The organism is Streptomyces sp. SA15, from assembly GCF_002291145.1.
Taxonomy (GTDB): domain Bacteria; phylum Actinomycetota; class Actinomycetes; order Streptomycetales; family Streptomycetaceae; genus Streptomyces.
Genome location: NZ_NTGE01000124.1, coordinates 1 through 48,351 on the forward strand (window position 1 = coordinate 1; position 48,351 = coordinate 48,351).

Genomic DNA, 48,351 nt, shown 5'->3' on the forward strand with positions numbered 1-48,351 from the left:
ACGCCCCGTGGAGGTTGCCGTGGTCGGACATCGCGATGTGGGTCATGCCCATCTCGTTGCACGCGTTGAACATGTCCTTCAGCCGCGCGGCACCGTCCAGCAGCGAGTACTGGGTGTGGACGTGCAGATGCGTGAATGGTTCGGGCACTCCTGCTCCTGGGTCGGTTCGGGAATCAGATGTGCACGTGCCGTTCGCGCGCAGCGACACGTCGTCGAGGCCGTCATCCAAACCCGCCGCCCAAGGCGGTTTCAAACAACGGGAGTACACCGCCGTACAACCATCGGTTGTCGACTGCTAGCGTCTGAGCGATGAACCTGGAGTCGGTGCGCGCCTTCATCGCGGTGGCGGAGGAAGGGCAGTTCCGGCACGCGGCGAGTCGGCTCGGCCTCACCCAGCAGGCGGTGTCCAAGCGGGTCGCGGCGCTCGAGTCCTTCCTGAGTGTCGCTCTCTTCCGACGCGTTCCCACCGGTGCGGTACTGACCTCGCACGGGGAGTCGTTCCTCCCGCACGCGCGCGCCGTCCTGATGGCCGTACGGGCGGCCGTCGCGTCGGTGCGGACCGCCAGGGAGCCGCTCCGGGTCGACGTGCTGCGCAGTCATCTCGCGTCGGCTCAGATGCTGAGGGACTTCCATCTCGCACACGGGGAGATCCCGCTGGAGACCCTGACCCTTGCCAACGCCGCCGCGGCCCTCCGAGCGCTCCTGGACGACGAGATCGACGCGGCGTTCGCGTACCTGCGCGCCCCTGTCCAGGAGCGCGAGCCCCTTCTGCGCAGTTCCCTCGTACGCCTGGAGGCACTGCAGGTCGTCATCGGCGACGAACACCCCCTGGCCGGTGCCGCATATGTCCGGCCGGAAGAGCTGAGCCCGTACACCGCGTGGGTGCCGGGAATCGTCAAGGACAGCGAATGGGGGGATTATTACCGCGCGTTCGGTGAGGAGTTCTCCGTCGCCATCGACCCGAGCGGGCCCAACTTCGGAACGGGACCGCTTCTGGAGGCGATCAGTCCGTCCAGTTCGTTGATCACGTTCGTGGGAGAGGGGACCCGTCTGTCGTGGGCGGGCGAGCGGAAACTGCACCGGATTCCGATGGTCTCCCCGACGCCCGTCTACCCGTGGTCCGTGGTCTGGCACGCGCGGAACGAGCACCCCGCGCTGCCGGAGCTCCTGGCGCATGTGCGCGCCGGCTTCCGCCCGGCTTCCGAAGCGACCGTCTGGACACCCCACCCACAGGGGGCCCGGACGGAGTAGCTCAGCGCAACTCCGCCCGAAACGCCGCCGGCGTCATCTCCGTGTGCAGGTGGAAGAATTTGGAGAAGTTCGCGGCGTCAGGGAAGCCGACCGCCGCGCCGATGCGGCCGATGGGCATGTCCGTGTGAGCCAATAGCCGCTTGGCCTCCAGGACGACGCGTTTGTCGATGAAGCCCTTGGGGGTCTCGCCGGTTGCGGCGCGGACCGCGCGGACGAGGGTGCGGCGGGAGTAGCCGAGGGCGTCGGCGTAGGCGCTGACGCTGTGGTTGGCGGCGAAGCCCTTCTCGACCGCGTCCCGGAAGAGGGTGAAGGTGGTGTCCGACTGACGCCGGGCCGCCTCCGCGGAGCTTGCCGCCAGGTGGGCGAGGCGCAGCAGGAACGCCGTGAGCGAGTGGCGCAGGACCGACGTGTGCAGGCTGAGCGGGAGGGTCGTCGTGTCCTCGTACTCGCGTTGGAGTTGGGCCAGGGCGGAGGTCAGCGCCGCCAACTGCGGCTCGTCGGGGTGCAGCAGGGGCGGCAGGTCGTAGCGGTAGAGGCCGGTGGCTTCGACGGTGGCGCGGGGCAGGAAGCCCGGTTGCATGGTCAGTACGGTTCCGCGGTACTCGCTCGTCCGCGAGAAGCGGTGGACCTGCCCCGGGCGGATCCACAGCAGGTCGCCGGCCGTCGCCTCGTACCCGGCGAAGTCGATCATGTGGCGTACGGGGCCGTCGTCGAAGAGCATCACGACGTGGAAGTCGATGCGGTGGACGCGTTCCAGCGGCGCGTCGGCGTGCCAGGTGCGGCCGGTGCCCATCGGGCCGACCTGCATTCCGACGCCGCCGACGCTCAGTTCGACCGGGAAGGGGAACGTTCTGATCCCGTCCACTCCGCCGTCACCGTCTCCGCCTTGGATGGTTCTGTCCGCCATGTCCTTCTCGCGTCGCCTCGACCAAGCCGTCCGTGTCCCACTTTCACCACAGGCTGACACACCGCGACCTTCCCCCGTAAAAGTCAGACTTTTAAGTTTGAACGCGTCAGACCAGCTACTTCGCTCCCATCGAGGATTTGTTGAAGATGAGCACGCAGACACCGGACAGCTTCGAATGGACCGAACTCGACCGGCGTGCCGTCGACACCGCCCGCCTTTTGGCGGCCGATGCCGTCCAGCGGGTGGGCAACGGCCACCCCGGCACCGCGATGAGCCTGGCCCCGGCGGCGTACACGATCTTTCAGAAGGTGATGCGTCACGATCCGGCCGACCCCGAGTGGACGGGTCGTGACCGCTTCGTGCTGTCCCCCGGGCACACCTCGCTCACCCTCTACACGCAGCTGTACCTCGCCGGGTACGAGCTGGAGCTCGACGACCTGAAGGCCTTCAGGACCCACGGTTCGAAGACGCCCGGCCACCCCGAGTACGGGCACACGGCCGGCGTCGAGACGACGACCGGGCCGCTCGGACAGGGCGTAGCCAACGCCGTCGGCATGGCGATGGCCGCCCGCTACGAGGGCGGCCTGTTCGACCCGGACGCCTCCGAGGGCGAGTCCCCCTTCGACCACACCATCTGGGCGATCGTCTCCGACGGGGATCTGGAGGAGGGCATCTCCGCCGAGGCTTCCTCGCTGGCCGGCCACCAGAAGCTGGGCAACCTCGTCTTCCTCTACGACGACAACCACATCTCCATCGAGGGCGACACCGCTACGGCCTTCTCCGAGGACGTACTGGGGCGGTACGAGGCATACGGCTGGCACGTGCAGCGCGTCGAGCCCGCCGCCGACGGCGACATCGACGTCCACGCTCTGCATACGGCACTCAAGGCCGCGCAGGCCGAGACCGCGCGGCCCTCGATCATCGCGATGCGCACGATCATCGCCTGGCCGGCCCCGAACGCCCAGAACACCGAGGCCGCGCACGGCTCGGCGCTGGGTGAGGACGAGGTCGCGGCCACCAAGCGCGCCCTCGGCTTCGACCCGGAGAAGACGTTCGAGGTCGCCGACGAGGTCCTCGCCCACACCCGCCGGGCCCTCGACCGGGGCGCCGAGGCGCACGCCGCCTGGGACAAGCGGATCGACAAGTGGCGCGGCGACCGGCCCGAGCGCGCCAAGCTGTTCGACCGGGTGGTCGCCGGTCAGCTGCCCGAGGGCTGGGAGGACACCCTGCCGGTCTTCGAGGAGGGCAAGTCCGTCGCGACCCGCGCCGCGTCCGGCAAGGTGCTCCAGGCGCTGGGTGCGGTCATCCCGGAGCTGTGGGGCGGCTCGGCCGACCTGGCCGGCTCCAACAACACCACGATCGACAAGACGTCGTCGTTCCTGCCGGCGGACAACCCGCTGCCCGAGGCCGACCCCTACGGCCGGACGATCCACTTCGGCATCCGCGAGCACTCCATGGCCGCGGAGATGAACGGCATCGCCCTGCACGGCAACACCCGGATCTACGGCGGCACCTTCCTCGTCTTCTCCGACTACATGCGCAACGCCGTACGGCTGTCCGCGCTGATGCAGCTGCCGGTGACGTACGTGTGGACGCACGACTCCATCGGCCTGGGCGAGGACGGCCCCACCCACCAGCCCGTCGAGCACCTGGCCTCCCTGCGCGCCATCCCCGGTCTGAACATCGTCCGTCCCGCCGACGCCAACGAGACCGCCGTCGCCTGGGCGGAGATCCTCAAGCGGCACGCCACCGCCCCGGCCCCGCACGGCCTCGCGCTCACCCGTCAGGGCGTGCCGACGTACGCGCCGAACGCGGATGCCGCCAAGGGCGGTTACGTCCTGAAGGAGGCGTCCACCGGGACCCCGGACGTCGTTCTCATCGCCACCGGCTCCGAGGTCCAGCTCGCCGTGGCCGCGCGGGAGCGGCTGGAGGCCGAGGGGGTCGGCACGCGGGTGGTGTCGATGCCGTCCGTGGAGTGGTTCGAGGAGCAGCCGCGGGAGTACCGCGAGAGGGTCCTGCCGCCGTCGGTGAAGGCCCGCGTTGCCGTCGAGGCGGGAGTCGGTCTGACGTGGTACCGGTTCGTGGGTGACGCAGGACGCATCGTCTCCCTCGAGCACTTCGGCGCCTCCGCCGACGCGAAGACCCTGTTCGCCGAGTACGGCTTCACCGCCGAGAACGTCGCCGCCGCAGCCAGGGAATCGCTGGCCACCGTCCGTGGTTGATCCGATCGCCAGAAAGAAGATGATCACAGTGACCGAAGCAACCGCGACCGCGGGAGCGCTCAAGCGCCTGTCCGACGAGGGCGTCTCCGTCTGGCTGGACGACCTGTCGCGCAGCCGTATCGAGTCAGGCAATCTCGCCGGACTCGTCGAGACCAAGCACGTGGTCGGCGTCACCACCAACCCGTCCATCTTCCAGGCCGCCATCGGCTCCGGCGAGGGGTACGAGGAGCAGCTCACCGACCTCGCCGCGCGGGGCGTGACGGTGGATGAGGCCGTCCGTATGCTGACGACCGCCGACGTGCGTGCAGCCGCCGATATCCTGCATCCTGTATATGAAGCGACCGGCGGTCGGGACGGCCGGGTCTCCATCGAGGTCGACCCGCGTCTCGCCCACAACACGGCGGCGACGATCGCCGAGGCCAAGCAGCTCGCCTGGCTGGTAGACCGCCCGAACGTGATGATCAAGATCCCGGCGACGAAGGCCGGCCTCCCGGCGATCGCCGAGGTCATCGGCCTCGGCATCAGCGTCAATGTCACGCTGATCTTCTCCCTGGAGCGCTACCGCGAGGTCATGGACGCCTACCTCGTCGGCCTGGAGAAGGCGAACGCCAAGGGTCTGGACCTGGGCGAGATCCACTCGGTGGCCTCGTTCTTCGTCTCCCGCGTCGACTCCGAGATCGACAAGCGGCTGACGGTCGTAGGGACGGCGGAAGCGCTTTCCCTCAAGGGCCGAGCCGCGCTCGCCAACGCGCGGCTCGCCTACGAGGCGTACGAGGAGGTCTTCGCCGGTGAGCGGTGGACAGCCCTCGCCGGGGCCAAGGCCAACAAGCAGCGTCCGCTGTGGGCATCGACCGGTGTGAAGGATCCCGCATACAAGGACACGCTGTATGTAGACGATCTGGTCGCGCCGGGGACGGTCAACACGATGCCGGAGGCCACGCTGAACGCCACCGCCGACCACGGCCAGATCATCGGGAACACCGTCACCGGCGGCTACGCGCAGGCCCGCGCCGACCTCGCGGCCGTCGAGCGGCTCGGGATCTCGTACGACGAGGTCGTGCGGCAACTGGAGGACGAGGGCGTCGCCAAGTTCCAGGTGGCCTGGCAGGACCTGCTGGACGCGGTGACGAAGTCCCTGAACAGCAAGGGGGTCGACGCGGAATGAGCACAGAGCTTCCCGACACGACAGCCGAGGAAACCACGACAACCGAGAGCACCACGACAACCGGGAACACCACGACGCGGCCGGCCGAGCAGGAGGTGACCGTCCCGGTCCTCCCGGCCGCAGACTGGTCCAACCCCCTGCGCGACGCCCGCGACCGCCGGCTCCCCCGGATCGCCGGCCCGTCCGGTCTCGTCATCTTCGGCGTCACCGGCGACCTGTCCCGCAAGAAGCTGATGCCGGCCGTCTACGACCTCGCCAACCGCGGTCTGCTGCCGCCGGGCTTCTCGCTCGTCGGGTTCGCCCGCCGGGACTGGGAGGACCAGGACTTCGCACAGGTCGTGCACGACGCGGTCCGCGAGCACGCGCGCACGCCGTTCCGCGAGGAGGTCTGGCAACAGCTCGTCGAGGGCATGCGGTTCATCCCCGGAGACTTCGACGACGACACGGCGTTCAAGCAACTACGCTCCGCCGTCGAGGAGTTGGACGCCTCCCGCGGCACCAGCGGCAACTACGCCTTCTACCTCTCCGTACCGCCGAAGTTCTTCCCGAAGGTGGTCCGGCAGCTGAAGAAGCACGGGCTGGCCAAGGCACCCGGGGGATCCTGGCGGCGCGCGGTCATCGAGAAGCCGTTCGGGCGCGATCTGAGGAGCGCGCGTGAGCTGAACACGATCGTGCACGACGTCTTCGAGCCGGACCAGGTCTTCCGCATCGACCACTATCTCGGCAAGGAGACCGTCCAGAACATCCTGGCGCTGCGCTTCGCCAACCAGATGTACGAGCCGATCTGGAACCGGTCGTACGTCGACCACGTACAGATCACGATGGCCGAGGACATCGGTATCGGCGGCCGCGCCGGCTACTACGACGGCATCGGTGCCGCCCGTGACGTCATCCAGAACCACCTCCTGCAGCTGATGGCGCTGACCGCCATGGAGGAGCCGGCCGCCTTCGACGCCGAGTCGCTGCTCATGGAGAAGCTGAAGGTGCTGCGCGCGGTGAAGCTGCCGGAGGACATCGGCGCACACACGGTGCGCGGGCAGTACGCGCCCGCCTGGCAGGGCGGCGAGCAGGTGCGCGGCTACCTGGAGGAGGACGGCATCGACCCGGCCTCCACCACCGACACGTACGCCGCCATCAAGCTGAACGTCGACAACCGGCGCTGGGCCGGGGTCCCCTTCTACCTGCGGACGGGCAAGCGCCTGGGCCGCCGCGTCACCGAGATCGCGGTCGTCTTCCAGCGGGCGCCGCACTCCCCCTTCGACTCCACGGCCACCGAGGAGCTGGGCCAGAACGCGATCGTCATCCGCGTCCAGCCCGACGAGGGCATGACGGTCCGGTTCGGTTCGAAGGTGCCGGGCACGTCGATGGAGATCCGGGACGTGACGATGGACTTCGCGTACGGCGAGTCCTTCACGGAGTCCAGTCCGGAGGCGTACGAGCGCCTGATCCTGGACGTTCTCCTCGGGGACGCCAACCTGTTCCCCCGTCACCAGGAAGTGGAAGAGTCCTGGAAGATCCTCGACCCGATCGAGGAGCACTGGGCGACGCACGGCCGGCCGGCGCAGTACGCGTCGGGCAGCTGGGGACCCGGGGAAGCCGACGAGATGCTCGCACGAGACGGACGGAGCTGGCGCAGGCCATGAAGATCGACCTGAGCGACACCACGGCAAGCAAGATCAACAAGGCGTTGGTGCAGGGTCGCCGCGCCATCGGTACCCCCGCCGTGGGCATGGTCCTGACGATGGTGATCGTCACGGACGAGGAGAACGCCTACGACGCGATCAAGGCGGCCGAGGAGGCCTCGCACGAGCACCCCTCGCGCACCCTGGTCGTCATCAAGCGGCACGCCCGCACCCCGCGCGACCGCACCAACTCCCACCTCGACGCCGAGGTGCGGGTGGGCGCCGACGCGGGCACCGGCGAGACGGTCATCCTCAGGACGTACGGCGAGGTGTCCGACCACGCCGACTCCGTCGTCCTGCCGCTGCTGCTGCCCGACGCCCCGGTCGTGGTGTGGTGGCCGGTGGACGCGCCGGAGAACCCGGCGAAGGACCCGCTGGGCGCGCTGGCCCAGCGCCGGATCACCGACCTGTACGCCGTGGAGAACCCCCTCGCGGTGCTGGAGACCCGGGTGCGCTCCTACGCGCCCGGCGACACCGACCTCGCCTGGACCCGGCTCACCCCGTGGCGTTCGATGCTGGCCGCGGCCCTGGACCAGGCCCGGGTGAGGGTGATCTCGGCGGCGGTGGAGGCCGAGGAGGAGAACCCGGCCGCCGAGCTGCTGGCCCGCTGGCTTCAGGCCCGCCTCGGCGTCAGTGTCGACCGGGTCGTCACCGCGGGGCCGGTCGTCACGGCCGTACGGCTGGGCACCGAGAACGGCGAGATCCTCATCGACCGTCCCGAGGGCCCGCTGGCCACGCTGTCCCTGCCGGGCCAGCCCTCGCGCACCCTCGCGCTGAAGGTCCGCTCCACCTCCGAACTCATCGCCGAGGAGCTCAGGCGCCTCGACGCGGACGAGATGTACGCCGTCGCGCTGCGCGGCGAGCCCACCAAGGAGATCCCCTCTCATGTCTGACTCCGTTTCCGGCTCCCCCAAGCTGACCCGGCGGCCCGAGTGGGTCGCCCTGGAGGATCACCGCGCCCAGTGGCACGCGCATCTGCGGGAGCTGTTCGCGGCGGACCCCGGGCGCGCGGAGCGGTACGTGGTGCGCGTCGGCGACCTGCGCATCGACTACTCCAAGAACCTCGTCACCGACGAGACGCTCGCCCTGCTCCAGGAACTGGCCACCGCCACCGACGTGTTCGGGCTGCGCGACGCCATGTTCGGCGGCGAGAAGATCAACACCACCGAGGGTCGCGCCGTACTGCACACCGCGCTGCGCGCCCCCTCGAACGCGGTGATCGAAGTCGACGGTGAGAACGTCGTCCCCAAGGTCCACGCGGTCCTCGACAAGATGGCCGACTTCGCGAACCGGGTCCGCTCCGGCGAGTGGACCGGCCACACCGGCAAGCGGATCAGGAACGTCGTCAACATCGGCATCGGCGGCTCCGACCTGGGCCCGGCGATGGCGTACGAGGCGCTGCGGGCATACACCGCACGGGAGTTGACGTTCCGGTTCGTGTCCAACGTCGACGGCGCCGACCTGCACGAGGCCATCCGGGACCTGGACCCCGCGGAGACCCTGTTCATCGTCGCGTCCAAGACCTTCACCACCATCGAGACGATCACCAACGCGACCTCGGCCCGCTCCTGGCTGCTCGCCGGCCTCGGCGGCGAGGAGAAGGCGGTCGCCCGGCACTTCGTGGCCTTGTCGACGAACGCGGAGAAGGTCACCGGGTTCGGCATCGACCCGGACAACATGTTCGAGTTCTGGGACTGGGTCGGCGGCCGTTACTCCTTCGACTCCGCGATCGGCCTGTCCCTGATGATCGCCATCGGCCCGGACCGCTTCCTGGAGATGCTCGACGGCTTCCGCATCGTCGACGAGCACTTCCAGAACGCGTCCGCCGAGGACAACGCCCCGCTGATCCTGGGCCTGTTGGGCATCTGGTACGGCAACTTCTTCGACGCCCAGTCGCACGCGGTGCTGCCGTACAGCCATTACCTGTCGAAGTTCACGGCCTACCTCCAGCAGCTGGACATGGAGTCCAACGGCAAGTCCGTGGACCGTGACGGACGCCCCGTTCAGTGGCAGACCGGGCCCGTGGTGTGGGGCACACCCGGCACCAACGGGCAGCACGCCTACTACCAGTTGATCCACCAGGGCACCAAGCTCATCCCTGGCGACCTGATCGGTTTCGCCCGCCCCGTCGAGGAGCTGGGCGACGAACTCAAGGCGCAGCACGACCTGTTGATGGCCAACCTCTTCGCGCAGGGGCAGGCACTCGCCTTCGGCAAGACCGCCGACGAGGTGCGCGCGGAGGGCGTGCCCGAGGAGCAGGTGCCGCACCGCACCTTCAAGGGCAACCACCCGACGACCACGATCCTGGCGAAGGAACTCACCCCGTCGGTCCTCGGCCAGCTCATCGCGCTCTACGAGCACAAGGTGTTCGTCCAGGGCGCCGTCTGGAACATCGACTCCTTCGACCAGTGGGGCGTGGAGCTCGGCAAGGTCCTCGCCAAGCGGGTCGAGCCCGCGCTGACCGAGGGTGCCGACGTGCCCGGCCTCGACCCGTCCACCGCCGCCCTCGTGGCTGCGTACCGCGCTCTTGGGAAGTGAATTGACATGCAGTTGGGACTCATCGGCCTCGGCAAGATGGGCGGCAACATGCGCGAGCGGATCCGCCGCGCCGGCCACACCGTCATCGGCTACGACCGCAACCCCGAGCTCTCCGACGTCGCCAGCCTGGCCGAGCTGGTCGACAAACTCGAAGCCCCCCGCACGATCTGGGTGATGGTCCCGGCCGGCGCCCCGACCCAGTCCGTCGTCGACGAGCTCGGCGGCCTGCTGTCGCCCGGCGACACGGTCGTCGACGGCGGCAACTCCCGCTGGACCGACGACGAGAAGCACGCCGAGGAGCTCGGCACCAAGGGCATCGGCTTCGTCGACGCGGGCGTCTCCGGCGGCGTGTGGGGCCTGCAGAACGGCTACGCCCTGATGGTCGGCGGCGACAAGGAACACGTCGACCGGCTCCAGCCGATCTTCGAGGCGCTCAAGCCGGAGGGGCCGTACGGCTACGTCCACGCCGGCAAGGTCGGCGCCGGGCACTTCTCCAAGATGGTCCACAACGGCATCGAGTACGCCATGATGCAGGCCTACGCCGAGGGCTGGGAGCTCCTGGAGAAGGTCCACTCGGTGACGGACGTGCGCGAGGTCTTCCGGTCCTGGCAGGAGGGGACGGTCATCCGCTCCTGGCTCCTCGACCTGGCCGTGAACGCCCTCGACGAGGACGAGCACCTTCAGAAGCTGCGCGGGTACGCGGAGGACTCCGGCGAGGGACGCTGGACCGTCGAGGCGGCCATCGACAACGCGGTGCCGCTGCCGGCCATCACCGCCTCCCTCTTCGCGCGGTTCGCGTCCCGCCAGGACGACTCACCGCAGATGAAGATGGTCGCGGCGCTGCGCAACCAGTTCGGCGGGCACGCCGTCGAGTCGGCGAAGGAGTAGGCGCGCCGTGGGGGATCTCCTGCTGGTCCGCCACGGCGAGACGGAGTGGAGCGCGTCGGGACAGCACACCAGCTGGACCGACCTGCCCCTCACCCAGCGCGGCGAGGAACAGGCCAAGTCCCTCGTCCCGCTCCTCGCCCACCGGACCTTCGCCCTCGCGCTGACCAGCCCGCTGGGCCGCGCGATACGCACCGCCGAACTGGCGGGCCTGACCGGGGTCGTGACCGACCCCGACCTGCACGAGTGGGACTACGGCGCCTACGAGGGCGTCACCACCGTCGACATCCACCGCACGCGCCCCGACTGGTACCTGTGGACCGACGGTGTGCCGCCCGGCCCGGACGGACACCCCGGCGAGTCGCCCGAGCAGGTGGGGCTGCGTGCCGACCGGGTGCTGACCCGGGTGGAGGCGGCGCTGCCCGACGGGGACGTGATCCTCGTGGCCCACGGTCACTTCCTGCGGGTGCTGACGGCCCGTCGGCTGGGGCTGGCGCCGGCCGACGGTCGACTGTTCCAGCTCGGGACGGGAACAGTCAGTCGACTGTCTACAGAACACGGTCGCCCGGTGATCGTGGAGTGGAACAGCCGGACGTGACTCATCATGGCCGGGGGCGAGTTGACAGCCCCCGGCCACCGCGTCAGAGTCCCCGCTGATGGAGATCAACGAGCTGACGCCGGCCGAGGCGCGGGTGTGGCGGGCCTTTACCTGCGGGGAAGCTGTGGACTTCCGTACCGCCGCGGACGAGGACTCCGCAGCGGGGGCGGACTGGGGACCTGAACGGACACTGCGCGCCTCGGTGCTGAGGTCGCTGCTGGTCAGCGCACCGCAGGAGGACGGGGAGATCGCCGCCCTCAGGGTCATGGGCGCCCGGATCACCGGCGCGCTCGACCTCACCCACGCCGTCGTCGACGCTCCGGTCCGCCTGGCCCACTGCCATTTCACCGACCCACCCGATCTGTACGGCATCCAGCTGCGCAGACTCAGCCTGCGCGGCTCCGTGCTCCCGGCCCTGGACCTCGGCAGCGCGCGGGTCGACGGCGTGGTGCGGCTGTCGGACTGCCGGGTCCGCGGGCGGATCCAGCTCAGCGGCGCCCAGATATCCGGTGCCCTGTTCCTGGACCGCACGGAACTCACCGCGCGGGACGGCTCGCAACCCGTGCTCAAGCTCAACCAGGCGTTGATCGAGGACGACCTGCGGGCGAAGGAGCTGCGCGCCCACGGCGAGATACGGCTCAACGGCGCCACCGTCAACGGATCGGTCGATCTCAGACAAGCGCACCTCACCCACCCGGGCCAGATCGCCCTCGACGCACAGACGCTCACCGTGAACGGCGACGTCATGCTGCGGAACACCCACGTACGCGGCTGGATCGGCCTGCGCGGCGCCCGCATCACCGGCCGCCTCGACCTGTCGTACGCACGCCTGTCGAATCCCGGGGACGCCGCGCTGCGCGCAACCAGCTGCACCATCGGGGAACTCTGGCTGCGCAAGGGACCCCCACCGGACGGCTTCCTCAATCTGCGCCGCGCCCAGATCGACGTGCTGTTCCTGGAACCGGAGATGGTGCCGGACCGGATGCTGCTCAACAGCCTCGTCTACACCTCCCTCACCCCGCACGAGCCCGCCGAGCGCCGCCTGCCCATGGTGGAGTGCGACGGCGACGGCTATGTCCCGCACGCGTACGAGCAGTTGACCTCCGCCTACCGACGCATCGGCGACGACGACGCCGCCCGGCTCGTCCAGCTGGCCAAGCAGCGCCGCCACCGCGGCACGCTGCCCTGGTACGGCCGTGTGTGGGGCCACGTCCAGGACGCCACCGTCGGCTACGGGTTCCGTCCACTGCGGGCGGGCGGCTGGCTGCTGTCCCTGCTCGCCGTCGGCTCGGTCGTGTACGGCCTGCACCATCCACCACCGCTCAAGGCGTCCGAGGCCCCGCACTTCAACCCGGTGTTCTACACCCTCGACCTGCTGCTGCCGGTTATCTCCTTCGGCCAGGAGGGGGCCTTCGCCCCGCGCGGCGGGTACCAGACGCTGTCCTACGCCCTCGTCATCGCCGGCTGGATCCTGGCCACGACGGTCTTCGCCGGCGTGACCCGGACCGTCAGCCGCCAGTGAGCCGCTTCACCGCGTGCTGGGCCGCGAGGCGTACGGGGGCGTTCTGGGCGCCGTAGCCGCGGTAGTCGCCGTCGCGCTGGACGAGCTCGAAGAAGACGCGGCCGACGGTGCGGGTGTAGCAGTGGCGGAACTCGCCGTGCGCGTCCCGGTCGTAGAGGATGCCGAGTTCGCGGTACGTCGCCAGCTCGCCGTCGGCGAACTCGTACCGGGCCGCCAGGTCGTCGTAGTAGTTCGCGGGGATCGGCAGCAGGCGGCCGCCGGCCGCGACGAAGCGGCGGGCCGCGGCGACCACGTCGTCGGTGGCCAGCGCGATGTGCTGGGCGTGGACGGTGTCGTCGGTCGGTGCCGGGCCGACGGTGAGGGCGATGCGCACGCTGCCGTCGGCGTTGGTGACGGCACGGCTGCGCAGCAGGCCGTAGGGGTCGGCGACGTCCACGCTCTCCTGGGCGTCGAGGCCGAGCACGCTGCGGTGGAAGAGGGCGGCCTCGTCGAAGTGGTGCCAGGGCTGAGTGAGCGCGAGGTGGTCGATGCGGACCGGCTCCGCGGCGACGGGCAGGTGCTCTGCGTTCTTTACGTCCTCGTCCTTTACGTGCCCATCCTTTAGGTTCCCATCCTTCACGTCCTCGAAGTCCGCCCGCCAGTTTGGGAGTTCGGGGCGGTCTGTGGCGCAGAAGAACAGTTCCGTGCCGTCGGGCGCCGCCACGGCGTCCAGCGGGGCGTCCTGCGGGGCGTCCTGCGGGGCGCGGCGGCGTGGCAGGACGGGAGCCAGCATCGCCTCGGCGCGGCGGGCGGCGGCCCTCGGGTCCGGTGACTCCAGCCCGATCGCGGCGAGCCCGGTGCCGTCACGGCGTACGGCCGTCCCGGTGTTGACCAGGACACGGGCCTCGCCCCACTGCCACAGGTCGACCGGTTTGCCGCGGTGCCGTGCCGTGCGGGCGAAGCCCAGCGCGCCGAGGACCGCCGAGACGGGCTCCGCGTCGGGCGTGACCAGTTCGGCGAAGGCGATGCCCGTGGGGACCACCGGTGCGGGCGGCGCGGCCACGCCCACCGCCTCCTGGAGGACGAGGAGGGAGCGCCGGGCGTCGACGGCCGTGGGACCGGCTTCGGCCTGGCGGAAGACGTCGTTGAAGATCTCCAGGGACAGCGGACCACCGTATCCGGTATGCAATACGCTGCGTACAAGATCCGCTATATCGAATCCGCCCTGGCCCGGGAAGCAGCGGTAGTGCCGGCTCCACTGCAGAACGTCCATCGCGAGCAGCGGGGCGTCGGCCAGCTGGAGGAAGAAGATCTTCTCGCCGGGGATGTCCTCGATGCCCTTGGGATCGGAACCCCGGGAGAGGATGTGGAAGCTGTCGAGACAGGTGCCGAGCGCCGGATGACCGGCCGTCTCGACGATGTGCCAGGCGTGGTCGTAGGTACTGACGTGCCGGCCCCAGGCGAGCGCCTCGTACGCGACACGGATGCCGAAGTCCTGCGCCAGGTCCGCGAGTCGGCTCAGCTGCTCGGCGGCCAGCGCGTCGTCGTCCACGGCGAGCGGGGAGACGCTGGAGCAGACCAGGACGGTATCCACGCCGAGCCTGCGCATCAGCTCGAACTTGTGCCGGGCGCGGCGCAGATTGCGGGCGAACTCCTCTCCCGGCACCCCCTCGATGTCGCGCATCGGCTGGTAGAGGTCGATGGTGAGGCCGAGGTCGGCGCAGCGGGCGCGGATCCCCTCGGGGCCGAGGGGGCTGGCGAGCAGGTCGTTCTCGAAGATCTCGACGCCGTCGAAGCCGGCCCGGGAGGCGGCCGTGAGCTTCTCGGTGAGGGATCCGCTGAGGGAGACGGTGGCGATGGACGTACGCACGTCGGTACCTCGGTTTCTCTTCAGGTCCCTTGCTTACGGGATGTTCGCGACTGTTCGCGGACTACTGGTGGGCCCTACGGCCCCGTCCCCGCTCCCGGCCAGCTCGGTGAAGTCCGCGAGCATCCGGGCGCTGTCGGGTTCCCGGCCGGTGAACAGGCGGAAGGCGTCCACGGCCTGGAAGACGGCCATGCCGCCGCCGTCGAGGGTGGCGCAGCCGAGCGCGCGGGCGGTGCGCAGCAGCTCGGTCTCCAGGGGCCGGTAGACCACCTCGGCGATCCACAGGCCGGGGTGGAGCAGTTCGGCGGGCAGGGGCAGGCCGGGGTGGGCGGCCATGCCGGTGGGGGTGGCGTGGACCAGGCCGCCGAGGCCGTCGGCACGCGCGAGCAGGTCCGGCAGCCGGTCCGGGGTGGCGGAGACCGCCCTGCCGTCCCCGAAGTGGTGGTTGAGGGAGTCGGCGAGGGCGGCGGCCCGCTCGGGCAGCGCGTCGACGACGGTGACCCGCTCGGCGCCGAGTGTGAGCGTGGCGTGCGCGACGGCCGCGCCCGCACCGCCGGCACCCAGCTGCACCACTCGCTCCAGCGGTGCGTCGGGCAGACCACGCGCGAAGGAGGCGGCGAAACCGGTGACGTCGGTGTTGTGGCCGACCGTGCTGCCGTCCTCGAAAACCACGGTGTTGACCGCACCCAGCGCCTCGGCCTGCGGGTCGAGGGCGTCCAGGTGCCGGAGGACATGCTGCTTGCACGGGTGCGTGATGTTGAGCCCGTCGAAGCCCAGGTCGCGGGCGGCCCGTACCAGATCGCCCACCGCCTCGGGCGGGACGCCGAGGGCGGCGATGTCGATGATCCGGTACAGATAGCGCAGGCCCTGACGGTCTGCCTCCCGCTCGTGCAGCGCCGGGCTGAGCGACGGGCCGATGCCGGAACCGATCAGTCCGACGAGATACGAGTCCTTGGACAGCACCGAAGGGCCTCCTGAGCGGCTCACTAATGTACGAACTAGTACGTTAGCTATAGCAGCAAAGTGGATACCGAGGGAAGGGCTCTGCGGGTACCCGACGCGAGCGGGCTTCTACAATCTCGGCACTGGCCCCTCGCCCGAAGGAACCCGATGACCAGCGTCGAAGAACCGGCACGACCGAACGGGCGCATCCGCGACGCCGCCCGCACCCAGGCCGAGATTCTCGACGTGGCGACCCAGGAGTTCGCCCGGGCCGGCTACGACGGGGCCCGGGTCGACGAGATCGCCGCCCGCACCCGTACCACGAAGCGGATGATCTACTACTACTTCGGCGGCAAGGAGCAGCTGTTCACGGCCGTGCTGGAGCGGGCGTACGCCGTGATCCGCGAGGCCGAGCAGCGGCTCGACGTCGAACACCTGGACCCGGTCGCGGCCATCCGGCGGCTGGCGGAGCTCACTTTCGACCACCATGAGCAGCACCCGGATTTCATCCGGCTGGTGAGCATCGAGAACATCCACGGCGCGGAGCACATCGCGGCCTCGGCCAAGCTGGGGAAGATCGGCTCGCCGGCCCTCGACGTGATCCGCCGGATCCTGGAGTCGGGGCAGAAGTCGGGGCTGTTCACGGCCGACGTCGACGCCGTCGACCTGCACGCGATGATCAGTTCCTTCTGCTTCTTCCGGGTCGCCAACCGGCACACCTTCGGCGCCCTGTTCGGCCGTGACCTGGTGGATCCCGCCCAGCGCGAGCACTACCGCGCGATGCTCGGCGACATGGTGATCGCCTACCTGACGGCGGACCGCGCGGCCGACTGAGCACCCGCCCCGTACGGGTCGACCGCTCACGAAGATCCTTCGGCACGACCTCTTGACACCCGGGAAACGTCGGCGCAACATCCCACCCACCGCTACTAACTACCCAGTGGGTTAATTAGCCGAGATCCGGCACTACTCCCCTCCGCTCACTCCACTTAGGTTGGAGTTCCCCCGAAGGAGCACGCCGTGTCCGTCCCCGCCGCACCGCCCGGCCAGCCGAAAAAAGCCGCCACGGCGGCCTGGATCGGCAGCGCCCTGGAGTACTACGACTTCTTCATCTACGGCAGCGCGGCCGCGCTGATCTTCCCCGAGGTCTTCTTCGACGAGTCCGACCCGGCCACCGCGACCTTGCTGTCGCTGGCCACGTTCGGCGTCGCGTACGCGGCCCGTCCCATCGGCGCGCTCTTCCTCGGGCACTTCGGCGACAAGGTCGGCCGTAAGAAGATCATGGTCTTCACGCTGATCCTGATGGGCGTGTCGACGTTCCTCATCGGCTGTCTGCCCACCCGGGAGCAGGTCGGCACGCTCGCCCCGATCCTGCTCGTCCTGTGCCGTGTGCTGCAGGGCATCTCGGCGGCCGGCGAGCAGGCCAGCGCCAACTCCATGACGCTGGAACACGCCCCACCGCACCGGCGCGGCTTCTTCACCAGCTTCACGCTCAGCGGCACCCAGGGCGGCCAGCTGCTCGCCACGCTGGTCTTCATCCCCGTCGCCGCGCTGCCCGAGGACCAGCTGATGTCCTGGGGCTGGCGGGTGCCGTTCTGGCTGAGCGTCGCGGTCGCCGTCGTCGGCTACGTCATCCGCCGCACGCTCGACGAGACCCCGGCCTTCGCCCAGCAGGCCTCCGACGAGGGCGTCGCCAGGCTGCCGCTGGCGATCCTGATGCGCGAGCACTGGCGGGACGTGCTGCGGGTGATCGCGGGCGCGCTCATCGCCTCCGTCAGCACGATCTTCACGGTCTGGGCGCTGGCGTACGCGACCAGCGACTCGGTCGGCATGTCCCGCTCGTCCATGCTGTGGGTGGGCGCGCTCGCCAACCTCGTCGCGCTCGCCGCGATCCCGCTGTGGGCCACGCTGTCGGACCGCATCGGCCGGCGCCCGGTGTATCTGATCGGCGCGGCGGGCAGCGCGGTGGCGATGTTCGTCTACCTGTGGGCGATCTCGACGGGCTCCTACCCGCTGACCCTGCTGCTGGGCATCGTCGCCTTCGGTGTCGTCTACAGCGCCGCGAACGGCGTGTGGCCGTCCTTCTACGGCGAGATGTTCGCCACCCGCGTCCGGCTGTCGGGCATGGCGATCGGGACCCAGATCGGCTTCGCCGTGGCGGGATTCGCGGTCACCTTCGCCGCGCAGATCGCCGGCCCGGACGGTGACGACTGGATGGCGGTGGCCCTGTTCACCGCGGCCCTGTGCGTCCCGCCGGTGATCGCGGTCCTCTCGGCCCGCGAGACCCACAGGGTCCCGACTCAGAAGCTCGGCGAGCGCTCGCCCGGCCAGGCGCGGCAGCCGGAGAGGGTGACGGCCTGACCCCGCGCGCCTCCTCGCCGCACGTCCCCTCGCAGCCGCCGTGGCCGCGGGGGGCCGTGCCGTCCCGCCCGGACCGCCGTGGCGTCCCGCTCAGCCGCCGGCGTGCTGTCACCCGTTGGACCACGCCCGCTCGCAGAGCACCAGCCGGTATCCGTCGGGGTCCTCGACCGTGACGCCCCACCGGTTCCAGTAGGGCGACGCCACTTCCGACGCAGGCCCTGGGACCGACGCCGCTTGCGGGGCACTGCCCGTGCACGACACCGCGGCGATCGACGATCATCGCGATACGGGGGACCGTTCACCTGTTCCTGCGCGACGATGATGTCTGAGGCCGTTCCGGTGGGGTATGCCGGACCGCACCTCGACGAACGCGACGGAGGAGAACGATGGCACGACTGCGGCAAGAGGCGGACCCGGGTGAGGCGGGGCTGGATCCGAAGGCGCTGGACCGCCTCGACCAGCACTTCGCCCACTACGTCGACGAGGGCCGCCTGCCCGGCTTCCTCGTGGCCGTCTCGCGCGGCGGACGTGTCGCCCACCTCACCACGCACGGCCGCCGTGACATCGCCGCCGGGCTCCCCGTCGAGACCGACACGCTGTGGCGGATCTACTCCATGACCAAGCCGGTCACCGCGGTCGCCGCGCTGCTCCTGGTGGAGGAGGGCCGGCTGTCGCTGGACGACCCGGTCGACCGCCACCTCCCGGCCTTCGCCGAACCGCGGGTGTACGTCAGCGGCTCCGGCGCCGACACCGTGACCCGCCCGGCCGCCGGACCGATACTCGTACGGCACCTGATGACCCACACCGCGGGCCTGACCTTCGCCTTCTACCATTCCCACCCCGTCGACGCCCTCTACCGCGACGCCGACCTGGAGTCGTCGGTGGTTCCGGGATCGGACCTGGCGCACACGGTCGACGTGTACGCGAGCCTGCCGCTGCAGTTCGAGCCGGGCACGCAGTGGAACTACTCGGTCGCCTCCAACGTGCTCGGCCGGGTCATCGAGGTGGTGTCCGGGCAGCCGCTCGACACGTTCTTCGCCGAGCGGATCTTCGGCCCGCTCGGGATGACCGACGCCGGGTTCCGCGTCACCGACGAGCAGGCGGGCCGGCTCGCCGAGCTGTACGGCGACGCCGACGGCGGCGGCATCGAGCCGATCCCCGGTCTTCCGCTGCGCGGCCGTCCCCGCTTCCTGTCGGGCAGCGGCGGGATGGTGGCCTCCGCCCACGACATGCACCGCTTCATGGAGCTGCTGCGCCGCCGCGGCGAGCTCGACGGCATCCGCCTCCTCGCCCCCGAGACGGTGGACCTGATGACCTCCAACCACCTCCCCGGCGGCGCCGACCTGCGCGCCTTCGGCAGCAAGCCCGCGCACGACGAACCGGGCAACGACGGCGTCGGCTTCGGCCTCGGCGTCTCGGTGGTGATCGACCCGGCGCGCACCCAGGCTCCCTCGGGCCTCGGCACGTACGGCTGGAGCGGCGTGGCGACGACGACGTTCTGGGTCGACCCGAGCCGCGACCTGACCGTGCAGTTCATGACGCAGGTACGGCCGAAGAGCTCCCACACGATCTTCCCGGACCTCAAGCGGCTGGTGCACGAGGCGGTCGTCGGCTAGACCGTGGACCAGCTCGTCGGCCACCGACGACCGCGCCGTCTCCTCGCAGCCCGGCCCGGCCACGAGGAGACCGATCCGCCCTCCGGGACGGCGACGACCGGCCCACCCGGTCAGGACAGGTGCGCCACCGCGTCCAGATGGGGCAGGTGGTGGTCCAACCGCTCCCGCTTCGTGCGCAGATAGGTGATGTTGCTCTCGCACGGCGGTATCAGCAACGGCACCTGCTCGGCGACCTGGACGCCGTGCCGCAGCAACGCCTCGCGCTTGCGCGGGTTGTTGGACATCAGGCGTACGGAGTTCACGCCCAGGTCGCGCAGGATCTCCGCGGCGACGCCGTAGTCGCGGGCGTCCACCGGCAGGCCGAGCGCCAGGTTCGCCTCGACGGTGTCCAGGCCCTCCGCCTGCAGGGCCATCGCCCGCAGCTTGGCGAGCAGGCCGATGCCCCGCCCCTCATGCCCTCTCAGGTAGACGACGACACCGCTGCCTTCGGCGACGACGGCGCGCAGCGCGGAGTCGAGCTGGTCGCCGCACTCGCAGTGCTGGGAGCCGAAGGCGTCGCCGGTCAGGCACTCGGAATGCAGCCGGGTCAGGACGCCGTCCGTGGCGATGTCACCGTAGACCAGGGCCACTTGCTCGTCACCGCGGTCGTGGTCGAGGTAGCCGACCGCCTGGAAATTCCCGTACACGGTGGGCAGCGGGGCATTCACCACGCGTTCCACGCCCGTGCGCTGTGGCGACTTCTTGCCGAGCACGCCAATTTTTTCTGTCATGATCTGGTTCCTAAGCAGAGACGAAAGGCCGTGGAAAGATGAGTGGTTCGGGAATACGGTCGGCGGCGTACGGTCTGGTGCCGGCGGACACTACCGAAGACGTACGGACGCGCGGGGCGGGCGTCTCAACGCAGGTGGCCGTCCTTCCGGTCGGCAGCTTCGAGCAGCACGGTCCGTACCTGCCGCTCGCGACCGACACGCTCGTCGCCTGCGCCGTCGCACGGGAGATCGCCGCCGCGTACCCCGTGCACCTCCTTCCTCCGGTGACCATCGCCTGCTCGCACGAGCACGCGGACTGGCCGGGAACCGTCAGCATCTCCTCCGTGACCCTTCACGCGGTGGTACGGGACATAGCGGCGTCGCTGCGCCGGTCGGGCGTCGAGGCCCTGGTCGTGGTCAACGGGCACGGGGGGAACTACGTCCTGGGCAACGTGGTCCAGGAGTCCTCCGCGCGCGGTGAGCGGATGGCGCTCTTCCCGGCCCCGGAGGACTGGGAGGCGGCGCGGGAGCGGGCCGGTGTCGCGACCTCGCTGCTGACCGACATGCACGCGGGGGAAATCGAGACATCCATCCTTCTGCACGCCCATCCCGAATTGGTCCGACCCGGTTATGAGTCCGCCGATTTCGTCGCGGACGACCGCCGTCATCTGCTCACCACCGGGATGTCCGCCTATACCGATTCGGGCGTCATAGGCCGTCCTTCCCTGGGATCCGCGGAAAAGGGGAAGGAACTGCTGGCGAGCCTCGCCGATTCCTTCGAGTCGTATTTCTCGCTGCTCACTTCGGAGCCCGAGTAGGGTCCGTCAGGCGCCAGGTGGGGTTCCGGGTCCGTTACGACGGCCCGGGCCCCGGAGCCTGCGCCGCGCAGGCCCGTGTACCAACGGGCGACCAGAACGACGGCCCCCGGCAGACTCGCCACGAAGCTGAGCACGCCGTACACCACGGCGACCGCCAGTCCGCTGCTCGCGCCCAGGCCCGCGGCGCCGAACGCCCAGGCGGTGACGCCCTCGCGGGGGCCCCAACCGCCGACGTTCAGCGGCAGGCTCATGGCGAGCAGCGCGAGTACCGCCAGGGGCATCAGGACGACGGCGGAGGCGGCGGATCCGGCGACCCGGGCGGCGACGACGAACATCGCGAGGTGGCCGGAGAGGACGATGGCCGAGGAGAGGGCGACGCCGGGCCAGTTCCGGCGGGACAGCAGGCCCTCGCGGGCCTCGCCGAGACTTGCGCGCAGGGCCCGCCCTCGGCGGGAGGGCGCCCGGTTCATCCGAACGGCCACGACGACCGCGAGCGCACCCAGCGCGGCGAGGCCGAGCAGGGGGGCGAGCTGCCGGGTGTCGGCCAGCACGGGTGACGGCATCGTCAGCAGCACCGCCACGCCGACGACGGCCAGCACGGCCTGTCCCGCGGCCCGTTCGAGAACGACCGAGCGGACACCGCGCCCCAGGTCGCCGGCGTTCTGCCCGTGCCGTACCGCCCGGTGGACGTCGCCGAGGACACCGCCGGGCAGGGCCGCGTTCAGGAACAGCGCGCGGTAGTAGTCGGCCACGGCCGGGCCGAGCGGCAGCCGGATCTTCAGGCCCCGGGCGACCAACTGCCAGCGCCAGGCGCTGAACACGGTGGTGACCAGGCCGACGCCGAGCGCCACCAGCAGCGTCGGTCCGTCGATCCGCCGCAGCCCGTCCAGGAAGACGCCGGTGCCCATGCGCCACAGCAGTACGGCGAGGATGGCGATGCCGGCGACGGTGCCGAAGTGGGTGCGTAGGGCGCGGGAGTTGAGGCGCGACAGGAGCGTGCGCAGAGCGGTACGGATCCGGGATGTGCCCGAGGCGGGGTCCGTACGGGCCTCGGACACGATCACGCCGATCCGGGCCTCGGAGACGGCCGCGTCGGTGCGGGCCGTCTGCTTCCGTCCGGCCGGGACGAGCGGCACGGCGGACCTCACGCGGTGCACCCGCTGGTCCGTTTCGGGCCGTACGACCCACGCCCGCACCGTCTCCACGCTCATGACGCCCCGCCCGTCGGCCGGGACAGCGCCAGCAGGTCGCTGTGGTGGACCAAGACCCGCAGCTCCCCCGCCGCACAGGCTTCGAGGCGCTCCCGCAGATACCGTTCTGCGCGGGCCCTCAACTCGGGGCGCTGTTCGACGGCCGCCCCGACCCAGCCGCGCAGCCACTGGGCCGTCAGCTCGGATTCGGCCGGGCCGAGCCGCCAAGGGCTCGGGTGCAGTCGTACGGTCGCACCGCGTTCGGAGAAGGCCTCGCACGCCACGTTGACGGCGTCCGGGCCCAGCAGGCCGTCCCGGCGCTGATGTTCGTTGAACGCCTCGGCGATCTCCTCGTCCAGCGGGTCGGACGGGGTCAGTTCCACGCGACCGGCTACGGAGAGCGTCAGCAGGGCCGGGCAGCCGGCTCCGGTGCAGGCGGCGGCGAGGGTGTCGATCTCCTCGCGGGTGAGGACGTCGAGCAGTGCGGAGGCCGTCACCAGCGAGGCGCCGGCCAGGGCGTCGGGGGTGAGCCGGGCGACGTCACCGCGCCGGGTCTCCACCGTGACCCGGCTGCCGTCGGCGGACGAGCGCGGGGAGGAGACGGCGGCGAAGTGCAGCAGGTAGGGGTCGCGGTCGTGCAGGATCCAGTGCTGGGGACCGTCCAGGCGGGAGGCCAGCCAGCGGCCCATCGAGCCCGTGCCGCAGCCCAGGTCGTGAATGACCAGCCCGTCGGCCCGTCCCGGCAGGTTGGCGAGCCGGATCCGCAGCGGATCGAGCAGCTCCGGCGCCCGCGCGGCGGCGTCGGCGCCCTCCCGCAGCTCCAGCCACTCGGGGGCGTAGCGTGGCGGGTCGTCGGGGCCCGCGTCCCGCAGGCGTACGGTGGGCCGCTCGCCGGGGCGGAGGGTGGGGCCGGCGCCGGGGATGACGGTGTCCACCGGCTCGGCACCGGCCATCCAGGCTGCGGCCGACTCGGCGCCGGCCGCCAGGGTTTCCGTCGACTCGGCGGCTTCTCGCGGCCCGGGCTGGGCCGGAATCCTGCCCGCGTGCTGTGTCATTGCCGTCTTCCTCATGCCGCCCTCCTGGGTTCGTTCGGCAGTCGGCCCAGTACTCCGGCCAGGCTGCGGGCCGTGGCCGCCCAACCGCCCAGGGCGGCTCGTCGGCCTCGTGCGGCCGCCTTCAGGCGGCGCCGTACGTCCGCCTCGCCGAACCAGCCGCGCAGTTCGGAGGCGAGAGCGGCGGGGTCCTCCGGCGGGACGAGAATGCCGGGCACGCCGCCGTCCGGGGCGCGGCCGACCGCCTCCGCGACACCGCCGACGTCCGTCGCCAGCACCGGGATGCCGCGCGCCAGCGCCTCGGTCACCGCCATGCCGTAGGTCTCGGCGTAGGAGGCGAGGACCATGAGGTCGGCGGCGGCGTAGCTGGCGTCGAGTTGGGCACCGGCCTGCGGGCCCGCGAGGTGCAGGCGGTCCTGAAGGCCGTACTTCTGGATCATGACCTGGAGTTTGGCCACGTACTGGGGGTCGTGGCCGAGGCCGCCGACGCAGACGCAGCTCCAGGGCAGGTCGGTCACCGCGGCGAGGGCCTCCACCAGCCGGTGCTGCCCCTTGCGCGGGGTCACGGCGGCGACGCACAGCAGGCGGGAGACGCCGTCGGTGCCGGAGGCGAGGGGGGCGATGTCGGCGCCGGGGGCGGCGACATGGACCCGGTCGGGGGCGAGTCCGTGGTGGGAGACGAGGCGGCGCACCGCCCAGTCGCTGGTGGCGACGACCGCGGGCACGGCCCGCAGTACGGCGCGCTCCTTGGCGTCCAGTTCGGCCGCCAGCGCAGGCTCCAGTCCCGTCTCGTCGCCGAGTGGCAGGTGGACGAGGACGACGAGCCGCAGCCGCTCGGCCTCGGGGACGATGATCTCGGGGACGCCGCAGGCGACCAGTCCGTCGAGCAGGACGACCGTGTCGTCCGGCAGGTTGGCCAGGACGCGGGCGAGTTCCGTCCGGGCGGCGGCCCCGGGGCGGGGCCACTCGCCGGGCACGGCGTGCTGGTGCACCTGCCAGCCGAAGCCGGGCAGGTCCAAAGTCACGCGCCGGTCATAGGCGTTGCCGCCGCTGGGCGCGCTCGGGTCGTCGACGCCGCCCGGCATGACGAAGTGCACGGAACGCAGGGACATGGGGATGATCTCGGCGTTCTTCAGGGCGGAGTGCTGCACGGGCAGGTAGCCGAGCCGCTGCTCCGTGCCGCCGGCCGTCACCTGCTCCACCATTTCCAGGGTCACGTCGGTCACAGGGCACGCTCGTAACTCGCCCAGGCGACGTGCGACTCGTGCAGGGTGACGGTGAGGCCCGCGAGGCCCTTGGCGCCCTCGCCCAGCGCTCCCTTGTGAATGCGCTCGGCGAGACGGTCGGCGATGACCTTGGCCAGGAACTCCGTGGAGGTGTTGATTCCGGCGAAGTCGGGCTCGTTGTCGAGGTTCCGGTAGTTCAGCTCGCTGACCACGGCGCCCAGTTCCTGAGTGGCCAGTCCGATGTCGACGACGATGTTGTCGTCGTCCAGCTGTTCGCGCCGGAACGTGGCGTCCACGAGGAACGTCGCTCCGTGCAGGCGCTGCGCGGGTCCGAAGACCTCGCCGCGGAAGCTGTGGGCGATCATGATGTGATCGCGGACGGTGATGCTGAACAACGGACGACCCTCCAGGTGCGGCGCGTCTGGTCCCCCGCCGATCCCTGCCGGGGGATGCCGTGTAGTACGGCTCTTCGCTTCCCGTTGTTCAGCCGAGTCTCACTCTTTTCTCAGGTCAGGCGCTCTTGCCCTGAGGAGACGGCACGGAATTGAGCCGGAATTGAACGGTGTGTCAGGCGTGGCCGTCGTAGCGGACCCGGTGGCACAGCGCGGGGATCGCGCCGGAGGCGAGCCGCGGCAGCACGTCCGGGAGCTCCTCGAAGGCGCACTCGCCGGTGACCAGGGCGTCGAGGGCCGGGTCGGCGAGCAGGTCGAGGGCGAGGGCGAGCCGGTCGGCGTAGCTACGGCTGGAGCGGCGGGCCGGGGAGACGGAACCGACCTGGCTGCTGCGGATGACCAGACGCCGCGAGTGGAAGGCCTCGCCGAGCGGGAGAGCCACCTGCCGGTCGCCGTACCAGCTCAGTTCCAGGACGGTGCCCTCGGCGGTGAGGAGTTCGAGGGAGCGGGCGAGGCCCTGTTCGGTGGCGCTGGCGTGCACGACCAGGTCGCAGTCGCCGAGGGCGTCCTGAGGCGACGCGAAGTCGACGCCGAGGGCCTCGGCGGTCTTGGCGCGGGCGGGGTCGGCGTCCACCAACTGCACGCGCACGCCCGGGAAGCGGGCCAGCAGCGCGGCCACCGAGCTGCCGACCATGCCGCCGCCGACCACCGCGATCCGGTCGCCGACCAGTGGCGCCGCGTCCCACAGGGCGTTGACGGCGGTCTCCACGGTGCCGGCCAGCATCGCGCGTTCGGCGGGCACGGTCTCCGGCACCGGCGTCACGGCGCTCGCCGGAACGACGTAACGGCTCTGGTGCGGGTAGAGGCAGAAGACGGTCCGGCCGACGAGGTCCTCCGGTCCCTCCTCCACCGACCCGACGTTGAGGTAGCCGTACTTCACCGGTCCCGGGAAGTCGCCCTCCTGGAACGGCGCTCGCATGGCCGCGTACTGACTCTCCGGCACACCGCCGCGGAAGACGAGGGTCTCCGTGCCGCGGCTGACTCCGGAGTACAGCGAGCGGACGACGACCTCGCCCTCGGCGGGGTCCGGCAGGGTCACGTCGCGTATCTCGCCCTGCCCCGGGGAGCTGAGCCAGAACGCACGTGCGGTGCGCTTCATCGGCATCCTCCTGAACGATCGGGAACCTGTTCACGTACCGAGGTGCACAGGCCGCGCACAGTACGCGGCGTTGATCGACTCTGTCACCTGGCCGGAGGAATGTGCGGTGGCCCTGAACAACACTTACGACGCGAAGCTGGTCCAGCAGGAGACCGCGGTGGGAGCGGGCTTGCAGATCCTGCTGCTGGCTCTGCTCGGCACGGCGATCGGCATGGGGCCGGCGGGCTGGTTGACGGGCCTCGCCTTCGCCATCGCCACCTGGGCGGTGCTCTCGCGGGCCCTGCATCGCACGCGGCCGCGCTCCTTCGGCCCCGCCAACCGGGTCACCCTCGGCCGGGCGACCCTGGTCGGCGGTGTGACGGCCCTGGTCGCGGACTCCTTCGAGAGCTCACCGCCGGTGACGCTCTTCGTGGGCCTGACGGCGGTGGCTCTGATCCTCGACGGGGTCGACGGCAAGGTGGCCCGCGCCACCGGCACCTCCACCCCGCTGGGCGCCCGCTTCGACATGGAGGTCGACGCGTTCCTCATCCTCGTGCTCAGCGTGTACGTCTCGATGTCGCTGGGCCCATGGGTCCTGCTGATCGGCGCGATGCGCTACGGCTTCGTCGCCGCGGCCCGCGCCCTGCCCTGGCTCAACGCCCCCCTGCCGCCCAGCACGGCCCGCAAGACGGTGGCCGCGCTCCAGGGCGTCCTGCTGCTCCTGGCCGCGTCGAACCTCCTTCCGTACGTGGCGACGTTCGCGGTCGTCGCGACGGCGCTGGGGCTGCTGGTCTGGTCGTTCGGGCGGGACATCCTGTGGCTGTGGCGGACGTCGCGGTCTCAGAAGGCTGAGGCGCGTGAGGTGGCTGAGGTTCTGGAGCTCGTGTCCGAGTGTCGGGAGCCGGTGGCGTCCTGAGGAGGCGTCAGGCAGTCGACGGTGGACGGTGGACGGTATACCGTCATCGGCAGCGACGGACCCTGTCCGCGCGGATCCACCCCTATCCGCGCGCCCCTTCAGCCTCCCGTCGCGGCAGCAGCCCGATCGCCGCGGCCGGTACGGCGGCCAGCACCAGCCACGGAACCGCCGACGGCAGTCCGCGGTCCAGGAGCATGCCGGTGGCCGAGCTGCCGAGCAGGACGATCAGGCCGGACACCGAGGACAGGGCGCCCGTGTAGAGGCCGAGTCGACCCTCTTCGGCCAGGTCGGGGACCCAGGCGCGGGCGACGGGGGCGACGAGCATCTGGCCGACGGTGAGCAGGACGACGAAGGCGGCCGCGGGCAGGAGGCCCGCCGTGCCGGTCCAGTCGGCCGGTCGCGCCACGGCCACGACGGCGAAGCCGACGGCGATCAGCAGCAGCCCGGCACCCATGGACCGACGCAGGGTGAACCGCGTTCCCGCCCAACGGGTGACCGGCAGCTGGGTGGTCACCACCAGCAGCGAGGACAGGGCGAACAGCCAGGCCAGCGGGGCCTGTGAGCCGGCCGCGCGTTCCACCTCGGCGGGGAGGGCGAGGTAGAGCTGGTTGTAGGCGAGGAGGTAGGCGCCGTAGGCGCAGCACAGCGCCAGGAAGCGGCGGTTGCGCAGCAACGGCCCCATGCCGCCCCGGACTTGGACGGGCTCCCGCCCGGGGATGCGCTGCGGCAGCAGCCACGCGTGCCCGGCGAGGACGAGGACGAAGATGCCGGCTCCGGCCAGGCAGACCGTGCGGAAGTCCACCGACAGCAGCAGCGCGCCCAGCAGTGGCCCGACGAACGCCCCCGCCTGTCCCGCGACGGTGAACAACGCCAGGACGCGCGTACGGGATCCGCCGCCCGTCTCCTCCCAGACCACCGCCTGCCGGGCCACCTCGGACTCCACCGCGGGCGAGAACAACGCCGCGGCGAACCCGATCAGCAGGACGGCACCGATGACCGCCCAGGTCTGCTCGGCGTGTCCGAGCCAGACGAATCCGGCGATTCGCAGCACGCATCCGGCGAGGACCACCGGCCGTATGCCGTACCGGTCGGCCAGCGCCCCGCCCACCACGAACAGCCCCTGCTGGCTGAAGGTCCGCAGGCCCAGCACCAGGCCGACCAGCCAGCCCGCCATGCCCATGGCCTGTCCCAGGTGTTCGGAGAGGAAGGGCAGGACGGCGTAGAAGCCGATGTTGAAGGCGAGTTGGGTGAGGATCAGCAACCGCAGCAGAGGCGAGAGGCGGAGCCGCCCGGATGTCCCGGTCCCGGGTGGCTTGCGTCTCAGGCCGATCGACGGCGAGGTCATCGGGTTTCCACCAACTCTCTTGTGGGTGACGGTTGTTCGGTATCCACCGTCACGGCGGTACGAGGTCCGGTTCGCCGGCGTCGCAGGCGCACTCCGCCCGCCGCGCTCACCGCCAGCGCTCCGAGCAGGGCGAGGACGGCGGCGGGGGCGAGGACCGCCCAGGGGGCGCGTTCGGCGTAGGGCTGGTTCTCGGCGAGGAGCAGGCCCCACTCCGGGGAGGGTGGCTGGGCGCCCAGGCCGAGGAAGGCCAGGGACGCGAGTGCCAGGGCGATGCCGGGCAGGCGGAGCAGGGCGTGGCGGGTGACGGACGGCAGCACGGCGGGCAGCAGTTCGTGGCGCAGGAGGTACCAGCGGTCCGCGCCCAGGCCCCGGGTGGCGGCGATGTGGAGGGCCGCGCGTTCCTGGCGCAGCAGCGCGGAGGTGTGGGCGGCGAGGGGCGCCCAGGCGACGGCGCCGACGGCGAGCGCGGGCGTGGCGGGGCCGCTGCCCGCGACGGCGGTGACGAGGAGCGCGAGCAGGACGGGCGGCATCGCCGTGACGGTGTCGACGAGCGGCCCGGACAGCCGGGGCACCAGCCCCAGCAGAACGCCGGTGAGCAGCGTGGCGGCGCCGATGACGAGGGCGAGCAGCAGGGTGTCGAGGGCACCGTGGCCGACCCGGGCGAGGACGTCACGGCCGAGTGCGTCGGTGCCGAACGGGTGGGCCCAGGAGGGTGACCGTAGACGTTCGCCGGTGTCGAGGGCGAGCGGGTCGCGGGGCAGGCCGAGGGTGATGACGACGGTCAGCAGTCCACCGTAGACAAAAGGCAGGATCCTGCGAGCAGGTGGCGTCGGCCTGTGCAGGGACGGCAGGGCGCCGTCGCGCAGGGCGGGGCCTATGAGCAGGCGAGTCCCGAGGCGGGCGAGCCCGGCGGCGACCGCGGCGAGCAGGACGAGCAGGAGCGTGCCGGCCTGAAGGACGGGCAGGTCCTGGGCGAGGGCGGCCTGGAGGGTGGTGCGGCCGAGGCCGGGGATGTCGAAGATCTGCTCGACGGCTACCGCCCCGCCGGTCAGACCGACCACGAACAGGCCCGTGTTGGGCAGCAGTCCGGGCACGCAGCGGCGCAGCGCCTGGCGGGCCATGGTCCGGCCGGGCAGTCCGCGCGCGGTGGCGGCCAGGGCCCAGGGCTCGGCGAAGGCGCCGGGCAGCAGGTCGTCGAGCAGCCGGCCGATGACGGCCCCGGCGGGCAGACCGAGGGCGAGCGCGGGCAGGACCGTCCACTGGAACCCGTACCAGCCGAGAGCGGGCAGCCAGCCCAGCTGGACGCCGACGACGGTGGCGAGCACGGATGCGGTGAGGAACTCGGGAAGCGCGGCGAGCACCGCCGAGCCGCTGCCTCCCGCGCGCCGCCCGTCGAGCCGTCGGTGCGCGCCGAGCCAGAGTGTGCGGGCGCAGATCACAGCGGCGGTGACGGCGGCGACCAGCAGGGCCACCGCCATCAGCAGCAGGGACGCGCCGAGGGCCTGGAGCACGGCGGGCGTGACCTCGTCGCCGGAGAGCCACGACCGCCCCGCGTCCCCGCGCCACAGCCCGCCGAGCCACTCACCGAGCAAGTGGAAGGGACCGTGGTCGAGGTCGAGTTGGGCGCGGATGTCCGCCAGTACCTCGGGCGTGGGATCGCGGTCCGCCGACCGTGCCTTGAGTACGGTGAGCGCCGGATCGGTGTGCGACAACCAGGGCAGCATCCCGATGACGCACACCAGGGCGACCGCGATCCCCGCACGCCACAGCAGCGTGACTGCCTGTTGCCGCATGCGTCAGCGCCTGGTGCCGATGCCGACCAGCGTGCGCTCGTACGGGTCGAGGAGCGCGCCGCGTACCGAGGGGGCGACACCGGTGATGACGCGCTGGTGGACCAGCGGGACGACGGCGTCGGTGCCGAGGATCCGCGCCTCGGCGGCCATGGCCGCGTCCTGCCGCTCGGCGGTGTCGGCGGTGGCCTCGGCCTTGGCCACGGCCCGGTCGACGTCCGCGTCGCACAGCTGCGCCAGGTTGAAGTCGCCGTCGCAGGTGAAGTCGCCGGCGAGGACGGAGACGGGGTCACCGGTGTCGACCAGGGCGTTGCGGGCGAGGACGACCGCGTCGAACTTCCCGGCGAGCGCGTCGCTCTCCAGCCGCGAGTACTCGCGCACCTCCAGCGTGACCTTGAATCCGGCCTTCTCCAGCTGCTGCTTCAGCACCTGGGCGACTTCGGGGAGTTCGGGCCGGTTGTCGTACGTGGCCAGGGTGATCGAGGTGCCGTCGGGGGCGCCGGCCTGCGCGCGGCCGACCGGCTTGCTCCGCTTGCCCTCGGCCCAGGAGACGGCCGGACCGTAGATGCCGACGCCCGCGTCCGCGTATCCCTCGTACACGTCCTTGGCGAGCACGGACGTGTCGACGGCCTCGCGCGCGGCGGCGCGCAGCTTCGCGTCCTGGAAGGGGCCCGATTCGGTGTTGAGCAGCAGGCTCGTGGTGCGGGTGGTGGCCGTCGCCTTGCGGGTGGCCTCCTCGAGGGTGGCGGCCTGCGCGACGGGGATCGCCTCGACGAGGTCGGCCTGATCGGTGCGCAGGGCGTTCGCGCGGGCGGTGCCGTCGGCGATGAACTTCACGTCGACCCCGGGGGCCTGGGCGCGGCCGCCCCAGTAGTCGTCGTAGCGGTCGAGGGAGGCGGCGCTGCTGCCGGTGACCTCGGTGAGTTCGAAGGGGCCGGTGGCGGTGCCGACCGGATCGACCCGGCCGGTCCTGCCGTAGGCCTTCGTGGCGAGGACGGCGAGGTTCGGGCTGGACAGGCGCAGCGGAAGGATCGGGTCGGGGGCCTTGGTGGTGATCCGCACGGCCCTGGCGCCGTCGGCCTTCGGGGTGAGGGTGACACCGGTCAGGGCCCCGGGCGCGGGCTTGGCCGCCGCGGCGTAGGTGAGGGCGTTGACCACCGCGGCCGGGGTGACGTCGGTGCCGTCCTGGAAGGTGGCCTCGCGCAGGGTGAACACCCAGGTGCGGTCGTTCTCACGGCGCCAGGACTCGGCCAGGGCGGGGGCGGCGGCGCCGTTGGCGTCGAGGGCGGTCAGGCCCTCGGTGACGCCGAGGCGGCTGAGGATGGTGCCGTCCCAGCCGTACGGCGAGAGGTTCTCGACGGGCAGGAAGGCGAAGTCGACCCGTAGCCGGGAGCCGCCCTCGGCATCGCCGGAGGAATCGTTTCCGTTGCCGGAGGCGAAGCAGGCGGTGAGGACGGGGGCGAGCAGGAGGGCGAGGAGCAGGCGGAGTCGGCGCATGGTCTATCGCCCCATCGGTAGCTCGAAGTGGATGACCCCGTTGCCACCATCGGGATCCTCGCGTTCGTCGTGCACGACCTTGCCGAGCGATCGCCAGAAGGCCTCGGCGCCGGGGACGGCCGGGTCGGTGTGCAGGTAGACGGCGCGGTAGCCGCCGTCCGCGGCCGCGAAGGCGAGCAGTTCGTCGACCAGGCGTCGGGCGAGGCCGCGCCTTCTGTGCTCGGGGCGGACGTACACCCGGCGCAGTTGGGCGGTCTCGCCGGAGGGGTAACGGTCGGCGACGTGGCGCGGGTTGGGCGGGTGGGCCGGGCCCCGGGAGTCGAGCGCGGCCGTGGCCACGACGGCTCCGTCCTGCGGGGTGCGGGCGACGAGGAGGGTGTGACGGGCGGGGACGAGATAGGCGGCGGCCGGATCGATGATGTCGCCGTGCCAGCGGGGCACGTAGCCGGTACCGAAGTCGCGGTAGACGGTGTCGAGCATCACGGCTCGCGCACCGTCGAGGTCGTCCGGGCTCGCCGCCCTAATGCTGTAGTTACGCACTTGCACATCATATGCATTAAGCGGGGAGTGTGATCACGGCGGGTGGCCCTCGGGCGACTTGACACCGGTCGGCGATTTGACACCCGCAGACCAGCCCCCTAAAACCTACTCACATGACATCCATTTTCAAAAAGCTGGAACGATAGAAAGATGGAGCGCTAGTGCGGATCGCATTCGTCGGCAAGGGCGGCAGCGGCAAGACCACCCTGTCGGCGCTCTTCACCCGGCATCTGGCAGGCTCCGGCGCGCCGGTCCTCGCCATCGACGGCGACATCAACCAGCACCTGGCCGAGGCCCTGGGCCACGACGGGGATCCCCTGGGAGCACCCCCACTGGGCGCGCACCTCGGCGAGATCAAGGACTTCCTGCGCGGCTCCAACCCGCGCATCGCCTCCCGTGAGGCGATGATCAAGACCACCCCGCCCGGACGCGGCTCCCGTCTGCTGCGTCTGCTCGGCGACGACGAACTGCACGCGCGGCACGTACGGCGCGTCGGTGACGTGCCGCTGATGGTGACGGGCGAGTTCGACGAGAGCGACCTCGGGGTGGCCTGCTACCACTCCAAGCTGGGCGGCGTGGAGCTCTACCTCAGCCACCTGGTCGACGGCCCCGGCGAGTACGTCGTGGTCGACATGACGGCGGGCGCCGACGCGTTCGCCTCCGGCCTGTTCACCCGCTTCGACCTGACCTTCCTGGTGGCGGAACCCACCCGCAAGGGCGTCTCCGTGTACCGCCAGTACCGGGATCACGCCCGGGAGTTCGGGATCCGGATCGCCGTCGTCGGCAACAAGGTGACCGGCGAGGACGACCTGCTCTTCCTCAAGGAACACGTGGGTGACGACCTCCTCACCCACCTGGTGCACTCCCCCTGGGTGCGCGCGGCCGAACAGGGCCGCGCCCAGGACGGGTTGGACTCCCTCGAAGCCCACAACCGGCACGCTCTGAACGTCCTGCGCGAGGCCGTCGACTCCCGCCCCAAGGACTGGCCGGCCCTCCAGCGGCACGCCGTCGAGTTCCATCTGCGCAACGCCCGGGCCTGGGCGGACCAGGCGACCGGCCAGGATCTGGCCGCGCAGGTGGACCCGGACTTCGTACCGGGCCCGGCCGCACTGGCCTGATCGCCTCCCACCACCTCGCACCGCTTCGCAACGAAATTCGCACCGGAATTCCCTACGGAATTCGCAACGGAACAGGAACCCCTCACATGTCTCTCGACGTCTCCCCGACGCTCCTCGCCGAAGCCGAGCACGGTGACATCCGCGAGGAGGACTTCGTGGACACCGTCCGCACCTCCTTGCCGTACGCCTACGACCTGATCGCCTCCCTCGCCGCCGAACTCCAGGGCGGCCAGGCGGAGTTCACCGACAACCAGACCCCTCCCCCGTCCGAGCAGGAGCGCGGCCAGCTGCTGCGCGCCCTGGCCAGCGACGCCATCCGCGGCAGCCTGGAGCGCCACTTCGGGGTGACCCTCGCCTTCCAGAACTGCCACCGGGTGGCGGCGTTCCGGCCCCAGGCGCGGGGCGGCGAGACGCACACCCGGTTCACGTCCGTGCGGTCGCAGGTGCTGAACCAGTCGCCGGAGTTCAGGGACTGCTGACTGGATCACCGGCCCCGGCCAGGAAGTCCGCCACGGTCGCGGCGAACCGGTCGGCGTCGTCGAGCCAGGGAAAGTGGCCGGCGCCGGGCTGGACGACGAACTCCGCATTCGCGAACAGTCCGGCGTACTCCCCCAGCGCCCGCGGAGGCCCCGCCACATCCACCTCGCCGGCCAGCACGAGCACCGGCCTGGGGAAGGCGGCCAGAGCCGGGCGCGTGGCCTCGGGGGTGAAGGCGCCGTCCGAGGCGTAGCGGGCCGCGGCCTCGTCGTTGCGCTGTTTGTCCTCGGCGGCCTTGAAGGCCCGGGCTCGCTCGTCCCAGCGGCCGAAGGAGAACGGAGCGATCGCCTGCCAGGCGTCGGAGGCCGGGCGACCGGCGGTGATCGTCTCCAGGGCCTCGTACGCCGGGGTGAACCACGGTTCGCCCCGGCGCAGGCGTGCGGTGCGCAGACGGTCCTCGGGGGTGACCTCGATGCCGACCGCGTAGACGCTCGGGGTGATCAGGGCGAGCCGCGCGACACGCTCGGGGTGGCGGGCCGTGTACAGGGCCGCCAGATTCGCTCCGGCCGAGTGGGCCAGGAGGTCCATACGGTCCAGGCCGAGTTCCTTGCGCAGCGCCTCGACGTCGTCCACCTGGCGGTCGCAGCGGTACGACGCAGGGTCGGCGGGCGTCGCCGAGTGGCCCGTTCCTCGCAGGTCCAGCCTGATCAGGGTGCGGTGGGTGGTCAGGCCGCCCAGGTCGCCCAGGTAGACGGAGTCCTGCATGGGGCCGCCGGGCAGGCAGATCAGGGGCGGGCCGTCCCCGGACACGTGGTGGGCGAGGCGGGTTCCGTCGGGCGCGCAGAAGGTGGGCATGCGCGCGAGCCTGTCACCGGGCGCTGTGCCGGACAACTGGATTGCGGCGCCGCATGATCAGCGGGGGCAGGCTCCCTGGCTGACGGCGGCCCCGCCCGCGTACGGGAGGGGCCGCCTCGTGTGCTACCGCGCCGACGTCGCGACCGGCGCCGGGGCGTGGCCGGTGGGCCGCGTCGTGAAGGTGCCGCGGCCCTGGGTGCGGCTGCGCAACCGGGTCGCGTAGCCGAAGAGCTCGGCCAGCGGCACGGTGGCGGTGACGACCGCCGTGCCGGGCCGGGCCGTCGAACCCGAGACCCGCCCGCGGCGCGCCGCCAGGTCGCCGAGCACCCCGCCGACGGCGTCCTCGGGCACGGTGACCGTGACCTCGACGACCGGTTCCAATACGGCCATCGCGCAGGCGCGCAGGGCTTCCCGGAGCGCGAACCGGCCCGCCGTACGGAAGGCCGCCTCCGAGGAGTCCTTCACGTGCGTCGCCCCGTCGGTGAGGGTGACGCGCAGCCCGGTCACCGGGTGCCCGCCGAGCGGTCCCTCGCCCAGGGCGTCCCGGCAGCCGGCCTCGACCGCCCGGACGTACTCCTGCGGCACGCGCCCGCCGACCACGGTCGAACGGAACGTGAAGCCACCGTCCTCGAAGGGCTCCACGTCCAGGACGACATGGGCGAACTGACCCGCCCCGCCGTCCTGTTTGACGTGCCGGTGGACCAGGCCGGACACGCCCCGGACGACCGTTTCACGGTAGGCCACCCGGGGGCGGCCGACGCCCACGTCCAGCCCGTGGTCACGCCGTACCTTCTCCACCGCGACCTCCAGATGCAGTTCGCCCATGCCGGACAGCACCGTCTGACCGGTCTCGGGGTCGGTCCGGACCACCAGCGACGGATCCTCCTCGGCCAGCCGGGCGAGCGCCGAGGCCAGCCGGTCGGTGTCGGTGGACCTGCGTGCCTCGACCGCCACGGAGACCACCGGTTCGGCCACGCTCGGCGGTTCGAGGACGAGGGGAGCGTCCGGTGCGCACAGGGTCGAGCCGGCGCGGGCGGACTTCAGCCCGACCACGGCGACGATGTCCCCGGCGACCGCGGTCTCCAGCTGGGCGTGCCGGTCGGCCTGGACCCGCAGGATCCGCCCGATGCGCTCGGTGCGCCCCGCGCTCGTGTCCCGCACGGCGTCTCCCTTCAGAATCGTTCCCGAGTACACCCGCAGGTACGTCAGCCGTCCCGTCGGGGTCGCGTTCACCTTGAACGCCAGTGCCGCGAACGGCGCCCGCGGGTCGGCGGCGCGCTCCTGCCGCGCTCCGTCGCACGTGCCGCGTACGGCGGGCACGTCCAGCGGCGACGGCAGGTACGCGACGACGGCGTCGAGCAGCGGTTCGATGCCACGGTTGCGGTAGGCCGAACCGCACAGGACGACCACGCCGTCGCCGCTGCGGGTGAGGTCGCGCAGGGCGCCGACGAGCGTCTGCGCGTCGAGCAACGGCGCGTCGAGCAACGGCGCGTCGACTGTCGACCGCATACAGAATTCCTCCAACGCTCCCGGGTGGAGTTCGGCCACGGCCTCCTCCAGCAGCCGGCGTCGCCGTATCGCCTCCTCGCGCAGGGCGTCCGGCACAGGGCCCTCCTCCACCGCACCACCGCCGTCGGGCCAGTTCAGCGCCCGCAGCCGGACGAGGTCCACGACGCCGGTGAAGGCGTCCTCGCGGCCGATGGGCAGCTGTACGACCAGCGGGGCCGGGTGCAGCCGGTCCCGGATCGACGCCACGGCCGTGTCGAGGTCGGCGCCGGCCCGGTCCAGCTTGTTGACGAACGCGATCCTCGGCACGCCGTGCCGGTCGGCCTGCCGCCACACCGACTCGCTCTGCGGCTCCACGCCCGCGACGGCGTCGAACACCGCGACCGCGCCGTCGAGCACGCGCAGCGAGCGCTCCACCTCGTCGGCGAAGTCCACGTGGCCCGGGGTGTCGATCAGGTTGATCCGGTGACCGTCCCAGGCGCAGCTCACCGCCGCGGCGAAGATCGTGATCCCGCGATCGCGCTCCTGCGGGTCGAAGTCGGTGACGGTGGTGCCGTCGTGGACCTCGCCGCGCTTGTGCGTGGTCCCGGTGGCATACAGGATCCGCTCGGTGACGGTGGTCTTGCCCGCGTCGACGTGGGCGAGTATGCCGAGGTTGCGGACGGTGGTGAGAGGGTTGAGGTGAGTGCGCACGGCCCTTTTGGCCTTTCGGACGGTGAGTGACAGGGCAGCGCGATTCCCGGACGAAACGAACCTTGCGGAGACACGCCGACGGGCAGGCCGGAGCGAGCCGTCAGGGTGAGTCGTTGAGATGAGCCCTCGGGCTGAGCGTCGTCGTCAGTCGTTCGTCGCGGGCATCCGGTACCGGCCGCGCAGCGGGCACCGGAGGAACGAGGACACGAGGATCACGTCGTACTGCGGCCGGGGAGCGACGACAGCGGTGCGGCAACGCACGACCGGTCTCCCCTCACTCGTCTGGCACGACTCGTCTGTCACGTCATGGCACACGCGGCCCTGTCATCGGGCGGCGTATGCCGCGTGGTGAGTGTAGGGAACGGGGAGCGGCGGGGCACGGGATTTTCGTCGCCCGCGCCCGACCGGGGATGCGACACAGGCTCTCAGCCCGGCCCCGGGCCCACTCCGCCCTTGAGACGTTCCAGGTCGGACGGGCGGACCTGGATGACCAGGACGGCGATCAGCGCGGCGACCACGGTGAAGATCGCCGCCGCGATGAAGGCGGCCGCCACCCCTGCGGTGAGGACCTCGTCGGCCCAGGGCGGCGGAAGATCACCGGTGCGTTGGAACCGCAGGCGCTCGGCCGGGGTCACCTGCGACAGGAAGCGCGGGATCTGCTCCTCCGCCTCGTTCGTGCCGGCCGTACCGAACATCGTGACCAGGATGGACAGCCCGAGCGAACCACCGACCTGCTGGGTGGCGTTGAGCAGTCCGGAGGCGGCGCCGGTCTCCCGGGTGTGGACGTTGGAAAGCGCCATGAGGGTGAGCGAGACGAACTCCATGCCCATGCCGAGACTGAAGACGAGGAGCGGCCCGAGGACGCTGCCCGCGTAGGTGGAGTGGACGTCGGTCAGGGTCAGCCAGGCCAGGCCCGTCGCCGCCAGGATGGCCCCCACCACCATGAAGGGCTTGGGGCCGTACGTGGGCAGGAACCGCGAGGCCAGCCCGGCGCCGATCGCGATGACCGCGCTGACCGGCAGGAAGGCGAGCCCGGTTCGCAGAGGGCTGAAGTCCAGCACATTCTGCACGAAGAGCGTGAGGAAGAAGAACATGCCGAAGATCGCGGCGGCCAGGCACAGCATGATGCCGTAGGTGCCCGCGCGGTTGCGGTCGGCGAACATGTGCAGCGGTGTGATCGGCTGCCTGGAACGCCGCTCGATCAGGATGAACGTCGCGAGGACGACGACGGCCGCGGCGAACGAGGCCAGCGTGAGCCCGTCCCGCCAGCCGTCCTGCGCGGCCCGGATGAATCCGTACACCAGCAGCACCATGCCCACGGTCGAGGTGAGCGCGCCGGTGATGTCGAAGTGGCCGGGACGGCGTTCGGACTCCCTGATCCAGCGGGGTATGGCGAGGGCGATGAGCAGCCCGATCGGAACGTTGACGAAGAGCACCCACCGCCAGTTCAGCCATTCGACGAGGATCCCGCCCGCGAGCAGTCCGAGCGCGCCGCCGCCCGCGGAGACCGCGGCGAACACCCCGAAGGCACGGTTGCGTTCGGGCCCCTCGCGGAAGGTGGTGCTGATCAGGGCGAGGGCGGTCGGGGACGCGATGGCGCCGCCGACGCCCTGGAGGGCGCGGGCGGCGAGGAGTTGGCCGGCGTTCTGGGCGAGCCCGCCGAGCAGGGAGGCGAGCACGAAGAGCAACACCCCGAAGACGAACACGCGCCGTCTGCCGAGGATGTCGCCGACCCGGCCGCCGAGCAGCAGCAGACCGCCGAAGGTGAGGGTGTACGCGTTGACCACCCAGGACAGGCCGGCGGTGGAGAAGTCCAGGGAGCGCTGGATGTGCGGCAGCGCGATGTTCACGATGGTGATGTCCAGCACCACCATGAGCTGACACGACGCGATGACCAGCAGGGCCATGGGGCTCCCGCCACCGCCGGGTTCCCGGGCGGTGGTCCGTGCTGGGGGCGTCGGCTGCGGGCTCGTCATGGCAGGTCGCACTCTCGGGGGCAGAACCCTCACGAGGGGCGGTGAACGGTTCCGTCCACCGCAGTCCACCGTTCGACCGTACGCCCGTGCCGTGGCCGTCACCACTCGATCAAGGGCGATCAACGGCGGTCTCCTCGGCCGCGGCGACCTCGGCGAACTGCCCGCCGAATCAGTGCCGTTCCGCCCGGGCGCGGGCGCCGGCCCGCCTCGAGCGGTCAGCCTCGTCGGACGGGCTGTGCGCACCAGCCGGCGATGAGCGACCGGGCTGCCGCATGGGTGGCGTCCCGGTCGAAGTGGTCCGTCTGCCAGGTCGTCGACCGCAGGTCGCCCCGGTGCCGGTAGGCGCGCATGATCCGCAGGTGGTCGGGGCGGGCCACGAAGCCCCTCAGGTCCTTCTCGTCGCGCCAGACGGAGACCGAACCCGAGCGAGGATTCAGGGGATCGAGCACCGACCACAGCCAGAGCCCGACCGCCCCCTCCACGTCCTGCCAGCTCCGGCGCAGGGCGATGCCGGCGACATTGACGCCGAGCGCGGTCCACGGCCGGTGCGGCGCGAACCCGGTGACGCTCACGACGACCCCGCCGCCGGGATCAGCACCGGGCGCCGGGTGGTCCGCCGGGCCGGGCTTCCACGGTGCGAACCAGATGGTGGGCGACACGGCGCTCTCCCTAGGCGGGCGGAGTCGTGACCCCCAAGGCATGCGGGAGTCGTGGACTCTGAGGAAACAGTAAAACGGCACGATCGTTCGTGCTAATATAACACGCCTCTGACGCCGATCGAGGAGCGATCATGAATCCCACCGAGGCCGTCGCGAGCACCGTCCTCAACACCGTCTCCCGCGTCTCGGGTCGGCTGGCGGGCACCGGCGCGTACACCCTGTTCCACATGCCGCTCGCCCGCAGCGGGCTGCGGTCCGCCGAGCGCGAGCTGTTCGACGCCGCCCAGGTGGGGCGCGTGGACGTCGGCGGCAAGCAGGCCGTGACCTACCGGTGGGGGGACGGCGCACGCCCCGTCCTGCTGGTGCACGGCTGGCAGTCGCGCGCCTCGCGCCTGTCCGACTTCGTCCCCGGGCTCCTCGACCGCGGTCACAGCGTCGTCACCTTCGACGCCCCCGGCCACGGCGACGCCACCGGCCGGAGCACCACCATCCTCGACTACCGGGCGATCATCACCGCGCTCCACGACCAGTACGGCACCTTCGAGGCCCTGGTGGCGCACTCCCTGGGCGCCCTGGGGTCCTTCTTCGCGATGAAGCACGGGGTGAAGGCGGAGCGGATCGTCACCATCAGCGGGGTGTGCGACTTCGACTACCTGGTCGAGGAGTTCTGTTCCGAGCTCAGGCTGCGTGCCCCGCTCAAGGCCGAGCTGCACCGCCGGATCGCCGAGGACCTGTTTCCGGACCTGCCCGCCGAGCAGGTGCCCTTCACCGTGACGGACACGACCGACGACGTACGCTCACCCGTCCTGGTGATCCACGACGAGGACGACACCAGGATCCGGGTGACGCAGGGGCAGCGGCTCGCCGCGGCCTTCGGCGACCGGGCCCGGCTGGTCACCACGAGCGGCCTCGGGCACCGGCGGATCCTGGGCGACCCCGACGTCGTACGGACCGTGCTGGACTTCGTCGCACACGGACCGGAGCGGACCGGCGAGGCGGGCGTGCGCACCGCCTCGGCGGACTGAGCGGTCGACGGGCGAGCGGTCGAGGGGCGAGCGGTTGAGGGGCGAGCGGTTGAGGGGCGAGCGGTTGAGGGGCGAGCGGTCGTCGGGCTGGAACAATCCGTTCCGCACTAACCGCACGAACGTCCGCTCATTGGCTACACTCGAGTAACCTACGCCGAAGGGGTCACAGGAGAGCGGGTAACACATGGGCGTGGCAGGCACTCAGGAGGACGGGCGGATCGCTCGCGGCAACCAGAGCCGTCAGCTGATCCTCAGGCGCGCCGTGGACATCGCGTCGGTCGACGGACTGCAAGGACTGTCCCTCGGCCAGTTGGCGAACGAGCTCCAGCTCAGCAAGAGCGGCGTGTTCGCCCTGTTCGGGTCCAAGGAGGACCTGCAACTCGCCACCATCCGGGCCGCCATCACCGTCTATCTGGAGCACGTGGTCCAGCCGGCCCGCGACCTGCCGTCGGGAGTCGGCCGCCTGTGGCGGCTGTGCACCGCCTGGCTCACCTACTCCAAGGAACGGGTCTTCCCCGGCGGCTGCTTCTTCTTCGCGGTCTCGGCCGAGTACGACGCCCGGGAGGGCAAGATCCACGACACGCTCGCCGCGGCCCGCACCAACTGGTTCACCTACCTGGAGCAGACCGTGCGGGAGGCGCAACTGGCGGGCGAGATCGACGGGGACACGGATGTCCCCCAGCTCGTCTTCGAGATCGTCGCGCTGTTGGAGATGGCGAACGCCGAATCCGTCCTGCACAACGAGTTCACCTGCTACGACAAGGCGGCCAAGGCCATCCTGAACCGCCTGCGGGCCGTGGCCACCGACCCGTCGCTTCTGCCCGAGACTCCCTGAGCGCGCGGATCACGGACGGCGGCCCGTTCCCCACGGGAGCGGGCCGCCGCCGGTGTGTCCGAGGCCGGTGTCATGCGCCGACGGCGTGCACACCGCCGTCGACGTGCACGATCTCCCCCGTGGTCCGGGGGAACCAGTCGGACAGCAGCGCGACGACGGCACGGGCGGCCGGTTCGGGGTCGGCCAGGTCCCAGCCGAGGGGAGCACGCGTCTCCCACACTTCACGGAAGGTGTCGAACCCCGGGATGTGCCTGGCCGCCATGGTCTTGACCGGCCCCGCCGCGACCAGGTTGCAGCGGATGTCACGCGGGCCGAGGTCACGGGCGACGTACCGCGAGGTCGCCTCCAGCGCGGCCTTGGCCACGCCCATCCAGTCGTACGCGGGCCAGGCGATCCGCGCGTCGAAGTCCAGGCCCACGATCGCCCCGCCGCGCTCCTTCATCAGCGGCAGACAGGCCATGGCCAGGGCCTTGAGGGAGTAGGCGGACACCTCGAGCGCGGTCGCCACGGAATCCCAGCCGGTGGCCATGAAGTCGCCCCCGAGCGCGTCCTGCGGGGCGAAGGCGATGGAGTGCACCACGCCGTCCAGCCGTGTGTCGCCGCCCGCGCACTTCCTGATCCGGTCGGCCAGGCTGTCGAGCTGGGCCGTGTCCCGGACGTCGAGTTCGACGAGCGGCGCCGGGCGGGGCAGCCGCCGGGCGACACGCTCGACCAGGCCGAGCCGGCCGTAACCGGTGAGCACCACCTCGGCGCCCTGTTCCTGGGCGAGACGGGCGGCGTGGAAGGCGATCGAGGACTCCATCAGGACGCCGGTCACCAGCACGCGCTTGCCCGCGAGGATGCCGCTCACCGCGCCGTCACCCCGGCCGGACGGCCGGCCCGGGCGGCACCGCCCGCCACGAACTCCGTGATCTCCTCGACGACTTGGGGCGCGCCGAGGATCCGCCGGTGGCCGAACCTGCGGGTGGTGACCAGGCGCGCCCGCTCGCCGAAGGTCTCGACGATCCGCTCCGCCTGCCCCGGGTCCACGGCCTCGTCGTCCTCGTCGTGCACGACGAGGAGCGGGAGCGGGACGTCCCCGGCGCGATGGAGGACGGAGAACCGCGTCCACATGTCCTCTTCGCCCGGGTAGAGATCCCGCTCGATGCGGTGGCGCAGTTCGTCCCCGAGGTGCGGCCGCAGTCGCATCCGTGCGCAGAACGTGTCGACGAGGTACGCGAAGTCCGGAACCGGGCTGACCGCCACGATCCGGCCGGCCCGCAGGCCCTGCCGCAGCGCCAGGAAGGTCGCGAGGACGCCGAAGGAGTGCCCGACGACGGCCTCGAACTCCCCGTGCTTACGGTGGAGTTCGGCGATGATGTCGCGGTACTCCAGCAGGGTCGTACTGTCTCCCTCGGACTCCCCGTGCCCGGGCGCGTCGAAGGACACCGGGCTGTAGCCCCGCTCGACCAGCCGGGCGACGACCTTCGCGTACCGCGAGGCACGCGACTCCCAGCCGTGCACCAGGAGTACCGGGCGCTCTCCGTCGCCCCAGCCATACGTGACCGCCGCCGCGCCACCGGCCCGCAGCTCGCCGGTCCGGGCGCTCTCGATCACCGCCCGCTCGTCGGGCCGGGGCCTGCTGCGGCCGTGCGGCCGGCGGAAGAGGTCGAACAGCTCCTCCCCCTCGGCGCTCAGGGCCGTCCTGACGGCTGCCGTCGCGGGATCCATGCCACGCCCTCCAGATCGATCAGGGATGCCGGATATTAGCACGATCGTTCGCTCACTTTTCTCGGGTATCAGATAGCTCTCCAGATGCCCGTAAAAGTAAACGCACGGTCGTGCTATTGTCGGGTGTCAGCACTCCCCCTTGGAGGACGCCATGACGCTCGCGCACTTCGCTCCCCACCTGGGTGACACGGCGGACCGGCAGCCCGGTCCCAACCAGTGGATCAAGGACCACCTGGACGCCGTGATCGACGCCCAGTTCCTGAAGGACTGGCCCGAGACCCCCGCCGGCACCATGCCGCGCTCCGAGAACGGACCGGCTCGATGAGCGGGCAGGTCACCCCGGGCCGCATCGGCATCGCCGTCGCCTCGGGCATGCTGAAGGGTGTCTACGGCCATGGCGTGCTGTCAGCATTCGAGGAGCGCGGACTGCGCGCCCACGTGTACGGCACCGCCTCCTCGTCGGCGCTGTCCGGCGGCCTCGCCGCGGTGGGCCTGGCCCGGCACACCGGCGTGGAGTACTGGCTCGACGCCGCCGCGGGCGCCGCGCACAAGGGCATGAGCCAGGTCGTGCTCGACAGCATCGCGCAGTACGGGCCCGTACTGCGCGAGGGTCTCTTCCGGCCCTCGGCCCCCGAGTTCCTGCTGGCCACCAGCAAGGTCACCACCTCGGCGGGCGCACAGGCCACCCAGGGCCCCGAGGCGAAGACGCTCGGCCGGCAACTGCTGCGCAACGTCTTCACCGGCGACCGCGGCTGGGTCCTGGAGAACCTGGCCACGGCCGTGTTCTCCTCGCGTGCCATCCCAGGCGGCGAGGAGCCGCGGCTGACGCCGGCCAACTACGACGCGGTGGCCTACGCCTCCACGCGCATGCTGCACGCCTGGGACGTACCGGCCGAGATCGCCGGGGAGGCGTACGTCGACGCCTCGTACACCTGCTCCTGCCCGGCGCGCGAGGTCGCCGCCAAGGACGTGGCCGTGCTGATCGCCATCGGCTGCGACCCCTTCCCGCTCTTCCGCGACCTCTACGCGTCCGAGGAGATCGGCGACGGCTCCGCGTTGCACGGGGCGCCGGTCCTGGTCGTCAAGCCGGACCAGGACCTCAAGGACCTGGGCGTCGACTATGCCGCCGCGACGTCCGGCGGGCTCGTCAAGGCGTACGAACTCGGCCTCGACGCCGGACACCGCTTCGCGGACCGGCACGGCGAGTTGCTCGGCGTGCCGAGCGGACTCGAGGAGGACGGCGCGTGACACATGTGGTCACCGAGCAGTGCGTGCGCTGCAAGTTCGCGGAGTGCGTCACCTACTGTCCCGTCGCCTGTTTCCGGGAGGCCGAGACCTTTCTGGTGATCGACCCCGCGGAGTGCATCGACTGCGGCAACTGCGTCGAGGCGTGCCCGGCCGACGCGATCTACCCGGAGGACGAGCTGCCCCCGGAACTCCAGCCCGCCCTGGAGTGGAACGCCCGGCTCGCACCCCGGCTCCCGCTGGCCACCACGGCGGACGTCGTGCCGCTCGCCGACGGCGAGGAGTGGGTCGGCCGACCCGACAAGTGGCACACCCTCATGGCGGAACAGACTCCCCAGGTCCCGCACGGCTGACCCTGGTATCGCCCAGGGCCCGTGCCGGAAGTCAGGCCCTGACGTCATATCCCCGCCTTGCCCGCACAGCCGGCGGCACGCGGGCCGGCATCACACTCGTGCCGGCCCGCACGTCCGGCTTTGCCCCGCGATCGCCGCCTCCCGCACCGCTCTCGGCGCCGGTCCGGCAAGGGAGCCGCAGTGAGGGGCCCTCCGGCGCGGTCGGTCGGGGCGCGAACGCCGAGGGGGTGACCGGGTCGGATCCCGGTCACCCCCTCGGCTTGCCGTCGGCGGTGTCAGGCCGCCGCCTCCCGTAGGGCCCGTGCCGCGCGGATGCCCTCGCGGCGGTCTGTGAAGGACGTCGCCTTCTTGTCCAACTGTGCGACGAAGGCGGCGAGTTCTTCTCGCGCCGCCTCTCCCGCCGCCCCGAGCCCCGTCCGTTCGAAGATCCGCAGCTTGCGCAGGATCGGCATGACCACGCTGTCGTGGTGCAGCCGCAGATCGTAGATGCCCGCGATGGCGATCTCCGCGGACTTGCGTCCGAAGTCCTTGATCGTCGATCCGGGCATCTCGAACCCGACGACGACGTCGCGGACGACCTCCATCGCGGTGCCGGGTGTCAGCTCGAACGCGGCCTCGACCAGGTTGCGGTAGAAGACCATGTGCAGGTTCTCGTCCGCGGCGATCCGGGCGAGCAGCGCGTCACAGACCGGATCGGTGCTCGCCTGGCCGGTGTTGCGGTGCGAGATGCGGGTGGCGAGCTCCTGGAACGCGGCATACGCGATGGCGTGCAGCGCGCTGAAGCCGTCGGGGCGCGCATAGCCCCCCGACATGTGTGTCATCCGTGCGCGCTCCAGGGCTCTGGGGTCGACGGCCCGGGTGACCAGCAGGTAGTCGCGCAGCGCGATACCGTGCCGGGCCTCCTCGGCCGTCCAGCGGTCGACCCAGGTGCCCCAGGCGCCGTCCTTGCCGAACTCGGCGACCGCGAAGTGATATCCGGGCAGGTTGTCCTCGGTGAGCAGGTTGACCACGAGCGAGGTACGGGCCACCTCCGGCAGCGTGGCCTCGTCCGTCGTCCACGCCCGGCCGCCGAGCGGACCGTCGAAGGTCCGGCCCTCGCTCCACGGGACGTACTCGTGCGGGAACCATTCCTTGGCGACGCCGAGATGACGGTGGAGGTTGCTCTCCACCACCGGCTGCAGCTCGGCCAGCAGAGAGTGCTCCGCTCGCGCGGCGGAGCGGTCGGACCGGTCGATGGGAGGCATGGCGCTGTCTTCTTCCTCTTCTTCATATCGTCGCGGGAGCGGTGAACTCCCGTCGCGGGCAAGCGGATATGTCAGGAAGTCCGCGAGGACCGGACGCGGATCGCCGGCGCGGCCACCGCTGCCGCCAGTGCGCCGACGGCGCAGGCGAGGAACACCTCCAGGTATCCCTGGTCGTCGAGGACGTCGTACCGCTCGAGAATGGCCGCCAGGGCCGCGATGCCCAGCGCACCACCGACCTGCCGGGTCGTCATGAGCAGGCCCGTGCCGGAGGCGAAGCGCTGCGGCGGCAGCGAGGCCGTGGCCGCGTTGGAGATCGCCGTCAGCGCCGCGCCGATGCCGAGCCCGCCCACGATGCCGAGGGGCAGCCACACCGCCGCGTACTGCCGCTCGTCCCCGAGCAACAGCCACATCGCCCCGCACGAGGCGCCGAACAGCACGGAGCCGACGGCCACCGCGACCCACTGGGCGGCCGGGCGGACGCGCCGCCCCACCACCATGGCGCCGACCGCGGCGGCGAAGGCCCCCGGCGTGACCGCGAGGCCCGCCTTCAACTCGGAGTAACCCCACACCGCGTTGAGGAACAGCAGCGAGGACAGGAGGTAGGAGTACATGGCCGCGCCGAAGAGCACGGAGGTGACGTTGGTGGCCGCGAAGGCGCGGTTGCGCCACAGGTCCCACTCGACGGCGGGCGCCTCGTGCCGCCGGGACACCAGCAGGGCCACCGCGAGGAGCACCGCACCGCCGATCAGCAGGCCGAGCACGCGTCCGCTGCCCCAGCCCCATTCGGTCCCCTGGGTCACGCCGAAGACGACGCCGCCGACACCCAGGGCCAGGGCCAGCGTCCCCACCGGGTCGGGCAGCCGGCGTCCGCTCGGTGTGTCTCCGGCGAGCCGGGTCGTGATCATCACGATGGCGAGCCCGATCGGCAGGTTGATCAGGAAGACGCTGCGCCAGCCCCACACGTCCACCAGCAGTCCGCCGAGGCTCGGGCCCACGGCGGCGGCCATGCTGCCCACCGCTCCCCAGACGCCGACGGCGATCTGCCGCCGGGCCGGGGGCGTGTGCTGGAGTACCAGGCCGAGCGCCGCCGGGATCATCCCCGCGGCCGCCACACCCTGCAGGGCACGGGCGGCGACGAGCAACTCCACGCTCGTGGCGAGCCCGCTCAGCAGCGAGGCGAGGGTGAACAGCGCCGTGGACCTCAGGAACAGCTTCTTGCGGCCGGTGACGTCCGCGACCCGGCCGGCCACGGCCAGCAGCGCCGCGAACACGACGGTGTACGCCGTCACGACCCAGGTCAGCTGGGACAGGGAGGCGTCGGGGAAGTCGACGCGGAGGTCGGCGAAGGCGATGTTCACGACGGTGGTGTCGAGTACGGCGAGGAACGTGGCCCCGGACGCGACGAGCAGCGCGCGTTTCGCCGAGGCCGCGGCCGACGCGGCCGTCGCGGTCGTCTCCGGAGTCCCCGGCGCCCGCTCACCGTCCGGTTCCGCGGTCTGGGCGGGTCCTGCGCCCGGTGAGGGGGAGGAGGCGGTGGTCATGGGAGGTGATCCCTTCGTCGTCGATGCGCGGGCGTCGCCCGGTCCGCAGCGACCGGACCGGCACCGCACAAACTAAACGACCGTGCGTGCATTTAAAAGGGGGATCCGGCGGGCGCCGACGTGATGAAGTCCATCGCATGGTCGACGACCGCCTGCTCGCCCAGCACCTTGCGGTGCCCCAGGCCACGGGTGAGCACCAGCTCCGCCCGGTCGCCGTATGCGGCCTTCAGCGCGTGCGCCTGCGCGACCGGGACCATTTCGTCGTCCGTGTCATGAATGATCCGCATCGGTACGTCGATCTCCTCGGGCGCACGCGTGGCGTCGAACAGCGCCCAGCAGTCCGGGACGGACGCGAACAGCCGGTGCTCGATCCGGTGGCGCAGGTCGCGCCGCAGGCCGGGGCCGAGCCCCAGCAGCCGTACGAACTCGTCGGGAAAATGGCCGAAATCCTTCACCGCCGACACCGTGACGAGCCGCCCGCACCGTACGCCGCCGCGCAGCGACAGGAAGGCGCTGGTGGCACCGAGGGAATGGGCGACCACCGTGTGGAAGGCGCCGTAGCGGTCCTGGAGCCGGCGCGTGATCTCCCGGTACTCGAGGAGGGTGGTGCTGCGACCCTCGGAGTCCCCGTGCCCCGGCGCGTCGAAGGAGAGCGCGGTCAGGCCCAGCGCCTGAAGGCGCGGTACGAAGCCCGCGTACCGGGAGGCCCGGGACTGCCAGCCGTGCAGCATCAGCACCGGGCGTGTGCCGTCGCCCCAGCGGTAGACCCGCACCCGCCGGCCGGAGAGGGTCAGTTCCTCGGTCGCCGCCCGTTCGTGGACCGCGCGTTCGCGGGGCAGGACGCCGCCGCGCCGGAGCGGATGGCAGAACAGGGCGTAGGCGGCTCGGCCCGCGAACGCGGGCGCCGGGCGGGCGAGGGCGTTGAG

At 71.4% G+C, this 48,351-nt stretch carries 43 protein-coding genes and 2 pseudogenes; 21 read left to right on the top strand and 24 right to left on the bottom strand.

Going from position 1 to position 48,351, the window contains the following annotated elements; all coding sequences use genetic code 11:
* Positions 1–148: PHP domain-containing protein (locus tag CLM62_RS53180; protein ID WP_373559196.1), on the bottom strand; the 148-nt coding region annotated here is incomplete at its 3' end.
* 161 nt (positions 149–309) lie between these two features.
* On the opposite strand from CLM62_RS53180, the gene CLM62_RS28830 reads away from it, so the two are divergent.
* Positions 310–1,251: a LysR family transcriptional regulator gene (locus CLM62_RS28830; RefSeq protein ID WP_095752840.1), complete on the top strand. Its 942-nt coding sequence runs from the start codon at positions 310–312 to the stop codon at positions 1,249–1,251.
* 1 nt (position 1,252) lies between these two features.
* Here CLM62_RS28830 and CLM62_RS28835 read toward each other — a convergent pair whose 3' ends face one another.
* Positions 1,253–2,158 (bottom strand): AraC family transcriptional regulator, encoded by a 906-nt coding sequence (locus CLM62_RS28835; protein WP_095752841.1) that lies wholly within the window; start codon positions 2,156–2,158, stop codon positions 1,253–1,255.
* 146 nt (positions 2,159–2,304) lie between these two features.
* On the opposite strand from CLM62_RS28835, the gene tkt reads away from it, so the two are divergent.
* From tkt to CLM62_RS28875, 8 genes are read left to right on the top strand one after another with little or no spacing between them, the layout of a single operon-like run.
* The gene (tkt, locus tag CLM62_RS28840) at positions 2,305–4,380 is read left to right on the top strand and encodes a transketolase (protein WP_095752842.1); all 2,076 of its coding nucleotides are present in this window, start codon (positions 2,305–2,307) and stop codon (positions 4,378–4,380) included.
* A 19-nt stretch (positions 4,381–4,399) separates the two neighbouring features.
* The gene (tal, locus tag CLM62_RS28845; protein WP_095752877.1) at positions 4,400–5,545 is read left to right on the top strand and encodes a transaldolase; all 1,146 of its coding nucleotides are present in this window, start codon (positions 4,400–4,402) and stop codon (positions 5,543–5,545) included.
* Entirely contained in the window at positions 5,542–7,188 is a 1,647-nt protein-coding gene (gene zwf, locus CLM62_RS28850) for a glucose-6-phosphate dehydrogenase (protein WP_257004144.1), read from the top strand. Before tal ends, zwf begins: the two co-directional genes overlap by 4 nt.
* Positions 7,185–8,120 carry a glucose-6-phosphate dehydrogenase assembly protein OpcA gene (gene opcA / locus CLM62_RS28855; protein WP_095752843.1) on the top strand — a complete coding sequence of 312 codons (936 nt, stop codon included), beginning with the start codon at positions 7,185–7,187 and terminating at the stop codon, positions 8,118–8,120. The genes zwf and opcA overlap by 4 nt, the downstream gene beginning before the upstream one ends.
* Positions 8,113–9,765 (top strand): glucose-6-phosphate isomerase, encoded by a 1,653-nt coding sequence (gene pgi, locus CLM62_RS28860; RefSeq protein WP_095752844.1) that lies wholly within the window; start codon positions 8,113–8,115, stop codon positions 9,763–9,765. Before opcA ends, pgi begins: the two co-directional genes overlap by 8 nt.
* 6 nt (positions 9,766–9,771) lie before the next feature.
* Complete coding sequence (gene gnd, locus CLM62_RS28865) at positions 9,772–10,653, top strand: phosphogluconate dehydrogenase (NAD(+)-dependent, decarboxylating) (RefSeq protein WP_095752845.1); 882 nt, start codon at positions 9,772–9,774, stop codon at positions 10,651–10,653.
* A 7-nt stretch (positions 10,654–10,660) separates the two neighbouring features.
* Positions 10,661–11,248 (top strand): histidine phosphatase family protein, encoded by a 588-nt coding sequence (locus CLM62_RS28870; protein WP_095752846.1) that lies wholly within the window; start codon positions 10,661–10,663, stop codon positions 11,246–11,248.
* A gap of 58 nt (positions 11,249–11,306) precedes the next feature.
* On the top strand, positions 11,307–12,770 hold the full coding sequence (locus CLM62_RS28875) for a membrane-associated oxidoreductase (protein ID WP_095752847.1): 1,464 nt from the start codon (positions 11,307–11,309) through the stop codon (positions 12,768–12,770).
* Here the strand turns inward: CLM62_RS28875 and CLM62_RS28880 are convergent.
* Complete coding sequence (locus CLM62_RS28880; RefSeq protein ID WP_095752848.1) at positions 12,757–14,619, bottom strand: bifunctional sugar phosphate isomerase/epimerase/4-hydroxyphenylpyruvate dioxygenase family protein; 1,863 nt, start codon at positions 14,617–14,619, stop codon at positions 12,757–12,759. The genes CLM62_RS28875 and CLM62_RS28880 overlap by 14 nt on opposite strands.
* 33 nt (positions 14,620–14,652) lie before the next feature.
* Positions 14,653–15,576, bottom strand: a complete 924-nt coding sequence (locus CLM62_RS28885; protein WP_095752879.1) for a shikimate dehydrogenase — start codon at positions 15,574–15,576, stop codon at positions 14,653–14,655.
* Positions 15,577–15,726: 150 nt separating this feature from the next.
* Here CLM62_RS28885 and CLM62_RS28890 point away from each other — a divergent pair, with 150 nt between their 5' ends.
* Together CLM62_RS28890 and CLM62_RS28895 are read left to right on the top strand one after the other, a co-directional pair.
* On the top strand, positions 15,727–16,392 hold the full coding sequence (locus CLM62_RS28890; protein ID WP_095752849.1) for a TetR/AcrR family transcriptional regulator: 666 nt from the start codon (positions 15,727–15,729) through the stop codon (positions 16,390–16,392).
* Positions 16,393–16,578: 186 nt separating this feature from the next.
* Positions 16,579–17,919: an MFS transporter gene (locus tag CLM62_RS28895; RefSeq protein WP_095752850.1), complete on the top strand. Its 1,341-nt coding sequence runs from the start codon at positions 16,579–16,581 to the stop codon at positions 17,917–17,919.
* 108 nt (positions 17,920–18,027) lie between these two features.
* On the opposite strand, the pseudogene CLM62_RS51955 reads toward CLM62_RS28895, so the two are convergent.
* Positions 18,028–18,117 (bottom strand): annotated as a pseudogene (locus tag CLM62_RS51955) (VOC family protein); the annotation flags it as partial.
* A 188-nt stretch (positions 18,118–18,305) separates the two neighbouring features.
* Here CLM62_RS51955 and CLM62_RS28905 point away from each other — a divergent pair.
* On the top strand, positions 18,306–19,535 hold the full coding sequence (locus CLM62_RS28905) for a serine hydrolase (protein ID WP_095752851.1): 1,230 nt from the start codon (positions 18,306–18,308) through the stop codon (positions 19,533–19,535).
* 110 nt (positions 19,536–19,645) lie between these two features.
* On the opposite strand, the gene ribA is transcribed toward CLM62_RS28905, so the two are convergent.
* Entirely contained in the window at positions 19,646–20,305 is a 660-nt protein-coding gene (ribA, locus tag CLM62_RS28910; protein ID WP_095752852.1) for a GTP cyclohydrolase II, read from the bottom strand.
* 38 nt (positions 20,306–20,343) lie between these two features.
* Here ribA and CLM62_RS28915 point away from each other — a divergent pair, with 38 nt between their 5' ends.
* The gene (locus CLM62_RS28915; protein WP_095752853.1) at positions 20,344–21,102 is read left to right on the top strand and encodes a creatininase family protein; all 759 of its coding nucleotides are present in this window, start codon (positions 20,344–20,346) and stop codon (positions 21,100–21,102) included.
* 116 nt (positions 21,103–21,218) lie between these two features.
* Here CLM62_RS28915 and CLM62_RS51960 read toward each other — a convergent pair.
* From CLM62_RS51960 to CLM62_RS28940, 5 genes and pseudogenes are all read right to left on the bottom strand, one after another.
* A pseudogene (locus CLM62_RS51960) lies at positions 21,219–22,313 on the bottom strand (YbhN family protein); the annotation flags it as partial.
* Positions 22,310–23,245: a hypothetical protein gene (locus tag CLM62_RS28925; RefSeq protein ID WP_373559197.1), complete on the bottom strand. Its 936-nt coding sequence runs from the start codon at positions 23,243–23,245 to the stop codon at positions 22,310–22,312. The gene CLM62_RS28925 and the pseudogene CLM62_RS51960, both read right to left, overlap by 4 nt.
* A gap of 113 nt (positions 23,246–23,358) precedes the next feature.
* Entirely contained in the window at positions 23,359–24,549 is a 1,191-nt protein-coding gene (locus CLM62_RS28930; protein ID WP_095752880.1) for a glycosyltransferase family 4 protein, read from the bottom strand.
* Positions 24,550–24,566: 17 nt separating this feature from the next.
* A complete protein-coding gene (locus tag CLM62_RS28935; protein WP_019985263.1) occupies positions 24,567–24,965 on the bottom strand; it encodes a 6-carboxytetrahydropterin synthase in 399 nt (132 codons plus the stop codon).
* A 172-nt stretch (positions 24,966–25,137) separates the two neighbouring features.
* Positions 25,138–26,121 (bottom strand): zinc-binding alcohol dehydrogenase, encoded by a 984-nt coding sequence (locus CLM62_RS28940; RefSeq protein ID WP_095752856.1) that lies wholly within the window; start codon positions 26,119–26,121, stop codon positions 25,138–25,140.
* Between the two features lie 106 nt (positions 26,122–26,227).
* On the opposite strand from CLM62_RS28940, the gene CLM62_RS28945 reads away from it, so the two are divergent.
* The gene (locus tag CLM62_RS28945) at positions 26,228–27,016 is read left to right on the top strand and encodes a CDP-alcohol phosphatidyltransferase family protein (protein WP_095752857.1); all 789 of its coding nucleotides are present in this window, start codon (positions 26,228–26,230) and stop codon (positions 27,014–27,016) included.
* Between the two features lie 82 nt (positions 27,017–27,098).
* Here the strand turns inward: CLM62_RS28945 and CLM62_RS28950 are convergent, their stop codons facing one another.
* From CLM62_RS28950 to CLM62_RS28965, 4 genes are read right to left on the bottom strand one after another with little or no spacing between them, the layout of a single operon-like run.
* Positions 27,099–28,361 carry an MFS transporter gene (locus tag CLM62_RS28950; protein ID WP_095752858.1) on the bottom strand — a complete coding sequence of 421 codons (1,263 nt, stop codon included), beginning with the start codon at positions 28,359–28,361 and terminating at the stop codon, positions 27,099–27,101.
* Positions 28,358–30,154 carry an ABC transporter permease subunit gene (locus tag CLM62_RS28955; protein WP_095752859.1) on the bottom strand — a complete coding sequence of 599 codons (1,797 nt, stop codon included), beginning with the start codon at positions 30,152–30,154 and terminating at the stop codon, positions 28,358–28,360. Before CLM62_RS28955 ends, CLM62_RS28950 begins: the two co-directional genes overlap by 4 nt.
* 3 nt (positions 30,155–30,157) lie before the next feature.
* On the bottom strand, positions 30,158–31,648 hold the full coding sequence (locus CLM62_RS28960; RefSeq protein ID WP_095752860.1) for an ABC transporter substrate-binding protein: 1,491 nt from the start codon (positions 31,646–31,648) through the stop codon (positions 30,158–30,160).
* Between the two features lie 3 nt (positions 31,649–31,651).
* On the bottom strand, positions 31,652–32,188 hold the full coding sequence (locus CLM62_RS28965) for a GNAT family N-acetyltransferase (protein WP_095752861.1): 537 nt from the start codon (positions 32,186–32,188) through the stop codon (positions 31,652–31,654).
* 161 nt (positions 32,189–32,349) lie between these two features.
* Here CLM62_RS28965 and CLM62_RS28970 point away from each other — a divergent pair, with 161 nt between their 5' ends.
* Both CLM62_RS28970 and CLM62_RS28975 read left to right on the top strand, forming a co-directional pair.
* The gene (locus CLM62_RS28970) at positions 32,350–33,306 is read left to right on the top strand and encodes an ATP-binding protein (RefSeq protein ID WP_095752862.1); all 957 of its coding nucleotides are present in this window, start codon (positions 32,350–32,352) and stop codon (positions 33,304–33,306) included.
* Between the two features lie 86 nt (positions 33,307–33,392).
* Complete coding sequence (locus CLM62_RS28975) at positions 33,393–33,785, top strand: SCO5389 family protein (RefSeq protein WP_095752863.1); 393 nt, start codon at positions 33,393–33,395, stop codon at positions 33,783–33,785.
* Here the strand turns inward: CLM62_RS28975 and CLM62_RS28980 are convergent.
* The 4 genes from CLM62_RS28980 to CLM62_RS28995 form a co-directional block, all read right to left on the bottom strand.
* A complete protein-coding gene (locus CLM62_RS28980; protein WP_095752864.1) occupies positions 33,772–34,638 on the bottom strand; it encodes an alpha/beta fold hydrolase in 867 nt (288 codons plus the stop codon). The genes CLM62_RS28975 and CLM62_RS28980 overlap by 14 nt on opposite strands.
* A 123-nt stretch (positions 34,639–34,761) precedes the next feature.
* Positions 34,762–36,837 (bottom strand): elongation factor G, encoded by a 2,076-nt coding sequence (fusA, locus tag CLM62_RS28985; RefSeq protein WP_095752865.1) that lies wholly within the window; start codon positions 36,835–36,837, stop codon positions 34,762–34,764.
* 425 nt (positions 36,838–37,262) lie between these two features.
* Positions 37,263–38,744, bottom strand: a complete 1,482-nt coding sequence (locus CLM62_RS28990; protein WP_095752866.1) for an MFS transporter — start codon at positions 38,742–38,744, stop codon at positions 37,263–37,265.
* 284 nt (positions 38,745–39,028) lie between these two features.
* The gene (locus CLM62_RS28995) at positions 39,029–39,472 is read right to left on the bottom strand and encodes a hypothetical protein (protein ID WP_095752867.1); all 444 of its coding nucleotides are present in this window, start codon (positions 39,470–39,472) and stop codon (positions 39,029–39,031) included.
* A 131-nt stretch (positions 39,473–39,603) separates the two neighbouring features.
* Here CLM62_RS28995 and CLM62_RS29000 point away from each other — a divergent pair, with 131 nt between their 5' ends.
* Positions 39,604–40,497, top strand: a complete 894-nt coding sequence (locus CLM62_RS29000) for an alpha/beta fold hydrolase (RefSeq protein ID WP_095752868.1) — start codon at positions 39,604–39,606, stop codon at positions 40,495–40,497.
* Positions 40,498–40,681: 184 nt separating this feature from the next.
* A complete protein-coding gene (locus tag CLM62_RS29005; RefSeq protein ID WP_095752869.1) occupies positions 40,682–41,332 on the top strand; it encodes a TetR/AcrR family transcriptional regulator in 651 nt (216 codons plus the stop codon).
* Positions 41,333–41,402: 70 nt separating this feature from the next.
* On the opposite strand, the gene fabI is transcribed toward CLM62_RS29005, so the two are convergent.
* Together fabI and CLM62_RS29015 are read right to left on the bottom strand one after the other, a co-directional pair.
* Positions 41,403–42,182 (bottom strand): enoyl-ACP reductase FabI, encoded by a 780-nt coding sequence (fabI, locus tag CLM62_RS29010; protein WP_095752870.1) that lies wholly within the window; start codon positions 42,180–42,182, stop codon positions 41,403–41,405.
* The gene (locus CLM62_RS29015; protein WP_095752871.1) at positions 42,179–43,042 is read right to left on the bottom strand and encodes a S9 family peptidase; all 864 of its coding nucleotides are present in this window, start codon (positions 43,040–43,042) and stop codon (positions 42,179–42,181) included. The genes fabI and CLM62_RS29015 overlap by 4 nt, the downstream gene beginning before the upstream one ends.
* Positions 43,043–43,193: 151 nt before the next feature.
* Between CLM62_RS29015 and CLM62_RS50275 the strand changes: the two genes are divergently transcribed.
* From CLM62_RS50275 to CLM62_RS29025, 3 genes are read left to right on the top strand one after another with little or no spacing between them, the layout of a single operon-like run.
* A complete protein-coding gene (locus CLM62_RS50275; RefSeq protein WP_179382265.1) occupies positions 43,194–43,367 on the top strand; it encodes a hypothetical protein in 174 nt (57 codons plus the stop codon).
* Positions 43,364–44,290, top strand: coding sequence for a hypothetical protein (locus CLM62_RS29020; protein WP_095752872.1), 927 nt, complete (start codon positions 43,364–43,366; stop codon positions 44,288–44,290). Before CLM62_RS50275 ends, CLM62_RS29020 begins: the two co-directional genes overlap by 4 nt.
* The gene (locus CLM62_RS29025) at positions 44,287–44,640 is read left to right on the top strand and encodes a ferredoxin family protein (protein WP_095752873.1); all 354 of its coding nucleotides are present in this window, start codon (positions 44,287–44,289) and stop codon (positions 44,638–44,640) included. Before CLM62_RS29020 ends, CLM62_RS29025 begins: the two co-directional genes overlap by 4 nt.
* A gap of 275 nt (positions 44,641–44,915) precedes the next feature.
* Here the strand turns inward: CLM62_RS29025 and CLM62_RS29030 are convergent, their stop codons facing one another.
* The 3 genes from CLM62_RS29030 to CLM62_RS29040 form a co-directional block, all read right to left on the bottom strand.
* Complete coding sequence (locus CLM62_RS29030) at positions 44,916–45,884, bottom strand: acyl-ACP desaturase (RefSeq protein ID WP_095752874.1); 969 nt, start codon at positions 45,882–45,884, stop codon at positions 44,916–44,918.
* 71 nt (positions 45,885–45,955) lie between these two features.
* Positions 45,956–47,425 (bottom strand): DHA2 family efflux MFS transporter permease subunit, encoded by a 1,470-nt coding sequence (locus CLM62_RS29035; RefSeq protein ID WP_095752875.1) that lies wholly within the window; start codon positions 47,423–47,425, stop codon positions 45,956–45,958.
* Positions 47,426–47,517: 92 nt separating this feature from the next.
* A partial coding sequence (locus CLM62_RS29040) for an alpha/beta hydrolase (RefSeq protein WP_095752876.1) occupies positions 47,518–48,351 on the bottom strand: 834 nt, incomplete at its 5' end.

Excerpts from the sequence above, each read along its gene's own strand:
- CLM62_RS28830 (WP_095752840.1), top strand. The coding sequence starts at position 310 with ATGAACCTGGAGTCGGTGCGCGCCTTCATCGCGGTGGCGGAGGAAGGG.
- CLM62_RS28835 (WP_095752841.1), bottom strand. The coding sequence starts at position 2,158 with ATGGCGGACAGAACCATCCAAGGCGGAGACGGTGACGGCGGAGTGGAC.
- tkt (WP_095752842.1), top strand. The coding sequence starts at position 2,305 with ATGAGCACGCAGACACCGGACAGCTTCGAATGGACCGAACTCGACCGG.
- tal (WP_095752877.1), top strand. The coding sequence starts at position 4,400 with ATGATCACAGTGACCGAAGCAACCGCGACCGCGGGAGCGCTCAAGCGC.
- zwf (WP_257004144.1), top strand. The coding sequence starts at position 5,542 with ATGAGCACAGAGCTTCCCGACACGACAGCCGAGGAAACCACGACAACC.
- opcA (WP_095752843.1), top strand. The coding sequence starts at position 7,185 with ATGAAGATCGACCTGAGCGACACCACGGCAAGCAAGATCAACAAGGCG.
- pgi (WP_095752844.1), top strand. The coding sequence starts at position 8,113 with ATGTCTGACTCCGTTTCCGGCTCCCCCAAGCTGACCCGGCGGCCCGAG.
- gnd (WP_095752845.1), top strand. The coding sequence starts at position 9,772 with ATGCAGTTGGGACTCATCGGCCTCGGCAAGATGGGCGGCAACATGCGC.
- CLM62_RS28875 (WP_095752847.1), top strand. The coding sequence starts at position 11,307 with ATGGAGATCAACGAGCTGACGCCGGCCGAGGCGCGGGTGTGGCGGGCC.
- CLM62_RS28890 (WP_095752849.1), top strand. The coding sequence starts at position 15,727 with ATGACCAGCGTCGAAGAACCGGCACGACCGAACGGGCGCATCCGCGAC.
- CLM62_RS28905 (WP_095752851.1), top strand. The coding sequence starts at position 18,306 with ATGGCACGACTGCGGCAAGAGGCGGACCCGGGTGAGGCGGGGCTGGAT.
- ribA (WP_095752852.1), bottom strand. The coding sequence starts at position 20,305 with ATGACAGAAAAAATTGGCGTGCTCGGCAAGAAGTCGCCACAGCGCACG.
- CLM62_RS28915 (WP_095752853.1), top strand. The coding sequence starts at position 20,344 with ATGAGTGGTTCGGGAATACGGTCGGCGGCGTACGGTCTGGTGCCGGCG.
- CLM62_RS28925 (WP_373559197.1), bottom strand. The coding sequence starts at position 23,245 with ATGGCCGGTGCCGAGCCGGTGGACACCGTCATCCCCGGCGCCGGCCCC.
- CLM62_RS28930 (WP_095752880.1), bottom strand. The coding sequence starts at position 24,549 with ATGGTGGAGCAGGTGACGGCCGGCGGCACGGAGCAGCGGCTCGGCTAC.
- CLM62_RS28940 (WP_095752856.1), bottom strand. The coding sequence starts at position 26,121 with ATGAAGCGCACCGCACGTGCGTTCTGGCTCAGCTCCCCGGGGCAGGGC.
- CLM62_RS28950 (WP_095752858.1), bottom strand. The coding sequence starts at position 28,361 with ATGACCTCGCCGTCGATCGGCCTGAGACGCAAGCCACCCGGGACCGGG.
- CLM62_RS28955 (WP_095752859.1), bottom strand. The coding sequence starts at position 30,154 with ATGCGGCAACAGGCAGTCACGCTGCTGTGGCGTGCGGGGATCGCGGTC.
- CLM62_RS28960 (WP_095752860.1), bottom strand. The coding sequence starts at position 31,648 with ATGCGCCGACTCCGCCTGCTCCTCGCCCTCCTGCTCGCCCCCGTCCTC.
- CLM62_RS28975 (WP_095752863.1), top strand. The coding sequence starts at position 33,393 with ATGTCTCTCGACGTCTCCCCGACGCTCCTCGCCGAAGCCGAGCACGGT.
- CLM62_RS28980 (WP_095752864.1), bottom strand. The coding sequence starts at position 34,638 with ATGCCCACCTTCTGCGCGCCCGACGGAACCCGCCTCGCCCACCACGTG.
- CLM62_RS28990 (WP_095752866.1), bottom strand. The coding sequence starts at position 38,744 with ATGGCCCTGCTGGTCATCGCGTCGTGTCAGCTCATGGTGGTGCTGGAC.
- CLM62_RS29000 (WP_095752868.1), top strand. The coding sequence starts at position 39,604 with ATGAATCCCACCGAGGCCGTCGCGAGCACCGTCCTCAACACCGTCTCC.
- CLM62_RS29005 (WP_095752869.1), top strand. The coding sequence starts at position 40,682 with ATGGGCGTGGCAGGCACTCAGGAGGACGGGCGGATCGCTCGCGGCAAC.
- CLM62_RS29015 (WP_095752871.1), bottom strand. The coding sequence starts at position 43,042 with ATGGATCCCGCGACGGCAGCCGTCAGGACGGCCCTGAGCGCCGAGGGG.
- CLM62_RS50275 (WP_179382265.1), top strand. The coding sequence starts at position 43,194 with ATGACGCTCGCGCACTTCGCTCCCCACCTGGGTGACACGGCGGACCGG.
- CLM62_RS29020 (WP_095752872.1), top strand. The coding sequence starts at position 43,364 with ATGAGCGGGCAGGTCACCCCGGGCCGCATCGGCATCGCCGTCGCCTCG.
- CLM62_RS29030 (WP_095752874.1), bottom strand. The coding sequence starts at position 45,884 with ATGCCTCCCATCGACCGGTCCGACCGCTCCGCCGCGCGAGCGGAGCAC.
- CLM62_RS29035 (WP_095752875.1), bottom strand. The coding sequence starts at position 47,425 with ATGACCACCGCCTCCTCCCCCTCACCGGGCGCAGGACCCGCCCAGACC.